The organism is Robertmurraya mesotrionivorans (assembly GCF_050971805.1).
Lineage (GTDB): Bacteria > Bacillota > Bacilli > Bacillales > Cytobacillaceae > Robertmurraya_A.
The window spans coordinates 1-45,077 of record NZ_JBPCCH010000031.1; the positions used below are offsets into that span (position 1 = coordinate 1).

Consider the following 45,077-nt stretch of genomic DNA (forward strand, 5'->3'; position numbering starts at 1 on the left):
AGATCCATATTTAGGTTAAACTGTAAATGAGTCATTTTTATTCCTCTTTTCTATGTTTATCGTGGTTGTTAAACATTTTAGCCAAGAGAGAATAAAATGACTCTATTCTTTTTACACAATTATACGGACCTAATCTTGTTTTCTATGAGCTGGGTCTTCTTTATTTGCGATTTTGGGGAATTATTTGCGATTCTCGGATTTTATTTGCGATTTTCAAAATTTATTTGCGATTCTCAGATTTTATTTGCGATCTTCAAATTTCATTTGCGATCCTTCGATTTTATTTGCGATCCTTCGATTTCACTTGCGATCTTAACGTTTTATTTGCGATCCCTCGATTTTACTTGCGATCTTCAAAATTCACTTGCGCCCCCCGTTTTAACTTGCGGCGATCTCCCGTTTCCACACGCAAACTACATCATACCTCCCCAAAGAAAAAAGCCGGAGTTCCCCCCGACTTTTCCTACTTAGAAATAAACATTTGTGTCCAGTAATGCTGCTTTGATCCGCCTTGTGCATATCCGACACCGATATGCGTGTATCCTGAGCTCAGGATGTTTTTGCGGTGACCTTCACTGTTCATCCATGCAGTCACTACCTCTTGCGGTGTGCGTTGACCTGCTGCAATATTTTCTCCTGCACTACGGTACGATATTCCGAAGTTTTTCATCATATCAAATGGCGATCCGTATGTAGGGCTTGTGTGAGAAAAATAGTTTCGGTCTCTCATATCAGCTGATTTGTAACGCGCCACTCGTGCTAGTTCCCAGTCCGCAACAAGAGGCTTTAATCCATACTTGGCACGCTCTTGGTTCGTCAATTGAACAACTTGATTTTCAATCGACTTGGTCGCATCATAGTTTGGAATGTTTACCCTTTGTCCCGGATAAATAAGTGCTGGATTCCGAAACTGTGGGTTTGCCTGAATAATTTCGGACAATCCCACTTGATAGCGAACAGCAATTTTCCATAAGCTATCTCCCGGTTGAACAGTATACACTTGTTGTGCGAACGAGTTTGTTGGGATAACCACCAATGACAGTAATAGAGCAATTCCTAAGAATAGCTTTTTAAGCATATTTACCACCTCCTAACAATAATAGAATTCATCTTCCTCAGCTAAAAAAATCAAGGAGAATGTTTCCAAATTGGAAAAGATTCATTGTCCCCTTCATATAGTGTGTAAAGGAGGGATTTCCATGGGTTTGATGTGGGTTACAACTGTTGGATTGGCTATTTGCTTAGGAATTGTTGGTGGTGTGTTTATTTATTATCTAAGAACGGCACTTGATTCAGAGGATGCACATCGAATTGATCCCGCTCCAAAAGAATAAAAATAAGTGGCTCGAATCTCTCTCGGGCCACTTTTTTTAAAGATAAGAAAGTATAAGATTTTCAACTTTGAAAATTGTCTAGCTCCAGCGCCCTAGCGCCTAGTGTCCTTCGCTCTCCGCCCTACGATAAGTCAACATCGAATCGCCTCTGGCTCTTCGTGTTTCCTTTATCTCAGTTGGAGCGCTCCAGGCCATACGGCGCTGACCAGGGCGCTTGCGCTTTTCTTAGTCCCTTTGACACCCTGGACAATAAAAACATTTTCTCGAGGATACCTCTTCAAAGCAAATGGTTCCTCCACATCTCCCACAGGATTCCCCTTCTCGATCATAAACAAAGCAATGATCATTATATCCACCCGTGAAGGCATCGCCTTTATATAAAGGTTGGTCCATATAGCCCCCAAATCCAAGTGCTCTCTGCAGGACTGACTGAATCGCATCATAAAGATCCTTTTGCATTCCCTCATCCAGTGTATCTGCTTGCTTAGTAGGCATGAGCCGAGCACCATAGCATATTTCATCCGAATAACAATTCCCAATTCCTGCGATAAATTGCTGATCAAGAAGAGTGGTTTTAAGTCGTCCTCTTTTTTCTCCGATTAAATCAAGCCAAGCTGTATAGGTTAAATGGCCATTCAACGGTTCTGGCCCTAAATCAGACAGCTCCTTTTCAAGCTCCACCTCTGATAAAAGATGTAGATACCCTAGCCGTAAACCAATAAAATATAACTCCATTTCCCCAAAAGAAAGAATTACCTGTTTGGTTCTTTTGGGCTGGTCATTCTCACTTCCGACATACATCCAACCTCCAAGCATTAAGTGCAGCAGCAAGTTGTCTCCCTTACTTAATTTAAAAATCAAGTGCTTGGCTCTTCTATGAATGGCTTGTACCCTAGCTCCTTGTACTTTCGATATAAACGTTTCACCCTCCATATTGATCGACTTTTCACGAGTGATGGTCACTCTAGAAATCTCTTTCCCTGATAATCGCTCACTTAACAACTTCCGATACGTCTCCATTTCTGGTAATTCAGGCATGGTTGACCCTCCTTCGTTCGGTTTCTTTTAGTATGTGCAAAACCAAATGTATGGCTTGGAAAATTGTCCTTTCTTCCATACATATTTCTCTCTCACTTGGAAAAATTATGTTCATCTAGAAGATTTGAGGAGGAACGGCTATGTCTATGAAGGACTATGAAATGCCCCGCTTTCCAGAACCCTATTGGAGAGACATGGATTTACCGATTTACAATTCTTTAATCGAGGATATCAGTGTGGATGTGGCGATTGTTGGAGCTGGTATCACCGGCATAACAGCTGGTTATCTATTAGCTAATAAAGGCTTAAAAGTCGCTATTCTTGAGGCTGGGAGGGTTCTAAATGGAACAACCGGTCATACGACGGCAAAAATAACGGCTCAGCATGGATTAATATATAATGAATTGCTCCAAAACTTTGGAGAAGAACGAGCGAAGATGTATTATCAGGGTGCTGCTGACGCTATTGAGTTTATCAATCGAATGGTAAATGAACATAGCATCGAGTGCGATTTTTCAACCCAAGAGGCCATTATTTATGCTGTCTCTGACCAATATGCGTATCAAGTGGAAGAGGAGGCAGATGCCTATCGAAAGCTCGGCATACGTGGGGAGTTAACAGAGGCAGCCCTTCCTTTTAACATTAAATCCATGTCTACCCTTGTGATGCCTGACCAAGCCCAGTTTCATCCACTCAAGTACTTGAATGTACTTTTACGTAAATTTATTGAAGCTGGTGGGGTGGTTTACGAAAATGTAACGGCTACAGATGTAGAGGAAGGTTCACAACCTAAGGTGGTTTTAAGAAACGGGAAAAAAGTAACGTGCGAGCATGTGATTGCAGCGTCTCATTTTCCGTTTGTTGATAAAAATGGTTTTTATTTTACACGTCTTGAAGTTAAACGTTCCTATATCGTTGCGGTAACAACACAAAAAGAGTTTCCTGGTGGCATGTATTATGGTGCCGATTCACCTACTCGCTCGTTAAGGTCTACCCCTCTTGAGAACGGAGAGCAGCTTGTTCTTGTTAGTGGGGACGGTCATAAAACCGGACAAGGTGGGGACGGTCATAAAACCGGACAAGGTGTGGACACCATGAAGCATTACATGGCGCTAGAGGAGTTCGCTAATGATGTTTTTGGTATTAAAGAGTACAAGTACCGCTGGTCTGCTCAGGATATGATCACATTAGATAAAATCCCTTATATTGGACCTGTCACCGAGAAAAATTCCAATATTCATATTGCTACTGGCTATCGTAAATGGGGAATGACGAATGGAACGCAGGCAGCCCTTTTGCTTTCTGATACGATACTTGGCAAAGAAAATATGTACCGAGATTTTTATGCTCCTCAACGTTTTGATTCAGATCCGGATATCAAAAAATTCATTAAGATTAATGCGGACGTTGCGAAGCATTTGGTAAAGGGGAAGCTTGAGTATGTTGGAAAAGAGCCAGGTGAGGTAGAGGTAGATGAAGGAGCAGTTGTGATGGTGAAAGGCGAGCGCGCCGGTGCCTATCGCGACCATGACGGCTGTCTGCATCTTGTAGACACAACCTGCACTCATTTAGGCTGTGAGGTTGAATGGAATCACGGAGATCGTACATGGGACTGCCCTTGCCACGGGTCACGATACACTTACGACGGAACAGTTGTCGAGGGTCCTGCGGTAGAGCCTTTGAAAAAGTTAAATTTGGATTAATTCGTATATCATTGAGCCATGCCCCCTTTGTTAGGGGCATGGTCATACTTAAAAAACATCTATAACCTATTTCAAGTAAAAATCACCTGAGTTGGTTTTTACATTCAATTCGTATTCGCCGTCACCAAGCTGACCAATGATACGATCTTCTTCTTTTTCCTGATAACTCATTTGCTTAATATCTATGATGCCACTACCTGACTCTCCTTTGAAGTCTAGCTTCATAGAAGTTGGTTTGTCCTTGAACTCAATAATTACATCGCCACTTGATGATTTTGCAGTAATATCTCCAGTTAGCTGTTGACTGGAGATTGACATATCGCCTGATGAAGTAATGGTCTCCACGTCTCCTTCCACATCCGAAAGTACTACATCCCCAGAAGATGCTATTGTACTTATTGATGTTGCTTGACTTCCTTTTAGAAAAAGGTCTCCACTACTCGAAATAAGGTTAATTTTCTTTGACTTAGTCTTCTCCACGGTGACGTCTCCACTTGATGTCTTCACTTCAAAAGACTCCCTAGCATCACTTGATTCAACCTTGATATCTCCGGAACTTGTTTTAAAATGTAATTCCTTTGCTAGTACACCTTCTGCTCCAATATCTGCTGATGATGTGACAACAGTAATCGACTTATATTCTTTTTCTGGAACATGTATACGAATGTTCGTATCGTATATAAGAATACCGATGTTTATTATTTGTTGATTATGATCAATTAATTTAACATCTACTGTATTTCCGTTATCCTCGGCTACAAGGGACAATTCTTTTTTTAGCTTTCTACTTATCTTTCCGTGTAATTCAACAGTGATATTATCTTCACTGCTTGGAACAACCATCACATCACTAGACTCAAAGTGAAAGTTTAGATTTTCCAACTTTTGATTTTCAAGCACTAACTTATCTTTGATCTCATACGTTTCGAATGAAAATCCACCTGATGCACTAACTGAAACCAATGTTCCCACTATTCCAATGGCTAGCATGATAAATAATGCACTCACGATTTTCTTCATGCCGTTCTCCCCCCTTGAACCACACTAATAGTAAACCTACTATACCTTACTAATATTCTATAAAAGTATTTCGATACATTCAACATTCCAATTCCAATAAGCATTCCTAAACTGAATAAAGTTAGTGAAGCGAAAAAATTAACCGTTAGGCTCTCGTAGCTATAGCCTAGAAGAGAAGATGTAATAAGAACAAGCGGGGAGAGTGTAAGTGCAAGCGCAACTACCCAAACCAAAACAATTACACTTAATATTGCTGCAACCGGAGCAATAATAAAAATCCCATTAAAGAGAAACAGACTAAACCCTATAAAAATTTTCTTTCCTAGTCCTCTCTTTTTCTTTTCAGGAATTAATCTCCCGTCATGGTAATCAGCTAACAGGTCACGTGCAATAGCATAAGGATCTCCAAGTTCTTCAGTTAGTTCTTTTAAGTTCTTTCCGTTTCCCACTCCAATTTGAAAATGCTCTTCATAGTCGTATAACATTTCTCTCCGATCCACTTCGGGAACAGTGTGTAGTAAACTTTCAAGCGTTTGCAAGAATTCATTTCTACTCAATGGTTTTCGTCCCTTCTTCAATAAACTGTGAGACAGCAGTTGAGAACTGTTGCCATTCTACTACTAATTCATTCATATAATTTAATCCCTTTTGCGTAATGGAATAATATTTCCTAGGGGGACCCTCCGTTGACTCAGCTAAATAAGTAGTGACATGATCTTCTTTTGTTAACCTTCTTAGAAGAGGATATAGCGTCCCTTCTGCCACTTCAATTTTATTTGATATATTTTGTGCCAATTCATATCCATATTGATCTCTTTTTGAAATAAGAACTAACACACAAAGCTCTAATACACCTTTTTTAAACTGTACATTCAAAAATGGCACCTCCTAAAAATAAATACCATGTACTTCCAGTTTATATATTAATACACAGTAGTGATTAATGCAAGGTACTGATTAAAATAAAATGATGCTACCAAAGAGGTAGCATCATTTTATTATTGATTCGTCGGACGATTACGGCGAATATCCTTTTTATCCGTTGTTGTAAACTCCACTAGCTCCGAGCTAGTTTGTTGTTGCTTTCTGTTGTTATTACGCTGCGCATTGGCATTTCCAAGCTTTGTTCTTCCCATGTAAAACATCTCCTTTTAAAAAGAGGATACTTACATAGGTAGTATGAGAAGTAAAGTCTCACCTTATTCGAATATTGGAGGTTTTCGATGCTTTGTTGCTTGTTCAAACGCAAAACCTAGTTTAATAAGCGTTGGTTCACTATAGGCGGTACCGGTGAACGTGATTCCAACCGGTTCTCCTTCACTCGTATAACCAGCGGGAACCGTAATGGAAGGATATCCTGCTTTCGCTGGAATTCCTGCTCCAAAATTATTTGGGAACACGATGGCATCCAGCTGGTGCTCCTTTATAACGTAATCGATTCCTTGCTCTGTTGAATAGTACAGATCTTCTTCAAGCGCTTTTAAGTACGCTTCTTCGGTTAGCTTGCCAGATGTAGCCTCCGCTTCCTCAAGAACGACTTGTCCATACTTTAAGCATGTTTCTTCATTCTCTTTATTAAACTGAATCACATCCGAAAGTGACCTTATTTTTACCGAGGAATCCACTGTTTTTAAGTAGGCATTCACATCCGATTTAAACTCATACGTGAGCACATCATAGCTCCATTTTCGTCCTGTCGATGGGATAATCACATGGTCTACGACCTCGGCGCCAAGCTCGACTAGCTTTTCAATGGCTTTATTCATCACCTGAAGCTGACCTTCATTTAAATACCCAAAGTATACATCACGGGCAATTCCAATTCGAGCCCCTTTTAATCCTTGATCATCCAAAAATGAAGTGAAGTCCATCTGATTTAACTCTGTGTTCGTTAACGTCACTGGATCATTAACATCTTGAGCAGATAAAGCGCTTAATAAATAGACTGCATCAGTAACCGTTCTCGCCATTGGGCCGGCAGTATCCTGACTATGAGCGATCGGTATAATCCCTTTTCGACTTACTAACCCTAGAGTTGGTTTTATTCCTACCAAAGAATTTTGGCTAGCTGGACTTAAGATGGATCCAGAGGTTTCGGTCCCCACAGCTACAACAGCTAGGTTGGCTGCAATGGAAGCACCTGATCCCGAACTTGAACCACCCACATCGAACTGACCTGGTCTGTACGGGTTTAACACCTGTCCTCCACGAGAACTATAGCCACTTTTCATCCCTTCAGCCATAAAATTAGCCCATTCGGTCATATTGGTTTTTCCTAAAATGACTGCCCCCGCTTCTCTTAAAAGAGCAGCTACCTTTGAATCTTCTTTTGCATAGGAATCAGCAAGTGCCAATGAACCTGCACTCGTATGCATTTGGTCACCTGTATCGATATTATCCTTAATCAGAACAGGAATTCCGTGGAGCGGGCCGCGTGGTCCCTTCGTTTTTCGTTCTGCATCAAGACTTGCTGCAATCTGTAGGGCGTGAGGATTCACTTCAAGAACGGAATTGATTTTTGGATCTACTGTACGAATGCGATGCAAATACATGGTTACAAGCTCTTTAGAGGTGATCTCACCAGAAGCCATCTTTTCCTGAATCAAGTCGACCGTAGCTTCTTCAAACCACTCTTCATAAGCTTTATGTAAACGTGGACTCTCCATTCCGCCAACCCCTTTTTAAAATATACCTTTATTATACAACAAGGAGTGGGAATCTCTCCCACTCCTTGGAACTTACTTTCTTGAATTCGCATCAACCATTTGGCCTTTAAAAAACACCTTTTTTACAACATCCTTATTTAAATCCCGAGAAAATTTCTTTAAATCTCTTTCCTCACGTTCATTTACTAAAGAAATAACGGTACCTTCTGCTCCAAATCTTCCCGTACGTCCTGATCGGTGTACATATTGCTCTATATCTCTAGGGAAATCATAATGAACCACATGTGTGATGCCTTTAATGTCTAACCCTCTCGCTGCTACATCCGTAGCAAGTAGCATATTCACCTTGCCTGTTCGAAAATCTTTCAAAGCATTTTTACGTTTGTCCTTGTTTAAATCACTATGTAAAACAGACGCATTTACATTTTGAAAGGCAAGCTTTTCTGATACTACATTTAAGTTTCCGATATCTTTAATGAATACTAGGACACTTGCTTCTTCCAAGCGTGAAATTTTTTCAAGTAGCTTAATTTTATCGCGTTGTTCCGCAGTGAAATACACATGGTCAACCGCACCAGACTCAATCGTTTCATCTTTTTTAATTTTAATGACCTCAGCATCCTTCGTTAATTCCTTAGCTAAAGTCACGGAATGCTCCGGTAGAGTCGCTGAAAATAAGACCACCTGGCGATCCGCCTGGGAGGACTTCACAATATTCTTCACTGTCTGTAGATGCTCTTTTGTTAAAAGCTGGTCACCTTCATCAAGTACAATCGTTTTTACCTCATGCATTTTGATTTTCTTTTGTGCGATCAGTTCCATCATACGTCCAGGGGTTCCTGCAATAATATGGGGCTGTTTCTTTAGCTTTTCGAGCTGACGCTTGACGTTTGCTCCTCCGATAAAAGAGGCCGAACGAATTCCGCTTCCTTCACTCCATTTTTGGATCTCAGAAAGAATTTGCATGACTAGCTCCTGCGAGGAAGCCAGAATAACTGCTTGAATCGTTCGTTTCTCGGGATCCAATTTATTTAATACTGGTAGAAGATACGCTAGTGTTTTTCCTGTTCCTGTTGGCGACTCCGCTATCACATCTTTGCCTTCTACGATGAAAGGGACTGCCTTTGTTTGAACACTCGTTAACTCCTTAAATCCTTCTTTTGTCCATACATCCTGTATAAATGGTTGTAGCTCGTTTACAATTGTCGTACTCATATGCTTCTCCTTTAATCAAAGCTGATATAATCAGCTCGCTCTTAATAAACCTATTTAAATACTAGCTGAAAGACCCCACATTGTCTATTCTCTTGGAATTTCTGTAATAAAGGTTTTCCCTCTAACTCCAGACCTTCTTAAATGAAGATTGATATCAACTTCTACGTCAGCTTGCGCAAATACTTCATCCCAGTTATTTTCTACCTTTTTGTACTCTTTATGATGTTGTCGATTAAATGCATCTCCAAAACCAAAAATATCTACACCAAACTCTGTTTGAACTTTCTTGATGGTTTCCTGTATATGGTTAGCCACATAACGATTGATTTTCTCTTCAAAATCTTTATATGTATCAATTTTGGTTAAATCATTCATACATTGAGTGGCTTCAATTCTTGTTTCACCATTTATCTTCACCTTTAAAACAGGCTTTCCATTCGTATAATCGACTTTTAGTTTATTATGAGTTTCTGACACGGTTACAGCGATATATCTGTCATCCTCAGGTTTTTTTTCCTCGTCCGTACAGGGTACACTTATACTTGTTGTCTTTAGTTCTTGCGTCCAGAAGTAATTTCTTGTTTCTTCCACACTTAAATATCCTACTAAACGGTCATCTTTGAAAACAGCCATTCCGTCCATTTCCACAAGTGTATCGACACTCGTCTTCATATTATTTTCAGATTTTTCTCCCTTTTCGGGGTCCCCTTTAATCACTAATGTAGCTGACACAGGATTGCGCCCCTTGGATGTTAGTGCAGAGATAAAATCTGTAAGTCTTACTCCCGGATCTCCTCCCCACTCCTTATTAAAGGATTGTGTTTGCTTATGTATTTTTAATGAAGGGACCTTTTGAATGGGATACGTCACTTTTACAAACGCTTCCGCCTTTTCACCCTTTGTCACCATGATGTTAAAATCATTTCGAAACTGACCGCTACGATCAAGGAAATCAATAAATTCTATCATCCCTTCCTTTGCAATTACTTCACTAATGTATAGCACCCTCGTATGAGAAAAAATTAATCTTCTAGTGATTCCAATATTCGTTTTATGAAGAAGCTCAGATATTGAATTTCCTTCAAGTGCGTAAGTTAAGGCCGGAGCAGCCTCCCCACCCATTTGATTTTTTGAAAATTGACTCGCATTCACTACCTCGATGGTTAATCGATATTTACTGTTTTCTCCCTTATCAACTGCAAGCCCTGTTACAATTGAAACATCGTTCAATTCAATCCGATCCCAACAGCCGGATAACATAACGACACATCCCAAGATCAATAATGCATTTTTAAGCTTCATTTTTGTCCTCCTAATGGCTGATCTGGGGGACTTGGCTGATTATTCTCTTCACTTCTAACTGGGGATTTCGGATATAAATACGAAGGTCGGTTTTTATTTAACCATATCGGAACACGAACAAATACATCATCCTGATTTCTTGGTTGAAACGGTGCCACCGGTGCCAAATAAGGGATACCGAAGGATCGAAGACTAACTAAATGAATAACCATGACTATTAAAAATAGAAGAACACCGTATAATCCCATAAAGGCCGCGCTAAATATAACAACAAAACGGAGCAAGCGTGTGGCAATGGAGAAACTATAGATAGGAGATACAAAGCTCGCAATGGCGGTAAAAGCGACGACAATAACTAGAACATTTGACACTAGACCAGCTTCAACAGCCGCTTGTCCTATAACGAGTGCCCCAACAATAGAAACGGTTTGCCCAACCACCCTTGGCATACGAACTCCAGCCTCTCTCAACACTTCAAAAGAAAGCTCCATGATGATAATCTCAATAACAGCAGGGAAAGGGACTCCCTCCCGTTGTGCTTGTACACTGATCAATAGCTGTGTGGGCATAAGCTCATGATGATAAGTTGATATGGCCACATACAGTGATGGAAATAATAGCGCAACCATGAAAGACGAATATCTAACAAGTCTAACAAAGCTTGACATGATAAATGGCTGATAATAGTCCTCGGACGCCTGAAAAAAATCAATGAAAAGTGTTGGTACCGTTAATACAAAGGGGCTACCATCTACAAATATAGCCATTTTCCCTTCCAATAAGTGTCCGCAAATACTATCAGGCCGTTCTGTATTGTACACGAGTGGAAAGGGAGTGAGGGTTTTATCGACAATGAATTCTTCCACATTTCCTGAATCAAGTAAGGCGCCTACATCTATCTTATTCAATCGTTCTTTAACTTCATTTAATAAATCTTCATTTGCAATGTCATTAATATACCCAAGTGCCACATTTGTTTTGGAGTCCCTACCCATTTGGAATATTTCAAACTTAAGGCGAGGATTTTTCAGACGTTTTCTGACTAATAAAAGATTTACCTGAAGACCTTCTACGAAACCGTCTTTCGGTCCACGAATAATCGTCTGTGTGCTAGGTTCTGAAATGGCTCGTTGCTCTGGCATTCCAATCCCTAATGAAAGTGCCTCAGAGTACCCATCCACCATAATTATTGCTTCTCCGTTTAATACCCCCCATACCACTCGATGAAAGTTTTCTGCAATTTTAAAATCAATCGAAGGAAAATACAGCTCTCTCATTTCATTCATATTACTGAATGCTTTATCCGTTTGACGATTGGTCGCAGCCTGAATCACTCGATTAGATAGCTCATTTTTATCAGTCATGGTGCTTAAATACGTTAAATAGGCTTTATGTCCACCAATTTTTATGGGTTCACACTTAAAATCAAAGGTTCCCTCAAATAACTCTTCTAGAAGCTTCCTGTTTTTTTCCACTTGGGTATAATATTGTTTTGGAACATCCTGCTGTTCAAAAAGCTCTTCCGTTGTTGGTTTACCTTTGTTCTTATTTTTTTTTCTTGTAAACATTGAACTAAAGAAACTCATTTTCTTCCCTCCTTATTCTTTCTCGTCTTCCATAGGAGTACTGGTAGGACCATTAGAGGAAGCAGCAATTGAAACGGAACATGCATAAACAATGGAACAACGATTAAGCCTTCTTCAATATGCTCAGCAAAATTATCACTAATTTTCACTGATATAAAGGAAATAATCGTTCCAATCGGTACCACGTACATCCGATATGGTCGATTGCTTATGAGCTCTAATCCTTTTAATGCCCCATAGAAAAACACACTCACCTTAATAATAATTCCAAACATTACGATGAAAACTACCACTAGATCGACACGTTCTATAAATTCCAATAATGATATTTCCCGAGCCGCCGATAGAAGAGGGAAATTCGATCTTGCTCTCATATCTACACCAAGAGTGGTAATTTGCAAAATGGCATTGTAAATGAGCATTACTCCACTTAAAATGACAGCAAGTAAGGTTATTTTTTTGGTTTTTTTAAATTTCGTTGTGTAAGGGATAATCATGGTAAAAGCGATTAATTCTCCAAAAGGAAAAGTTAAAAGCTGTGGAAATACAGCTTTCATCACCGGTTTAAATCCATCACCAAGAATCGGGAACAAATTCTCAAATTCCATTTCACCCGAGATAAAAACAGCAATACCGATGATTATGATAAAGGAGAAGAAGTAGGGTATGAACACCTCGCTTGTTCTCCCCATTACCTCGAGTCCTAAATACAACATATACACGATTACAATCACCATAGTGATCGCGATAAATTCAATCGGTGTCTCGTCAAAAATAAACGAAACAATCAGTTCGCAAAAATCCCGAAGAACACGGGAAGCAATATAAAGAAAGTACAAAATATACAGTAAAGTTAATAATCCGCCTATCCATTTTCCAAAGCAAAACTGAAAGATTTCAAAGAGATTTTTACCAGGTAATCTTGAGAGCATAAAATAATACATCAAGGCTACCCCCATACCGAAGAACATTGCTAATCCAATCGCAATCCAAGCATCCTGATTCGCATCATTCCCTGTGCTTACTACTGCCGCACTTCCAATTTCAAAAATAAAAATCAATATAAATAATTGCCAAAGGGACAACTTCTCAACAAGAATATTTTTCATGACGATTCACTTGATTTTTTACTTTTCCTAAATCGGTAATCTACCACAATACCGAAGATGAATCCGCATAGTAAATTCGCATACAACATCCATTGACTTGTCCCTTTTTCAAAGAATATATTTGCATCTAAAATCGACAGAAGCGAACGATCATATAAATATAGATCAAACATGGTAATCACTCCGATAGACGCTAGCAATATGAAAGAAAACAAAAAGGTTACCAACAGCAATCATCCTTATCTGATAAAAACTAACTTTCATTCCAGTTTTGTATATCATTTGTTACTAGTGGGTGAATTATGCTCCTTTGGTAAGAAATCCCGAAAACTCTGTTTTTTACGCATATAAAAAGACAGCGCTCGCTCGCGCTGTCTTTTTCATTCTTATAGTCCTTCAGGTTCGAATGTTTTACAATCCGTCTCACGGCTTGTATCCGCTTCTTTGCCGCGGTGGCTTACAACGAAAATTTGTTCTGCTCCACACTTCATTCCTTCTTCATTGTATACACAATTACTTACCTCACATAAAACGTCCTGTGCCATCGTATAACACCTCCCCTATTGATAGGGTAATCAAAAAGAGAGGAGGACATTCGGATTCCAATATGGCAAATCCTTGAATCAATATTAGCTCTTTTTTATGATGGCCGTCTTTCTAATAAGCTGGTTAATTACTTCGGAAAAAACGATTCCCATAGCAATCGCCCCTGAAATCAAGAAAGCTTTTGCAGCAAGTGCTAACGCAATATTATAGTCATTTTCAACAAAGTTTCTCATGGCGTCATATGCCATTCCACCCGGAACAAGTGGGATGATTCCTGCAACAATAAATATGATAATCGGTGTTCGATAAAGCTTAGCAAAGACCTGACTGGCCACGGCAATAACGAAGGATGCAACTAACGTAGCATTCACTGCATCAGCGCCATTCATCGTGAAAAGAATATAAATAATCCAACCAAGCATGCCAACAAAACCTGATTGTATTAATGAGGATTTAGGAGCATTAAAAATAATACCAAAAGCGGCGGCAGCCAAAAAACTTAATAGCAAATGTTGAAGAATGTACATGGCGGGGCGCCTCCTTTAAAGAAATGATAATACAACAGCAATGCCTGACCCGATCGCAAAAGCGGTTAGTAGTGCTTCCGCTCCTTTAGATATACCTGAAACCAAGTGTCCCGCCATTAAATCTCTAACCGCATTGGTTAAAAGCAAACCCGGAACGAGCGGCATAACCGATCCGATAATAATTTTATCTAACTCAACACCAAGACCCATATGGACAAATAGAAAGGAAAGAATTCCGATAATAATCGAACCAATAAACTCAGAAAAAAACTTTATCGGAACGACTCTGTGAAAGTACATCACACTCGTAAACCCTATCCCACCCGTAATACAAGCAGGCAGAAAGTCGATCCAACTTCCATTAAACATAATTAAAAAGCAACCACTCGCAATTGCTGCTGCAAGGATTTGAATGGTTGTCGAATACGTTAACTGGGACTCCTCTACTTCTGTTAACGCACGAAAGGCCTTTTCGATATCAAGTTCTCCATTCGTTATCCGGCGGGATACCCCGTTTACCAAAGCAACTTTATGAAGATCCGTTGTTCTTTCTGTTATTCGCACAAGCTTTGTTTTGGTAGGCTCTGTACTTTCGATTGAAAAAATAATGCCTGTTGGTGTGACAAAACAATGGGCCTCTCTAACCCCAAATGCACGGGCGATTCTCTCCATCGTATCCTCCACCCGGTATGTTTCAGCCCCACTTTGGAGCATGATTCTCCCTGCTAATAGACATACTTCCATAATGTCGTACACGACTTGCTTTTTCTCCACTTTTATCACCTTACTGCTGACTTTTTGAATGTAAAGACTACTTTATCATATTTCTCAGATTAGCGGGTCAATACTTTTTTATGTTATATTTAGAATATCGAAATTTTCAAAAAAGTAGGTGCCACACTTTGAGAAAACTTGTCGTTACTCATAATCTGGAACAAGTATATGTTAACGAAATGCAAGCTGTTTTACCAGACTGGGAAATCGTTGTTGGAAAAGAAATCTACAAGGAACATATTCATAACGCAGAAATTATTTTAGGATGGAAAAAGGATATAACAGACCTATTAGGCAGCTCCTCCACTCTAAAATGGGTTCAAACTTGGAGTGCCGGTGTGAATAACTTACCTCTACACATTCTTCATGAGCGTGGAGTAACGGTTACAAGTGCGAATGGTGTCCATGCCTATCCAATTTCAGAAACCATCTTCGGATTGATGCTTGCACTTACTCGGAATATTCATACGTATGTCCGAAATCAGTCCTCTAAACACTGGCATCATGCTGGACTAAAGCTTGAGATCCATGGGAAAACGATTGGCATTATCGGTGTTGGAGCAATTGGAAAAGAAACAGCAAAGATTGCTAAGGCGTTTGGAATGAAAGTACTCGGTGTAAGAAACTCCCGTTTGTCTGAGGAACATGTGGATGAAATGTACGTTACAACGGAGCTTGATACGGTCCTTCCTCAATGCGATTATGTGGTTTCTACCCTTCCTTTAACGAAGGATACTAAAGGATTATTCTCTATGAAACAATTTCAGCTAATGAAGCCCGGTTCTTTTTTCGTAAATATCGGTCGTGGAGAAATTGTTGTGGAGGAGGATCTTATTCAGGCACTTCAAACCGGAGAAATTGCAGGCGCCGGATTAGATGTATTTGAGGTCGAGCCACTTCCTGAAAACAGTCCTTTATGGGAAATGGAAAATGTGATTGTCACTCCTCATACTTCGGGTTCAACTGAATATTATGACCGGCGAGTGGTAGAAGATATCTTTTTGCCAAACTTACGACAGTATGTAAATGGTGAGGAGCCGTCCATGAACGTAGTAGATTTTAAAAAAGGATATTAGTTGCAAGAAAAGCGCAAGCGCCCGGTTAGTGACGTATGGACTGGAGCGCTCTGACTGAGATAAAGGAAACACGGAGAGCGCTAGCGATCCGATGTTGACTTATCGTAAGGAAGAGAGCGAAGTACACTAGTCGCTGGGCGCTGGAGCTAGACAAAAAAAACACAGGTCCATTAGAACCTGTGTTTCCGACTCGATGGGACTTTAACCCATAAACGACTCTTCCCGTATCAGGGATACGAGAGGTTGCTCTGTTCTTTGAGCTACGAGTCATTCTTATTGTGTCTCAGGAAAAAGCATTTTATGCAAAAAAGGATGTCCGTAATCGGACATCCTTTTACAGTACCTTACTTAAAAATGATTTTGTTCGTTCCTGCTGTGGATTGGTAAACAGCTCATCAGGTACATTTTCTTCCACAATATAACCGCCGTCCATGAAGATCACTCGATCGCCAACTTCTCTTGCAAAACCCATTTCATGTGTCACAACAACCATTGTCATACCTTCTTTTGCTAGCTGTTTCATAACCTCTAGAACCTCACCGACCATCTCTGGGTCTAGTGCAGAGGTTGGTTCATCAAATAGCATAATTTTTGGTTCCATGGCAAGTGCTCTTGCAATCGCCACACGCTGTTTTTGACCTCCTGATAATGAATCAGGATAGGCATCAGCCTTATCCTCTAGACCGACTTTTCGTAAAAGGTCTAATCCCTTTTGACGAGCCACTTCTTCGTCTACCTTCTTCACTTTCACAGGAGCCATCACAATATTTTCAATCACTGTTTTATGTGGAAATAGGTTAAATTGTTGAAAAACCATTCCTACATTCTGTCTTACTTTATTGATATTCACGCTTTTATCTGTAAGATCCACACCTTCAATATATACATGACCATCTGTTACCGATTCCAACAAGTTCAAACAGCGAAGAAACGTCGACTTTCCTGAGCCAGAAGGACCGATTACAACGACCACTTCTTGCGGTTTAATTTCAGCATTAATGTTTTTTAGTACTTCATTATGGCCAAATGACTTTTTTAAGTTACTCACTTTAATCATTCTGTTGATAACCTCCTCTCAAGACGATTTAGCAGGAAGCTCAAGGATAACGTGATAACGAGATAAATCACTGCTACCGTTAAATAAGGTTCCCAAACTTTGAAGTATTGTCCTTGCATAGCTCGTCCCCAATACATAATCTCTGGAGCCGCAATGACCGCTGCTAAAGAGGATTCCTTAATTAGCACGATAAATTCATTTCCTAATGGAGGAATCATTCTCTTAAACGCTTGTGGCAGAATGACGTGTCTCATAGCTTGTACATGAGTCATGCCAAGTGTTCTAGCCGCTTCCATCTGCCCTTTGTCAATCGATTGAATTCCAGCTCGGAAGATTTCTGCAATGTATGCTGCTGCATTAAGTGATAATGCAAGAATAGCAGCTGTCACTGGCTCCGTCTTCCCTGTGAACAATGGAACGAGACCAAAGTGAATGAGCAAAATCTGGACAAATAAAGGAGTTCCTCTGAAAAATGTAATGTATAAGTCAAAAGGTAGTGACAACCACTTGTTTTTCACCATTTTTCCTAACCCAATGGCCAAACCGAGCGCTGTTCCAATAACAATTCCTGCTAGTGATAACCCAAGGGTAAGCAATGTTCCCTTTAAAAACAATGGCGCATAGTCCATGATGAGATCAAAACGAAAGTCCATCATACTCCTCCTTTACTAGAATGAAAAAAAATGGCGTAACACTATGCGAAAGAGTTACGCCTTAAATAACCAAGTAACTAATTATTGTTGTGCTTTTAAATCTTCAAGGTCTGGCTCAGAACCAAACCATTCTTTATAAATCTCTGCATATGTTCCGTTTTCATATATAGTGTTAATGGCTTCATCAATTTCTGCTTTTAACTCGCTATCTTTCGGGAACATTAATCCATAATACTCTGCTGCGAATGCGTCCGTATCTTCAACGACAACAAACTTATCATTCGGGTTATTTTTCGCGTACTCTTCAACCACAGTGTTATCGGCAACAACCGCGTCTGCTCCGCCACCTTTAAGCTCCATAATTGCTAGAACCGTATTTTCAAACTTTTTGATATTAGGATTGTTTTCTCCTAGTACACTCTCAATTGCTTCTTGACCTGTTGTTCCGTTTTGAACCGCGACTTTCTTGTCCTTTAAGTCTGCAGCCGATTTGATATCACTGCCTTCTGGAACAAGAATTTTATTTGTTGATAGAAAGTAAGCGTGTGAGAAATCATATGATTCCTTACGCTCATCATTAATTGTAATGGCTGATACAGCAAAGTCAGCAATTCTATCTTCTAACTCTACGAAAACAGGTTCCCAACCTACATGAACGATATCAACCTCATAGCCAGCTTCTTTCGCAACTGCATTAACGAAGTCAACATCAAATCCAACAATTTTATCGCCATCCATGTATTCAAATGGTGCGTAAGCTGCGTCCGTTACGACTCTTAATGTTTTCTTCTCTTCACTAGCTCCTTCATCGGATCCATTGTTCTGATCGCTTGTTCCACAAGCAGTCAAGAGCATACTAAACACTAACAAAAATGATAATAAAGATAGTTTTTTCACTACATTGCCCCCTTAAAAATGGTCTTATTTTTTATTAAGACTTTCTCTAGCAAATACCTCACAACTCTAAATTTTCAGTATATTTTGACATGAAACTATTATAACTTTTATCGTTTTTTTATGCAACAACAAAAACTTTGTTAGGATAATTTATTAGCGCTCTACTGGGGTAAAGTGTAAGTACTGGTATTCCTACCTTATTTAGTATTTGAAAATATCTTTGGTTAACATTTTTACTATAATTTTTACTGTCAATCTATCTTACATACTCATTGACAACTGCATAAAAATGATAAATATCATACAAATAAAGGGAGAATATAAACCTATCAACATTTTTATTCTCCCCTGTTACTATTTAATCCTCGTCTTTGATGTCTTTGTCTTCTGGAATTGGCTCGTTTTCTAGCTCTTTTATGAGGTTTTTGTATTTTTCAAGCTGTTCAAAATGGGATTTGAATTGATCCTTGTAAATCATGGGCACACCATCACTATCATGCAACACCCTGATTTTTCCCTGTAAAATTAGATTTTCTACATACTGAACGGAAACTGATAAATACTCTGCCGTTTCTTTTACTGTTAGGTACATCCATACTTCACTCCTACTATCTATATGAAGCTATTATAACGAATTACCCCTTTTTAACCTATAACTCTAAAGATAATTGTGATTCTAGATGGGCAAAAGCTTGTTCAAGATCAGCTATCAAATCTTCGGTATCCTCGATTCCGACCGATATACGAACGAGCCCTTCAGGTATCCCTAATTCCTTCCGTTCTTCAAGGGTACACTCCACATGACTCGTGGTTCTTGCTGGACCATAGATCGTCTCTACAGCCCCAAGATTACCAGCTCTATTTGCATACTGTAACTTTGGCAATAGAATTTTGATAGCCTCCATCTCCTCTTTTAAGACAAAACTAACGATTCCCCCGAAGCCCTTCATTTGTTTTTTCGCAATATCATGATTAAGATGTGTTTCTAATCCCGGATAAAACACTTCCTCTACATGCTTCTGTTTTTTCAAATACCTCGCTATTTCCATCGCACTCTTTTCTTGCTGTCTTACACGAAGTTTTAATGTTTTCATTCCTCTTAAAATAAGATAGGCTGACCAAGGATCCATCGTGGCACCATTAATCTCTCGGTAATGATACACTTTTTCCATCAGTTCCTTTGGACCGCATACCACTCCACCCATCGCATCTGCGTGACCACTTAAAAACTTAGTGGCACTATGAATAACGATGTCTACCCCAAATTGAATGGGGTTTTGATTAATTGGAGTAGCAAACGTATTATCAATGATAACCAAGGTTCCTACTGCTTTTCCTGCCTTCACCATTCTTTCAATATCTGTAATCTTCAGTGTCGGGTTCGTTGGTGACTCTAAATACAATATCTTGCACCCTTTAGCCACTTCCGCCTCGATCTCTTCATGATTCCCGGTATTACATAACGTCACATTTACATCTATATTGGGTAGAAACTCGGTGAAAATTTTATTGGTTCCTCCATATGTGTCCTTAACAGACACAACTCGATCTCCTGGCCGTAAAAACGTATATAGCGTACTGCTTATGGCGGCCATCCCCGACGAAAAGCCGACTGCTGCTTCTGCACCTTCCAGAATTCGTACTTTTTCCTCGAAAGCTTCGACCGTTGGATTCGTCATACGATTGTAAGTATGTCCTGGTTTTAACCCCAGTGCCACATCCTGCCATTCATCAATATCATCATAATTGTAAGCTACACTTAAGACGACAGGCACTTGGGTTGCATTAAAAGCAAGGGATGCCTCTTCTCCTGCCCATACCGCTTTTGTTCCGTCATTTATATTCATAAAGTTGTGTTTAACCATGTCTACTCACCTCAATAATTTGTATATCATTAACTATGTTTCTAATGTATATTGTATATTGTATAATATACAGAATTTTATAACAAATATTAAAGGAAATTTTTTATTAGATAGGTTGAGGGCTCTCCCCTTCTTATACTTAAGGTATAATAAGTTACAGAAAAAAAGGCTTCAGTAAGGAGGAATGGACGATTAATAAGAGATACCGATCCTTAAAAGATCATGTGTATGATTACATAGCTACAGAAATTCAGAATGGAAACTTGCTTCCTAATCAAAAAATAAATGAAGTAGCCCTAGCAGATCAATTGGAAGTGAGTAGAACTCCTGTAAGAGAAGCTTTAATACAGCTTGCATCCGAAAACTTACTTGAATTTTTCCCTCGAAAAGGATTTATCGTAAAAGAACTTACGATAAAAACCAAGCTTGATGTTTTCCAAGTAGTTGCTGTACTTGACGCTTTAGCAGCATCTTTATCCCTACAGCTTCTTACGGATGAAGACTTACAGAAGATGGAAGAGATGGTCAAAAAAATTGACCAAGCGATCTCTCAACGAAATTATTCTGATTATCAAAAATATCAAAACGAATTTCATCAGGTTTATATTGAGAAATGCAATAATGAAACATTAATCGAACTGCTGCAATCGTTACAAAATAGTTTTGTTAGACAGATTTACTTAAGTAAGGACGAAGATAAGCTATTCTCTGTACTAACACAAATGAACGAGCAACATGCAAAAATAGTTAAACATTTTAGAGACAAAGATACAGATAAACTAGAACAGCTGATAAAAAATGAGCACTGGAAAATCACTCATGAAGACATGATTTAATGGAACTGGCTAAACGGGTCTGTTCTATTTCTTTTCCTACATATAAGTTACATTTCTGTGAAAGATAAGAATAAATGTTTGACATATATCAAATAAAATATTAACCTAAGATAGTTTTTAAATTAATCCGATAAACTTAGTGGGGGTTTAAACATGAAGAAATTATTATTCGTGCTGTTCACTCTCCTTCTTTCTCTAGCTTTAACAGCTTGTGGAGCAAAGGAAGAAGAAACAGCAGCAAACTTATACGAAGAGATTAAAGAAAAAGGTGAAATTACAATCGGTACAGAAGGTACTTATGCACCGTTTACTTTCCATGACGAGTCAGGAAAACTAACTGGGTTTGACATTGAGATTGCTGAAGAAGTATTCAAGCGCCTTGATATTAAGCCTGTTTTCGTAGAAACAAAATGGGACGGAATGATTGCTGGACTAGATGCCAAGCGTTATGACATGGTTGCTAACCAAGTAGCTATTCGCGAAGATCGCCTCGAGAAATATGATATGTCTGAACCTTATATTTCTTCAAAAGCGGTTCTTGTTGTTGGTGAAGCAAACGAAGACATTAAAACATTTGAAGATCTGAATGGAAAAAAAGTAGGACAATCATTAGACAGTAACTACCGCAAAATTGCAGAAGCACATGGAGCAACAAACACCGTGGTGGATGGATTTAACCAAGCAATTGATTTAATCACTTCAGGTCGTATTGATGCAACGATCAACGATAATCTTTCTTACCTGGATTTAAAAAAGCAACGTCCTGACCTAGCGATTAAAAAGGTGGATGAAGAAGCGGATGTAACAAGCAATGCCTTCTTATTCCGTAAAGATAACAAAGAGCTAGTTGATGCGGTTAACGGTGCATTAGCTGACATGATCGAAGACGGAACCTACCTTGAAATCTCAACTAAATGGTTTGGCGAAGACGTATTGAAGTAAAGGACTGAATTGAAATGGTCTTAGATGAAAGAGCGGAACGAATTATAGGAATCCTTAGCGATTCCTTTTTTCCTATTTTAAAAGCTGGTTTATATTTTACGGTTCCATTAACACTGATCACATTTACACTTGGTCTTATATTAGCTTTTTTCACAGCAATTGCTCGCATATCAGGTATTAAGCCTCTCGTTGCGATTGCTAAATTTTATGTTTGGATTTTTCGGGGTACACCGTTACTTGTTCAACTATTCATCCTATTTTATGGTCTTCCAAGTGTGGGAATTACGCTAGATCCATTTCCAGCAGCAGTACTTGGTTTCACCCTAAATAAAGGGGCTTATAGCTCGGAAATTATTCGTGCAGCGATTCTTTCCACTCCTAAAGGACAATGGGAAGCAGCCTATTCCATTGGCATGACTCGGGCACAAGCCATGAGGCGAATCATCCTCCCACAAGCGATAAGAGTATCTGTTCCACCACTTGGAAACTCTTTTATCAGCCTTGTAAAAGACACTTCCCTTGCGGCCACGATCACCGTTACAGAGATGTTTCAAAAAGGGCAACAGGTGGCTGCAGCTACGTACGAACCTCTTTGGCTTTATATTGAAGTAGCATTTATTTATTTAATGTTCAGTACGGTGCTGTCCTATGCTCAATCCATGCTCGAACGTCGCTTTGACCGCAGCGTAGCAAAGTAGGAAGGGAGAGTATTGGCTATGATTAAACTAGAAAATTTATATAAAAGCTTTGGAGACATTGATGTTTTAAAAGGAATTGACTTAGAGGTGGAAAAGGGTAAAACGGCTGTTGTTATTGGCCCATCTGGTTCAGGGAAAACGACCCTTTTACGATGTCTTAATTTATTGGAAATTCCAAATCAAGGGGCGATTACGATTGGGAAAAAAGAACTTCAGTTTCAACCAGGAACGAAGCTAAAACCGACTCAAATGACCGCCTTTCGTCAACAAACGGGAATGGTATTTCAATCGTACAACCTGTTTCCACACTTAACAGTTGTTGAGAATATAATGGAAGGCCAAGTGGTTGTTTTAAAACGCTCAAAAGCGGAGGCCAAAAAGCGTTCTCTCGATTTACTAGCCAAAGTTGGACTGAGCGATCGTGCGGATATGTACCCTCACCAACTATCAGGTGGCCAGCAGCAACGCGTCGGGATTGCAAGAGCGATGGCAATGGATCCGAAAGTATTATTATTTGACGAACCAACCTCTGCGCTCGATCCAGAGCTTGTTGGTGAAGTATTAAAAGTCATGAAGGATCTTGCTGAAGAAGGCATGACGATGGTTGTTGTTACCCATGAAATGGAGTTTGCTAGAGATGTAGCAGACCAAGTCATATTCATGGATCAAGGAATCATAGCTGAAAAAGGAACACCAGAAGAAATCTTCACCCTCTCAACCAACCCTAGAACGCAGCAGTTCCTTAACAAAGTAGCACGCTAAACAAGAAAAGCGGAAGCGCCCGTTTAGCAACGTATGGACTGGAGAGCTTCGACTGAGATAAAGGAATCCGAAAAGCGGAAGCACCTTGATCAGCTCCGACAGGCATAAGACGAAGAACGAAAGAGGTCCTGACCTCTGTAGGGCTTTGGCTTATGACCCGAGGAGCTAGGTGCTGGAGCTAGACAACACGGAGAGCGGAAGCGATTCGATGTTGACTTATCGTAGGGAGAAGATCGAAGTACACTAGTTGCTGGTCGCTGAAGCTGGACATATAAAAAGGGGTAAAGTGTCCTTCCCAGAAGGACACTTTACCCCTTTTTGTCCACGAGCGGTGACAGACACCCTCCGTGGACACTTTGGCCTCATTTGTCTTTTTGTGGTGTCTGTCACCGCAATAGGTGTTAGGCTGCTTTTTTGGCTTTTGTTTTTTTGCTGTGCGCTCTGGCAACTGGGCCGTAGAAGAAGATTCCACTTGCAAGAAGAGCCATACCGAACATAAATGTTTTGATGTCTGCTGTACCCGCATAGATTACCCATACCGAATACAAAGTAGCTAGTAAAGCAATGACACCGTCAATCACTTTTGATCTTGCTTGTCCTTCATACGTTTCACCTGTAATCACTAGCTTTAACTGGAATACAGCTGCAATGAAGTAAGGAACCAGGTAAGATAAGGTTGCAATATAAATAACAAAGTCAAAGGCCGCAGAGATTGAATTTGAAATGGTTGAGAAGATAAATAACTGTCCTAATGAGTTTGTTATTATCATTGATAACACCGGAATACTCTTCTCGTTTTCCTTTAAGAATGCAGGTAAAAACAGACCTTGCTTGGCTGCTTGGTACGGAACCTCTGCACTTAGCATCACCCAACCAATGGTGGATCCAAATAAGCTGATTAATCCAATACCTGCTAACACTTTTCCAGAAACAGGTCCAAGCACGGAGACAATCGCATCAATTAATGGCTTGTCTGACGCAATTAACGCCTCTTGGCTTAATAAGCCCATAACTAATGTACTTACTCCAATATAAATGGCTAACGCAATGAACAACCCTAGAATCGTTGCACGCTTGACGTCAATTTGCTTTTTCGCACGTCCCGCAAAAACAACCGCGGATTCTACACCGATAAACGCCCATAAAGTAGCAACCGCCGCATTGCTAATCTGACCCATTAGCCCAACCGAAGCACCATTCTCATCGAAACGTGGCTCAACCATAGGAAGCATATTGGAAGCCTCAAATGCAAACAAGGCAACAATAATGAAGATGAAGAAACCTGCCACTTTTGAAGCTGTTGCAATGAAGTTTAATTTCCCTGCATTTTCTAACCCACGTAAAATAATGAAGTGTGTTCCCCATAATAAAATCGAACAAACCGCAAAAGTTAATGCATTTCCGACCTTTAAAGTAAAGGAACCAACTGTAAATAACTCAGCCTGACTCGTTAGTATTGGAAAGAACGTTGATAAATAACTAGCGAATGTTGTAATGATGGCAATATTTCCTGCTAAGTTACCAATCCAATAACCCCAAGTAGCCATGAAGCCGGAAAGAACCGAGCCTCTAGAATTTGGCTTAAAAAGCTCTTTCGCATAAATTTGTGGTCCACCATTTAAATTCGGCTTTCTCATTCCTAAATTCCCGAACACAAGCGCTGTTACAAGCACTCCTGCTCCTGTAAATAACCAAGCGAGAATAACTCCCGCTGGACTTGCAGCTTCTGACAGTGAACGTGGTAACATAAAGATACCCGAACCTACCATATTTCCAACTACTAATGCAGTTAGTATCCATAAACCTAACTTAGTTTGTTTCCCCATAATAATATTCCTTTCTATTATTATTCTTTAACTCTCAAAAATAGAGGTCCCTAAAAGACATAAAAAAACACACCAAAACGTGAGTACAGTGTGTTTTACAGTAACCGCATCAGGCAAATGGATAGTTCAACATAGCTTTTTGCTATGACAGTCCTACACCTATTCGATGTAGTCCCAGCTACTATAGTCAGAGAATTATAGTGCTTCGGCGAAAATTCCTTTCAACTGAAATCATTGAGCTTCTCTGGCTCTCATCCAACCTACTAATATTTTTCGCAACCTCTACCTCATCTTGAGCTGATGAGGATCATATTTAATTTAAATGCTTTACTAGAATAATTCATGAACGTTTTTATGTCAATGGCATTAATTGCTATTGTACCTCTCGAACATCAGAAAATGGATAAAATACAAACTCACTAACTCCAACAATCTTTTCCTTCTTAATAAAACCAAGACCGTTTCTTGAGTCCATACTGCGAAGTCGATTGTCACCCAATACAAAATAATGCCCTTCCGGAACGAGAGTAGGTCCATAATCCCCCGTTAACACACTACCTTGTTCATGAGCTTGCTCACGATTACTTTCTAAATACTCTTCACTGTGAACCACACCATTGATTAGTAACTGATCCTCCCTTATTTCGATCATATCTCCAGGTAAGCCAATAATTCTTTTTACGTAATTTTCGCCTTCTCCTTTAATAATCACAATGTCCTCACGTTCAATTTTGTCTGTATTTACTTTGTTAACAAATATTTTCTCTTGATCGTGAAGCGTGGGTTCCATCGAGGCACCATCCACAATATAAGGAGCAAAGACAAATGTACGAACGACGACTACGATAGCAAAAGCAATAAACACCGATTTACCCCAGCTAATTATTTCTTGGCTCTTCTTAGTTTCTCCCATCCTATTCTGCTCCTCTTTTCTTTAATAACTTGTTTACATTTTATCATAATCACTGAGTACCCTCGGTTAGCAAAGCTCACTTTCAGCCCATAAATCGTATGACAAAATTCTCCAAAAATATAGAAATAGCCAAAAAAAAGGCAGCACTAGTGCTGACCCCTACCTATCCCTATTGTTGACTCTTCAATTTTCTGTACTGATACATTTTCCACTGATAATGAATAAAGCAACCGATACAAAAACCTAATAGGGCAACGGTCGCAGCAATCGCGACTAGTATCGTAAATATATACCCTACCACTGGCAGATTGAAGGCAAACCCAATAAAACCTACCCCTAAGCATAGTATGGCAATTTTTTGATTAAACTGCTGCTGCTCCCAATCTTCTTGCAGATACTTTGATGGTTCCTTTTTTAAAAACCGCTTCGCTACCTCCATGATTGGATTACTACGAAAAATAACTCCACATACACCTGAAAGTAGAGGAATTAATAAAATCCATTCCATATTTGTAACCCATGTTAGGATAACCGAGAGTACAATGATCGACTGATTGACTTGCACTAGTGGCTTTGGAATCGTACGAACTTCAGATGGCATCTATATCACACCTTATCTATAGGATTAGTTAGTAATTTATTTTACCTAATATCCAAGCATATGTATACAAATTAGCATGACACTAATAGAACGAAAAAATGACAAAAAAAACGATTGCCTCATAGCAATCGCTTCTTTTTATACACCCTTTTGTTGCTGTTGTTCCTTTAAGATATCACGAATTTCTGAAAGTAATTTTTCCTCTGTTGTTGGTGCCTTTACTTCCGATTTTACTTCTTGCTTCTTTCTAAACTTCTGTAATAATCTTATAAATAGGAAAATGGAAAATGCAATAATAAAGAAATCAACCACATTTTGTATGAATTGACCATATTTAATCGTTGCATCATCATATGTATATTCTAGCTTTGTAAAATCAAATCCCCCTAATAAGAGTCCTACAATCGGCATAAGGATATTGTCTACAAGTGAACTAACAATTTTACTAAACGCCCCACCAATTACCACCCCAACAGCCAGGTCAATCACATTTCCTTTTAAAGCAAACTTCTTAAATTCCTGCCACATTTTATGTCCTCCTATCCAAATGTATACATACAGACTAGTATATCTTGAAATAGGGAACGTATGTAAAAATATGCTCATGAAAAGCAATGTGTCTACATTTTTTCGAATTTTTTAAGGATTTCCCAGTAATTTCTTTTAAAATTTTTCTTGAAACATGACATTTGTCATGTCCTACTCTATACATTTATGCCTTTTCATGACCTACTCATAAACACTACAATTACAGTAGATAAATTTAAAACCTTGTAGGAGGCTTTTATGAGCAAGCAAAAAACGGCTGAATTAAGAAAAAGCGTAGTCCCTTTTGAAAAGTCAGATATGAGTAAAAGTATAAAACAAATGATTAACACATTTGTCCCATTCTTCGGTTTATGGTATTTAGCGTACGCGAGTCTTTCAATTTCTTACTGGCTAACGTTGCCACTAGCTATTGTTGCTTCTGGATTTGTGATTCGAATCTTTATCATTTTCCATGATTGCTGCCACCAATCGTTCTTTAAAAATCGTAAAGCAAATGCGATTATTGGTAACATCAGTGGGATTATAACGATGTTTCCTTACGAACAGTGGAAGCGAAGCCACAATATTCACCACGCAACAAGCGGAAACTTAGATAAGCGTGGCATTGGTGACATTTGGGTGATGACGGTTGAAGAATATTTAGCTGCTACACCAACTCAACGCCTTAAATACAGAATGTACCGTAACCCGTTTGTTATGTTCGTTCTAGGACCGATATTCTTGTTCCTTGTTACCAATCGTATCAATGTGAAAGATGCAAAACGTAAAGAGCGTCTCAACACTTATTTCAACAATATTGCGATCGTTGTGTTGTATGCGTTTATGATTTGGTTAGTTGGCTGGAAAGCATTCCTTCTTGTCCAGGCGCCAATTCTATTTGTTGCTGGTGCATTAGGAATTTGGTTATTTTACGTACAACATCAATATGAAGACAGCTATTTTGAACATGAAGAAGAGTGGAACTATGTGAAGGCAGCTGTTGAAGGAAGTTCTTATTACAAGCTTCCGAAGATCTTACAATGGGTGACTGGAAACATCGGCTTTCACCATGTGCATCATCTAGCACCTAAGGTTCCTAACTATAATCTTGAAAAAGCACATGAATCTACACCACCATTACAAAAAGCAACAACCGTTACTCTAGGTACGAGCCTTGAGTCCATCCACTTTAAATTATTTGATGATGTAAATAAGCGATTTGTAAAATTCAAAGACATTCAACATCTTCTCGAAGAAGGAAAAGCTAGCCTGCAATTAAGCGGGAAGCACCCTACAGCTGACGAGAAATAAAGAAGAAGGCTCACCTCGACAGGTGAGCCTTTTGGTTAGATTTCTTTTACATATCTTTCATCTGGAATCTTGTTTAGCATAACATACAAGCACGTATTGCCCTCACCATTCACGAAAGACATTTCCTCTTCCCCAGTAAAATGAATCACATCATGTTTGGATACAGCCAAGCTTTCTCCATCCACATGAAAGGTTCCTTCTCCCTCTACCACCTGAATAAACACATTTGTCCCAGGATGTTTATGAGCAGGGAGTGCTTGATTTTTTGAAAAGTTTAATACAAATACTGTACTCTCCCCTTCTTTAAAAATCACACGTTTCGTAAATTTCTCTTCATTATATTCGATAAAATTAGATAAGCTTTGTCGTTGCATCATTATCAGGTCCTTTCCTTCTGTATGAATCAATCATATCTTGTTACGTTCTATGTTGATGTGATTTGAATCAATCTTTTCGAGAAAACGGTAGAGGAAAATAGAGGGATTTTGTCGAATGCTTAGATCATGCTAATAGAAAGGAAGATGCCGATTGATTGTAAAAGAATTAACTGTTCCATTAAAGCTTCAAGCCGTACAGTGTTTAGAAAAAAGAATGTTTTCTACTCATCATAAGTATCCACAAATACTAGCTGACTTAACCAAACGAAAAGCCGGCTATTATGGTGAACGATCTCTCTGTTATTATTTTCATCAACTTCCCTTAACCTCTTTCCTCTTTCATAACCTTCGCCTCGAACAACATGAATCTATATTTGAGATGGATGTTCTCATCCTTTTTCCTACCTTTGCATTAATTATTGAAACCAAGAACATTATCGGAGAAATTCATTTTGACTCTCAATTCGGTCAACTCATTCGTACATGGAATGACAAAAAGGAAGCTTTCCCAGATCCAATAGCCAAGCACGTAGGCACCAGTCTTTTTTGGCAGATTGCCTTTTTCAACAACTAGGTTATAGCATGCCAGTAGAATACCTAATTGTAGTTAGTAATTCATCTACTATTATTAGTACAGATCCCGGAAAAGCTTATCTATTTAAGCAAGTCATTCACGCAAATAAGCTCCCTCTACGATTAAAGGAGCTTCAGTCAAAATATAAAACGGAGATGATGGAAACCTTACAACTTAAAAAATTAAGTAGAAAACTATTAAAGGACCATAAAGAAGCTGAATATGATGTATTAAAGAAATTCCAAATTCAAGAAAATGAACTGGTAAAGGGAGTTCAATGTCCGAGCTGTCAATTGTTTCATATGCAACGTAAAAAAGGTCGCTGGACATGCATGAACTGTGGCCATTCAGATCGCCTGGCACATCTTGAGGCGTTGCAAGATTATTCGTTACTAATTTCCCCTACGATAACAAATGCAAAATGTCGTGATTTCCTTCAAATTGACTCCCCTTTTGTCGCCAGCCACCTCTTAAAATCACTACATTTATCTGAAAGTGGAACCCTCAAAGGCAAAAAATATCATTTTTCGAAAAAAATGAAGCTCTTCTCTGAGAAAAAGTGAAAATATTTGTGATCCTGAGAATTTATTTGCGATTCTCAGGATTTGTTTGCGATCCTGAAATTTTATTTGCGATTCTCGGAATTTATTTGCGATCCTGAAATTTTATTTGCGATTCCCGGAATTTATTTGCGATCCTAAATTTTACTTGCGATTCCCGGAATTTATTTGCGATCCTGAAATTTCACTTGCGATTCCCGGAATTTACTTGCGATCCTGAAATTTTATTTGCGATTCCCAGAACTTATTTGCGATGTTCAAACTTATCAATCCCCAATCGCACCCTCCACCGAATAGCGGCTCACATCCAGCACGGTATCTTCTCCAAGAGCGAGCTTTGCGAGCTCTGCACCCAAAAACGGGCCGCTCGTCAGGCCAGAGGCTCCAAGTCCATTCGCGACTAAAACACCTTTTAATCCAGGAACCGTACCAATCACTGGTAGAAAGTCGGGGGTAAATGGACGAAAGCCCACTCTCGTTTCAACTACCGTCGCTTCCTCTAAGCCTGGAAACACCTCTAATGCTTTACCGATAATTTCATTTAACCCACCAGCAGTGACTCTCGTATCAAATTCTTTATTGTCTTCATGCGTTGACCCGACAACGACGTGACCATCTTCAAACGTTAATAAGTACTGATTATTCGGAGGCATGACAACGGGCCACTCGGAGGTGTCCACACCTGGTAACTCTAAATGGAGAATTTGCGCTTTTTGCCCCGAAACTTCAAAATTCACACCAACAGGCTCCAATACCTCTCGTGCCCAAGCTCCCGTCGTGACAAGCACTTGATCAGCCTCGAACCGCTCACCATCAACAACCACGCCACTCACACAGTTATCCTCACATACGAGTGAAGCATTCCCACTAACGTATTCCGTACCAAGCTGAACCGCAGCCTTTACTAATGCATCCCTTATGAGTCTTCCGTCTACCCTTGCTCCGCCAGAAACATAAACAGATCCATATCCTTCTGCAACGAGAGGAAACACCTCTTTTGTTTCTTCATAAGTTAGGATTTTCACCTCACCGATTTCAGGTGCATCCTCTCTCCGTTTTATGGCCCTATCTGCCATTTGTATCAGTTTTTCCTCATTTGTATGAAGGCTTAAGGCTCCAACTTTTCGATATCCCCTATTACCTACTTCATAAGAGGACAATTTTTCGACCAAATCAGGGTAATAACGCGCCCCGTGCTTCACTAACTCATACCATGCCTTATTTCGTCTTTGCGAAATCCATGGGCAAATTATTCCTGCGGCCGCATTCGTTGCTTGTCCCACCTCGGCACGGTCAACAAGGATCACTTTTACTCCTTTTGACGCTAAGTGAAAAGCAGCCGAAGCACCTAATATTCCTGATCCTAGTACAATCATTCTTCCCATTATGAACACCTATTTCCTATAGTAATATCATTAATATTACTAAACGTTCTTTATCGACTCAAATCCCGTGTAACTCAAAAGAATAGTAAATCGAAAAGTCATTGTCTATAATAGATTTATCACCATTTTTATGTAAAATCACACATATATTTAGATTAACGAAAAGACTATAGAAACGGGATATTCCCGAATGGGAGTGGATGGTTATGAGCACACCTCTTGCGGAAAAAGCTCCACCTACAGAAAAAGGTAAAGAGAAAATATGGACACGTGACTTTATTCTAATTTGCTTATCCAACTTTTTTGTTTTCCTTGGCTTTCAAATGACTTTGCCTACTATTCCATTATTTGTAGAAAACCTCGGTGGAAATGACCAGCTGATCGGAGTGGTTGTGGGAATCTTTACTTTCTCCGCCCTTTTAATTCGACCTTACGCTGGGCATGCACTAGAAAGTAAAGGGCGCCGATTTATCTATCTTGTTGGATTAGGAATTTTTGTCTTCTCCACTGGAGCTTTCGGTATTGCGGGAGGTCTTGTTTTCCTATTTATTTTAAGGATTATTCAAGGAGTAGGCTGGGGACTTTCAACGACTGCTTCAGGTACGATCGCAACCGACCTGATCCCACCAAAACGCCGCGGGGAAGGAATGGGGTATTACGGTCTATCTGGTAACTTAGCTCTTGCAATGGGGCCAACACTCGGACTTGCGCTTGTAGGTTATCTTAGCTTTACTGAACTATTCATGATTTGCGGAGTACTCGGTGTAGTTGCAATCGCCTTATCTTCTCGTATACGATTTAAACCCGTAGAACCAGGAACTACTTCCAATCATAAAAAGCTCGACCTTTACGAAAAGACGGCCTTGCCCCCTTCGATATTGCTTCTATTTATCACTGTTACGTTTGGTGGAATCGCCTCATTCCTCCCTTTATATACAGTGAAAAAGGGGATTGAAGGAATTGAATGGTACTTTCTTCTTTATGCCATTGCTCTTCTCATCTCAAGAACCTTTGCTGGAAAGCTCTATGATCAAAAAGGACATCGCTTCGTATTCCCGGCTGGTTCGATTATGATAATGGTTGCTATGATCCTGCTTGCCTGGGTTCCGAATAGCACGATCCTGTATTTAGCGGCCATTATTTATGGGTTAGGCTTTGGGACAGTACAACCAGCTCTTCAAGCGTGGAGTGTTCAAAATTCTCCTATTAGCAGGCGCGGAATGGCAAATGCTACCTTTTTCTCTTTCTTCGATTTAGGCGTGGGAATTGGTGCGATCGTGTTCGGACAAATCGCTTTCTATTTAGACTACCATAGCATCTACATAGCATCAGCCATTTCTGTATTTATTGCAATCCTGCTTTACTACACCGTATTTGGGAGAGAAAAGGCGAGAGCGCATTAAGCACTCTCGCCTTTTCTTATTCCACAAATTGATCGTAAATCTCATCAAAGATTCTTGCCATTTCCATATCTAGCGAAGTAAGGCCGCCTGCGTTCCACGAGCTAAGTTTAATCGTTACTACTTTATAATCAATCGAGATAAAGGGATGGTGATTACGCTGTTCCGAATAATTAGCTAGCTCACTCACAAAGGATACACCGGTTAAATAGTTTTGAAATCGATATCTTTTGCTAATCCACTTACCCTCGTCCCATTTCCATCCAGGCAAATTTTCCACATATGTAATGATTTCTTGTTCAAGCAATTTCTCCACATATATTCCCCCTTAAAAAGCTAAGCCATAAATAGAAAATCTCTCCAACGGATTTCCTTGTGAACAAATTACCTCAGATGTCAGCTGAAACATGCCCATACTTTCTAAGAAGTCGATATACTCTTCACTTGCATAGTACAAAATCAGCTTTATTTCTCGATAACTCTCCTCAACCGATTGAAGGATACGATGAATTATATTCCGAAAAATATGAATAGAGAACGGATTAAAAAAGTAAAAAATATTATCTTGCTTGTGGATCGGGTATTCCTCTGCAAAACCAAAGAAAAAGTGAATAGCATGGTCTGAGCTATACTTTTTTCGGTAATTTTCTCTATTTTCCAAAGCAAGCTGATAATACTCCTCATTCATCTCTACACCAGTTACTGTTGCTCCTGTATGGTGATAAAGAAAGAAATTCAGCCTTCCTTTTCCACAACCAAAGTCAACGATACGGTCAGCTGGTTTGAATTCATGCTCACTGATTAATTGTTGAAGATGCAAATATGGGGTAGCTTCATAACGGTGAAATTGCAATGACTTGTAAAAGTTGAGTTGATCACCCGTTGTGACGATATGTAAGGTCTTATCAATATCCTGTTCTCTCATGTTAGCTCCTCTGGTACGTAAAATTCACCTTTTATCCCACCTGCATGATAAAAACCGTCTATATAGATTTTATTAAGGAGAACCTGTTTCGCTCGATACTGAATAGCTATAACAGGGTGTCCCCCAAAATCATAGGTGGGGTCTCCAAGGACAGTGAATTGGTTCACCACTACATTACGGAATGCGGATATCACCAAAGCTCTTGGAGTTGACACTTCATACAATGAAGTAAAGATAGGAGCAATAGCAACCAGATTCATGGCTTTTATGTTATAGGCTGTTTTTGACTCTGGGTCATCGCCTTTATGATGACCGATATGCCGAAAGTTGAAGGCACGATTATCATGAACCGACAGATGTCCAATAATGGTGACATTTGAAGCAGCAGAAGCATTGTGATGAGCCTTGATTTCCACTCCACCAAAGCATCTAGTTGTTGTATTGTTCGCAAGCCACACGTATCTGGAGCCATCATCTATTTCAATGCCATTGGAATTGGAATAGCCAGGTTCATGTGCTCTTCCACTCGGATCACACATATGCGATTTCGATATAAATATATAATCACTATGATGAGTGGTAATCCCGTCATCTCCAAATCCATATCCATTTAATTCATCGAGCCAGATATACTGACTTCTCCCCGGACCAATGAATCCGTCTTTTATGTAATAGTAGAGAGTGGAAGAAACGTCAAAAGCATGTAACCCTGCATGAATCGCTTCTACCTTCCTTACCCACCCATACTTAACATGGGCAAATGTTAAGCAACTCGATCGATTGTTTCCACTCGCCGTTCTTTCATCGCTCGGTAGACGTTTGACATTCCAATCAAGGGTCATTCCTTCCACATAAATATGGTGATTCCCACTTATGTGATGTTTATTGGTGATAAGAATGGCGGATTTTTGGGCGGCATGATGGAGTTTTAGCGTTGTTTTCCCCTTTCCTGCCCCAACAAGGATGGTGTTGGAGGGAAGTTTTATTCCTTTTGTGACAAATACACCTTCAGGAATGATGATCTTACAGTTCCCTCGTCCGATTGCTTTTCGAAAAGCATTTGTATTGTCTGAAACCCCATCACCAACTGCCCCATAGTCAACCACATTTCTTTCGTTCTTTATCTCATTTTGAAGTTTGTGTAATTCGACGTCTAAATCTGGAAGCCACGAGGGGATAGCCTCCCCCTTTTCAGTTATGATGGTTCTCATTTCATTTATTGAAGGACTAGGATAGACGGCAACTTTTTGAAAAAGAGCATCCGTCTCTTCAATCAGTTGACCCAAAGGGGTTGAGTATCTTGACCAACTCCGAATCAACTCAGGATTTTGCTCTGGATTATGATGTGTTGTTAGGTGAAGCAGAACCTGTCACCTCCAGGTGAAGATAGTTTATACCTTCATAGTAGTACACCCCTTCATACAATAACAAGGATTGGGTGCAAAATTGGGGGAATGAATGGGAGATTTCTTAGAAAGGCATTTCTTATTTTTTAAAGAACTGCCTTTCTAATAATTTAACAATGTCCTTCGCTAAACTTTCTGCATTTCCTTCAAATAATTGAAACATTAATGATTGCAAAATATGTTGGAAGTGACTTTCCTTTGACCCATGTGCCGGCAAAAAGACAGACCAGTGTATTTCAGGTATCGCCACAATAAATCCTTCGGTATTTAGTTTGTTCATATATACATCTGTCACTTTATCAGAAGAGTGAATAGGCAATTGAAAAATCATCCTTTATTACCACCTTTCTCCACCTTTTCTATATATTTAGTGATAGGATGCAATTTTTTGAGGGTATAAAGAAAGAGCACTCTAATTGAGTGCCCTCCCTTTCTTACACCATAATTTTGCAAATATCGTTTGTAAATTCTACTGGATCTTCAATTGGTAATCCCTCAATGAGCAATGCCTGATTGTAGAGGAGCCCTGTAAACAAGGTGAGCTTGTCCTTGTCATTAGCAAACGCATCCTTTAAGGAAGCAAAGACTTCGTGGTTAACGTTGATTTCTAACACTTTGTCCGCTTTGACATTTTGGCTATTTGGCATCGCTTGGAGAACTTTCTCCATCTCAATAGAAACGTCTCCTTCAGTTGTTAAGCAAACGGGATGTGATTTCAGACGCTTGGATACTCGTACGGCCTTTACCTTTTCTCCAAGGGCAGATTTCATGTATTCAAACAGTTCTTGGTTCTCCGTTTGTTCTGCCGCCTCTTTTTCATCTACTTGCTCTTCAATCCCCAAATCACCACTTGAGACTGACTTGAATTCTTTTTCCTTATAATTCATAACCATACGAATCGCAAACTCATCAATGTCGTCTGTGAAGTAAAGAATTTCATAGCCTTTATCAGCAACAAGCTCAGTCTGAGGAAGCTTTTCAATACGCTCCACTGACTCACCTGATGCATAGTAAATATACTTTTGATCCTCAGGCATTCTTGAAACATACTCATCTAACGTAACAAGCTTCTTTTCCTTTGATGAATAGAACATGAGGAGATTCTGAAGCGTCTCTTTATTGCTTCCAAAATCGCTATAAACTCCAAACTTTAGTTGGCGGCCAAAGGATTGGAAAAATGCTTCGTACTTTTCACGGTCATCCTTCAACAAGCTTTGTAGCTGACCTTTGATTTTGTTTTTAATGTTTTTCGCAATTAGTTTTAATTGACGATCATGCTGTAACATTTCTCTCGAGATATTGAGTGATAAATCTTCTGAATCAACCATCCCTTTAACAAAGCTGAAATAGTCCGGTAATAGATCCGCGCATTTATTCATGATAAGAACACCGTTTGAATAAAGCTCCAGCCCTTTTTCATACTCCTGCGTGTAGTAATCAAATGGAATTTTTTCAGGAATATATAACACCGCATTATAACGAACCGCACCATCCACGCTTATGTGAATATGCTTTAATGGTTTATCAAAGCCGTAATGTTTTTCAGCGTAAAAGTTTTCGTAGTCCTCTGTTGTTAATTCGTTTTTGTTCTTTCTCCAGATCGGCACCATGCTATTAATGGTTTGCTCTTCTGAATAATCTTCGTATTCCGATTCACTGCCTTCTTTTAAACGTCTGCTCGTGGTATCCATTTTAATTGGGTAACGAATGAAGTCTGAGTACTTTTTAACAATTGATTTGAGACGATATTCTTCTAAAAATTCATCGTAGTTATCGTCTTCTGTATTTTGCTTAATGGTAAGGATGATTTCCGTTCCCACTTCACTTTTTTCATACGACTCAATCGTATAACCATCCGCACCTTGCGATTCCCACTTATAAGCCGTGTCGCTTCCTAGTGATTTGGTGATCACCGTAACCACATCTGCCACCATGAAAGCAGAATAAAACCCAACACCAAATTGACCAATGATGTCGTGACCATCCTTTAGCTCATTTTCAGATTTAAAGGCAAGTGAGCCACTTTTAGCGATTACCCCAAGATTGTTTTCAAGTTCTTCCTTGGTCATACCAATTCCGGTATCCGTAATCGTTAATTTTCTGCTCTCTTTATCAGCAGCTATTTTTATAAAATAGTTGTCTTTGTCAAAAGTGATGTTATCGTCTGTTAAGGCACGATAATAAATTTTATCAATCGCATCACTTGCGTTTGATAACAACTCACGTAGAAAAATTTCTCGATGTGTGTAAATGGAGTGAATCATCATGTCTAACAATCTCTTTGACTCTGCCTGGAATTGCTTCTTTTCCATTCAAAAATCCCCTCTCATCAATCAATATATGTAATCCCTTTAGCACTCTACCACACAGAGTGCTAATCACTATTTAAATATCACACAAAAGCCACCCCTGTCAATCATTTAGCTGCCAAATTCAGGTGACAGACACCGTCCGTGGACAAAATGCCCCTTTTTGTCCACGAAGGGTGTCTGTCACCGCTCGTGGACACTTTGACCCGTTTTGTACGCCTGAGGTGGACACTTTAGTTGACGTAAAGTGCTTCGCCTTCTATTTTTAAACCTATAGGAGCTTTTATATACAATACGTCCATTCCAATGTTGCCGTAAGAGCTATTTGAAAACCATTCAACCCCTTCTGCGGAGAATTGTTGAAAGGGAAATCCATTTGAAATCTCAGCAAGTTTTATCCCTACATGAGATGGATTTTTGATTTCAAGTTGGTTGCCTTGCATCTCTATATTGACGGCACCTCTTTTTTCCGTAAGATCCATTCCGTTCACAATGGTTTTTCCAGCATAATGAGTAACCTGAATTTCATTCCCGATATCCGGGCTTTTCTCTATAAACACTTGAACTGAATAATCATTAATAGGAGTAATGCCAAGCTCGTCACTCGTAAATGGAAAAGTCCACTTCTCTACAACATCTAAGCCGTTCTCCTCTTCAAAGGTACCTCTAAACGCCTCATTCATCACCTGATCCTGAAGCTTCATACTCTGTTCCACTTCCTCTTCTGACATCACTTTTAATGAAGTGCTATTCATAGGTAAAAGCAAAGAAGCACCAGCTAGCAGAATCAGCAAACCTACGTAACCAAGAAGTAGTAATCTTGTAGTTTTCATTCCGATCCATGCCTTTTTCTTCGATTTGGACAGTTGCGAAACGACTGCAGCGATTACCAAGATTAGTAGAATAATTGCTACCATTACACCCCCACCTCCAAACGATTTCCTAACATACATGCTCCTAGAAAAAATAAAACGGAAGTGATGATACTCTTAACAGTGAATAGAAGAAACGAAGCCTCAAGTACATAAAATCTACCTATATCTACTAATAAGTCGCCTTCTCCCCCTAAGTACGCCTGGATTGAAATGACCACAATAAGTAAAACAGGAAGTAAAAACGCGGCTATCTTATTCGTTTGAGCTAGCATTCCAATAAAATAACCAACGCTCGCGAACAATAGAATATATAGAAAAAATCCTACTAATCCCTTAAATGCATCTAACACCGAAATCTGATCTACCGCAATAGAAGGTGTTCTCAAAACCTGTGTAACAAGTAACCTTAAAACATACGTTGTTAAAAGCCCTGTAATGGCGGCGATCCCACTGGCTGTCGCGAGAAACAATACATTTGCATAATTGCTCACCTGTCGAGTCGCAATAAAATTAAAGTCATCATATCTATGCTGCTTTGTGGTCAGTGAGATCCCGTTTGAGAAAGCCCAAATCAAAGTAAAAATAGCAACCAAACTACCACTATAGGTTCTCACATCGTAACTAAAAGTACCGGCACTTCCTCCCATTGAGCTCGTTCCGCTAAAAGAAAATAACATCCCAAGCACTTGGATAAACATAAGAGAGGTAAAAACACCTAAATAAGCCTGCAGTTTATAGCGATACTGTTTTAAAATAACGTCACGAACATTAATCTCTGTCAAATACATGATCAATCCCTCCCTTAGACTTGCTTGTTATATACATACATAAATCACTAACTGAAACAGGTGACAGCTCAAGCCCTAGCAACTTTGCTTGTTGCTGTAATTCTTCCCCGCGCTTCACTACAGCATAGCTCTGATCAATTCCAACTGCTTGTTGAAAAATAATATCATCATTTATCAATAACTCTTCCACTATGGAAGTTCTTCCGGTAACACCAATCGCGTATTCTTTCAAATTCTCCACACTTTCATGAAGATGAACGGCCCCTTCTTTTATCAGCAAAATCTCCTCGAAGAGTTCCTCCATCTCATTTAACAGGTGACTTGATATGACGATCATCCGTGGAAAGGCTAAATAATCTTTTAAAATGGCTCGGTAAAAATCTTTTCGAACGGCCGCATCCATTCCTGTGGTTGGTTCATCAAATAAGGTTAGTGGTGCTCTGGTCGACAGTCCCATAATCGTGTTGAACGTGCTTCTCATCCCTTTTGAGAGACTAGCATGGTAGGAATGTTGCGATATAGAAAAGTAATCTAAAAGCCGGTTGGCTAATTCTCGATTCCAGTTTGGATAGAAGCTTTCGGCTGCCTTTAGAATTTCCTCTAAAGTGAGGGCAGGATTGAAGGTTACTTCATCACTCATAAAAATGGTGTTAGCAGAAACTTTTAAGCTATTAAATGGTTCTTCCAAAAAAACGTTTATCTCCCCAGATGTTTTTTCAAGAAAGCCTGCCATTAGTTTTAATAGAGTGGACTTACCAGCTCCGTTACGACCAATCAAGCCTATGATCTTTTCACCCTCTAGAGAAAAAGAAACACTTCTTAAAGCTTGATTCCTTCCATATGTTTTTGACAGGTTCTTGCATGCAACGATATTCATTACTCCTCCCCCTCCTTTTGAATCATCTCCATTAGTTCTTCCTTACTTACTCCTAATTGACGGGCTTCTCTAACCGTTTCCTCAATTAGCTCCTTCAGTTTGGTATTTATTCTTTTTGTGAGGATGATCTTCTTTGCATCTACAGCCACAAACATTCCAAGCCCTCTCCTTTTGTACAAAATGTCTTCATCCGCTAACAAATTCAACCCTTTTGCCGCCGTAGCAGGATTGATGTTGAACATTTCCGCCAGCTGATATTGAGAGTAAATCTTTTCGTCAGGTCGAATGGAGTCACTTAATATCTCCCCTTCTAGATACTCAGCAATTTTTACATAAATGGGCTTCATACTATTTGAGTTTAAGATCACGTTCCTCACCTCCTATATTCACATGGTATGTTAGTGCATTACTGATGTAGTGTACTATATATGATATAAATGGAAAAATCAAGCATATTTAGTTGGCAACTTAACTTTTTGCGACTTTATTCATTTTTTATTTTTACCGTCCATATAATGTAATGAATGTATTCGAACTAGAAAAATGACAGCTTGGAGGAGACCGCATGAACGAGTTTCTCGAAACAATGCAGCGAAAGCTTGGGGAATTAAAAGATCAATCATGGACGGTGGAAAGCCTGCTCGATAAAATTGCGACTGGTACACCTATTCGTATGTCAGAAGAGCTCGTCAACCGCCTGCTACATCTTCAGCCATTAGAAGGAACCTCCAATTTACAATGTTCGTTTGAAGGGGAACATCTGGTTTTAACAGGAAATACAAAGGTGATGCTCGTACCTGTTCCATTCCGACTTGAACTGAAACCTATTATGGCAAAAGGAAGACGGATACAGTTTGAGGTAGTCGACTTAAAGCCGAGTCTAAAGGAATCGATGAAAAAGAAACTCTTAAAGGATGCGGACGGGGTAACGTACGAGGATAACAAGCTCACCATTAACTTTAATGACATTGAAGTCGTTCGAGACATACCGTTCGGAAAATTAGCTGGTGTAAGAATTAAAGACAAAGTCCTTTGGTGCAAAATCGTTATGTAGTAAGAAAAGCGCAAGCGCCCTGGTCAGCGCACGACAGCCCTGGAGCGCTCCAACTGAGATAAAGGAAAGTGAAATGCGGAAGTACCTTGCTCAGCCCTGACAGGCATAAGACGAATCACGCAGGAAGGCCAGCCTTCCGGAGGGATTTGGCTTATGACCCCGAGGAGCTAGGTACTGAAGCTGGACAACACGAAGAGCCAGAGGCGATTCGATGTTGACTTATCGTAGGGCGGAGAGCGAAGGACACTAGGCGCTAGGGCGCTGGAGCTAGACAATTCTCAAAGTCGAAAATCTTATACTTTCTTATCTTTTAAGAAAAGCGCAAGGCGCCCGCCTACCGGCGACAAGCACAAGACCGGCCGGCTGGAAAGGTTTGTTCTTTAACCTTTTTGGTCGGATTGGCTTGTGACCTCGAGCCGATGGCGCCTGGAGTTGGACACGAAAACTAAGTAGAAAATTTTATCAAAGAAAAAGAGAGTCGGTCAATTTCAACCGACTCTCTCTTATTTTATGCTAGTTCATAAGGTGTCACATTTCTCTCAATTACTCTAATGCCTTTAGGGGAAACCAGCTGTCCCTTAGCACTATAAAATGCATTTGAAGCAACAATTTGATCCATCGCAACCTTAACAGCAGCCGCATCAACAGGTTCTTTTGGAGATTCCATACTAATGGTTGTTGTTTCACCTGTTTCTGTTATGAATTGTAATTCTAATGTTTTGGCCAATTTACTCACCTCCTAATGATTAATCACTCATCTTCATTTACGCGTTTACCAACTCAAAATTGTCAGCTCGTTCAATGTTCACTACTGGTAGTGAACAAAGACTTGCTAATGCTTGACCCGCTTGAAAAAGTTGATCCGCAGTAGCCTCCTTACGTACATTACTAAATGTCTTCGTTTTAATGATTACTTCTCCTTTTGAGTTCAGTCCATTTTCAAACAATACTTTAAGCTTTGTATCCATGATCATCGCCTGTGCCATCTCTATCACCTCCTCTCACCTTCTATATAGAAAGAAAAGAGGCATTTGGACAGGTTGTTTATAATTTTTTTATTTATCCTCAGGTTTTGTTCTGGCTAAAGCTCATTATTGTGGATAATGTGCATAACTTTGTTTATGAATTGTGGATAATGTGGATTATTTAAGTTGTATACAGCTTATTAACAACATTTTCACAATAGTAATCCACAACATGTGAATAACCTGTTAATTAGTCGAAAAATTGAAACTTTGTTGTTATTAAGAACGTCATAGATTATGATAAAAATAGAAATATATACCAATAGAGTCGTTCCCTTCTAAGGAGTGAAGTTCATGAAGAAAAAAGCCAGCAAACGGAGGCATGTTCCCTTACGAGTAAACCTCCTATTTTTTATTGTCTTTGTCTTATTCGTCATCCTAATTGTGCGCTTAGGTACCGTGCAAATGGTTCAGGGGGTAGCCTACAAGGAAGAACTCGAAAGCACAAATGAAATTGTTGTAAGTCAACCTGTTCCACGCGGAAAAATGTACGACCGAAACGGAAAAATAGTAGTAGATAATATTGCTCAAAATGCGATTACATACACAAACTGGGGAGCCAGTCAGGAGGAAATGTTAAAAACAGCAGAAAACCTCTCCGAACTAATCAAGATGGATACAAAGAAAGTGCGAGATCGGGACAAAAAAGATTATTGGATCCTAAAAAATCCTTTATTGGTTAAAGAGAAAATTTCCAAATCCGAAGAAGAGGCAATGAGGGATTCAACAGACAGCGAAAAAGAGTTTAACAAAAAATATTATGACACTTTGCTTGAAAGGATCACTGCTGAAGATCTAGCCTCTCTAAAAGAGAAAGATATGCAGGTCATTGCCATTTACCGTGAATTTGCAAGTGGGTACGAGTATACCCCTCATCTCGTCAAAAATGTTGGTGTAACAGATGAGGAATTCTCAAAGGTTAGTGAGAATCTTAACTTTTTACCTGGCGTAGACACGGTTACGGACTGGGAGCGAACGTATTCATTCGAAAATACCTTAAAAACGATATTAGGAAAAACCACTACAAGTGAAGAAGGGATACCAGCAGAACAGCTAGATTACTATCTCTCTCGTGGCTATAGTAGAAATGATCGTGTCGGAAAAAGCTATCTTGAATACCAATATGAAGATGTTCTTCGCGGAAATAAATCCAAAATAAAATACTTAAAAGACAAAGCAGGAGATATTGTAGGAACGGTCCCCGTATCCGATGGAACGCGCGGCAAGGACCTCGTACTGACCGTTGATATGGACTTACAGCTAGCAGTTGAAAAAATACTTGAAGAAGAGCTTCTCTCTACCAAACGGGGATTTGGTGGAACAAAGTTTCTTGACCGTGCATTTGTTGTTTTAATGGATCCAAATACCGGTGAAATCCTAACAATGGCCGGAAAGCTTTTAGCTAGAAGCGAAGAAACAGGAAATTTAGAAGTCCAGGACTTCGCACTTGGCAACATTACCACCTCCTATAATGTCGGATCCTCTGTGAAGGGAGCAACCGTGCTTACGGGATACCAAACGGGGGCTATTTCTCCTGGTGATCCCCTTTACGACGGACCACTTTCCATTAAAGGGACTCCCGTGAAAAAATCTTGGAGAAATATGGGCTCGATTAATGACTTGTATGCATTAGAGCAATCCTCTAACGTGTATATGTTCCGTACCGCAATAAAAATTGGAGGAGCACAGTATGTACCAAATGGTCCATTAAGCTTAGCTCCAGACACTTTTTCAAAAATTAGAGATTCCTTTGCCCAATTTGGCTTAGGTGCAAAAACAGGAATTGACCTACCAAATGAAATGACCGGATTTAAAGGGCCTTCTACTTTGCCAGGTTTTGCACTTGACTTAGTCATTGGACAATACGATACATACACAACGATGCAGCTTGCTCAGTATGCCGCAACGATTGCTAACGGAGGCTACCGCATCCAACCGCATATTGTGAAGGAAATCCGTGAGCCTGGTACGACTAGTGATAAGCTTGGTCCCGTTTACAAAGAAATACAACCAAATATTATAAATCGGGTAAGCATGAAAGATGAATGGATCGAACGAGTTCAAACGGGTTTCCGCAGAGTCATGACCTCCGGAACAGGAGCTAAAGCCTTTGGTTCTGCACCTTATAGCCCTGCAGGAAAAACAGGTACCGCACAATCCTTCTATGACGGACCGGACCGTGATCAGTACCCTAAGAATGCACCACCTGAAGTGATGAATGTTAGCTTAATCAGCTATGCCCCATCTAGTAACCCCGAGGTAGCAATGGCCGTCATTGTTCCATGGGTATACACAGGAGACACTGGCCCCTCCCCGAACTTAACCATCGGGCGAAGAGTACTAGATACGTATTTTCAGATGAAATAGAATGAACTCCCGCATTGTGGCGGGAGTTTTTTTAGTTTTGAAGTAGAAAGTTAATTTATCTGAGCTGTGTGGGGGAAGTTTTGCCCTTTCATAACGAATTTTTGGTTGTTTTAGATGGATTTTTAATAAATTGAATGTGATTCTGGAGATTTACTTGCGATTCTGAGATTTTATTTGCGATTCTCGGATTTTATTTGCGATCCTGGGAATTTATTTGCGATTCTCGGATTTTATTGATTAGGTCCGTATAATTGTGTAAAAAGAATAGAGTCATTTTATTCTCTCTTGGCTACAATGTTTAACAACCACGATAAACATAGAAAAGAGGAATAAAAATGACTCATTTACAGTTTAACCTAAATATGGATCT

At 39.6% G+C, this 45,077-nt stretch carries 50 protein-coding genes and 1 riboswitch; of the genes, 13 read left to right on the forward strand and 37 right to left on the reverse strand.

The window, feature by feature from the left end:
• Positions 1-463: 463 nt before the first annotated feature.
• Positions 464-1,078, reverse strand: a complete 615-nt coding sequence (safA, locus tag ACRX5O_RS23680) for a SafA/ExsA family spore coat assembly protein (RefSeq protein WP_119706680.1) — start codon at positions 1,076-1,078, stop codon at positions 464-466.
• Between the two features lie 121 nt (positions 1,079-1,199).
• Here safA and ACRX5O_RS23685 point away from each other — a divergent pair, with 121 nt between their 5' ends.
• Positions 1,200-1,334 carry a hypothetical protein gene (locus ACRX5O_RS23685; protein ID WP_276131168.1) on the forward strand — a complete coding sequence of 45 codons (135 nt, stop codon included), beginning with the start codon at positions 1,200-1,202 and terminating at the stop codon, positions 1,332-1,334.
• A 225-nt stretch (positions 1,335-1,559) separates the two neighbouring features.
• Here ACRX5O_RS23685 and ACRX5O_RS23690 read toward each other — a convergent pair whose 3' ends face one another.
• Positions 1,560-2,372: an Fpg/Nei family DNA glycosylase gene (locus ACRX5O_RS23690; RefSeq protein WP_433908200.1), complete on the reverse strand. Its 813-nt coding sequence runs from the start codon at positions 2,370-2,372 to the stop codon at positions 1,560-1,562.
• A 140-nt stretch (positions 2,373-2,512) separates the two neighbouring features.
• Between ACRX5O_RS23690 and ACRX5O_RS23695 the strand changes: the two genes are divergently transcribed.
• The gene (locus tag ACRX5O_RS23695) at positions 2,513-4,075 is read left to right on the forward strand and encodes an FAD-dependent oxidoreductase (RefSeq protein WP_433908201.1); all 1,563 of its coding nucleotides are present in this window, start codon (positions 2,513-2,515) and stop codon (positions 4,073-4,075) included.
• Between the two features lie 66 nt (positions 4,076-4,141).
• Here ACRX5O_RS23695 and ACRX5O_RS23700 read toward each other — a convergent pair whose 3' ends face one another.
• From ACRX5O_RS23700 to ACRX5O_RS23760, 13 genes are all read right to left on the reverse strand, one after another.
• Positions 4,142-5,095, reverse strand: a complete 954-nt coding sequence (locus tag ACRX5O_RS23700) for a DUF4097 family beta strand repeat-containing protein (protein ID WP_433908202.1) — start codon at positions 5,093-5,095, stop codon at positions 4,142-4,144.
• Positions 5,092-5,652: an HAAS signaling domain-containing protein gene (locus ACRX5O_RS23705; protein ID WP_433908203.1), complete on the reverse strand. Its 561-nt coding sequence runs from the start codon at positions 5,650-5,652 to the stop codon at positions 5,092-5,094. The genes ACRX5O_RS23700 and ACRX5O_RS23705 overlap by 4 nt, the downstream gene beginning before the upstream one ends.
• Positions 5,645-5,971, reverse strand: coding sequence for a PadR family transcriptional regulator (locus ACRX5O_RS23710; RefSeq protein ID WP_433908204.1), 327 nt, complete (start codon positions 5,969-5,971; stop codon positions 5,645-5,647). Before ACRX5O_RS23710 ends, ACRX5O_RS23705 begins: the two co-directional genes overlap by 8 nt.
• A 122-nt stretch (positions 5,972-6,093) precedes the next feature.
• Positions 6,094-6,231, reverse strand: a complete 138-nt coding sequence (locus ACRX5O_RS23715; RefSeq protein ID WP_433908205.1) for a hypothetical protein — start codon at positions 6,229-6,231, stop codon at positions 6,094-6,096.
• A 63-nt stretch (positions 6,232-6,294) separates the two neighbouring features.
• Positions 6,295-7,761 (reverse strand): amidase family protein, encoded by a 1,467-nt coding sequence (locus tag ACRX5O_RS23720; protein WP_433908206.1) that lies wholly within the window; start codon positions 7,759-7,761, stop codon positions 6,295-6,297.
• A gap of 72 nt (positions 7,762-7,833) precedes the next feature.
• Positions 7,834-8,976 carry a DEAD/DEAH box helicase gene (locus ACRX5O_RS23725; protein WP_433908207.1) on the reverse strand — a complete coding sequence of 381 codons (1,143 nt, stop codon included), beginning with the start codon at positions 8,974-8,976 and terminating at the stop codon, positions 7,834-7,836.
• Between the two features lie 84 nt (positions 8,977-9,060).
• The gene (locus tag ACRX5O_RS23730) at positions 9,061-10,278 is read right to left on the reverse strand and encodes a Ger(x)C family spore germination protein (RefSeq protein ID WP_433908208.1); all 1,218 of its coding nucleotides are present in this window, start codon (positions 10,276-10,278) and stop codon (positions 9,061-9,063) included.
• Positions 10,275-11,864, reverse strand: a complete 1,590-nt coding sequence (locus ACRX5O_RS23735; RefSeq protein ID WP_433908209.1) for a spore germination protein — start codon at positions 11,862-11,864, stop codon at positions 10,275-10,277. The genes ACRX5O_RS23730 and ACRX5O_RS23735 overlap by 4 nt, the downstream gene beginning before the upstream one ends.
• Positions 11,861-12,973 carry a GerAB/ArcD/ProY family transporter gene (locus tag ACRX5O_RS23740; protein ID WP_433908210.1) on the reverse strand — a complete coding sequence of 371 codons (1,113 nt, stop codon included), beginning with the start codon at positions 12,971-12,973 and terminating at the stop codon, positions 11,861-11,863. The genes ACRX5O_RS23735 and ACRX5O_RS23740 overlap by 4 nt, the downstream gene beginning before the upstream one ends.
• Entirely contained in the window at positions 12,970-13,146 is a 177-nt protein-coding gene (locus tag ACRX5O_RS23745; protein ID WP_433908211.1) for a hypothetical protein, read from the reverse strand. Before ACRX5O_RS23745 ends, ACRX5O_RS23740 begins: the two co-directional genes overlap by 4 nt.
• Before the next feature lie 213 nt (positions 13,147-13,359).
• Positions 13,360-13,518 carry a DUF1540 domain-containing protein gene (locus ACRX5O_RS23750; RefSeq protein WP_433908212.1) on the reverse strand — a complete coding sequence of 53 codons (159 nt, stop codon included), beginning with the start codon at positions 13,516-13,518 and terminating at the stop codon, positions 13,360-13,362.
• An 84-nt stretch (positions 13,519-13,602) separates the two neighbouring features.
• Positions 13,603-14,046: a threonine/serine exporter family protein gene (locus ACRX5O_RS23755; RefSeq protein ID WP_433908213.1), complete on the reverse strand. Its 444-nt coding sequence runs from the start codon at positions 14,044-14,046 to the stop codon at positions 13,603-13,605.
• Between the two features lie 15 nt (positions 14,047-14,061).
• On the reverse strand, positions 14,062-14,790 hold the full coding sequence (locus tag ACRX5O_RS23760; RefSeq protein WP_433908242.1) for a threonine/serine exporter family protein: 729 nt from the start codon (positions 14,788-14,790) through the stop codon (positions 14,062-14,064).
• 110 nt (positions 14,791-14,900) lie between these two features.
• Between ACRX5O_RS23760 and ACRX5O_RS23765 the strand changes: the two genes are divergently transcribed.
• Positions 14,901-15,896 carry a D-2-hydroxyacid dehydrogenase gene (locus ACRX5O_RS23765; RefSeq protein WP_433908214.1) on the forward strand — a complete coding sequence of 332 codons (996 nt, stop codon included), beginning with the start codon at positions 14,901-14,903 and terminating at the stop codon, positions 15,894-15,896.
• A gap of 334 nt (positions 15,897-16,230) precedes the next feature.
• Here the strand turns inward: ACRX5O_RS23765 and ACRX5O_RS23770 are convergent, their stop codons facing one another.
• From ACRX5O_RS23770 to ACRX5O_RS23790, 5 genes are all read right to left on the reverse strand, one after another.
• The gene (locus tag ACRX5O_RS23770; protein WP_433908215.1) at positions 16,231-16,953 is read right to left on the reverse strand and encodes an amino acid ABC transporter ATP-binding protein; all 723 of its coding nucleotides are present in this window, start codon (positions 16,951-16,953) and stop codon (positions 16,231-16,233) included.
• Positions 16,950-17,606, reverse strand: coding sequence for an amino acid ABC transporter permease (locus ACRX5O_RS23775; protein WP_160547304.1), 657 nt, complete (start codon positions 17,604-17,606; stop codon positions 16,950-16,952). The genes ACRX5O_RS23770 and ACRX5O_RS23775 overlap by 4 nt, the downstream gene beginning before the upstream one ends.
• Before the next feature lie 81 nt (positions 17,607-17,687).
• On the reverse strand, positions 17,688-18,503 hold the full coding sequence (locus ACRX5O_RS23780) for a basic amino acid ABC transporter substrate-binding protein (RefSeq protein ID WP_433908216.1): 816 nt from the start codon (positions 18,501-18,503) through the stop codon (positions 17,688-17,690).
• Between the two features lie 358 nt (positions 18,504-18,861).
• A complete protein-coding gene (locus ACRX5O_RS23785) occupies positions 18,862-19,095 on the reverse strand; it encodes a helix-turn-helix domain-containing protein (protein ID WP_433908217.1) in 234 nt (77 codons plus the stop codon).
• Between the two features lie 58 nt (positions 19,096-19,153).
• Positions 19,154-20,368, reverse strand: coding sequence for a cystathionine gamma-synthase family protein (locus ACRX5O_RS23790; RefSeq protein WP_433908218.1), 1,215 nt, complete (start codon positions 20,366-20,368; stop codon positions 19,154-19,156).
• A gap of 224 nt (positions 20,369-20,592) precedes the next feature.
• Between ACRX5O_RS23790 and ACRX5O_RS23795 the strand changes: the two genes are divergently transcribed.
• The 4 genes from ACRX5O_RS23795 to ACRX5O_RS23810 all read left to right on the forward strand — a co-directional run bounded on the left by ACRX5O_RS23795 (position 20,593) and on the right by ACRX5O_RS23810 (position 23,606).
• Positions 20,593-21,204: a GntR family transcriptional regulator gene (locus tag ACRX5O_RS23795; RefSeq protein ID WP_433908219.1), complete on the forward strand. Its 612-nt coding sequence runs from the start codon at positions 20,593-20,595 to the stop codon at positions 21,202-21,204.
• Between the two features lie 153 nt (positions 21,205-21,357).
• Positions 21,358-22,146 (forward strand): amino acid ABC transporter substrate-binding protein, encoded by a 789-nt coding sequence (locus ACRX5O_RS23800; RefSeq protein WP_433908220.1) that lies wholly within the window; start codon positions 21,358-21,360, stop codon positions 22,144-22,146.
• A 14-nt stretch (positions 22,147-22,160) separates the two neighbouring features.
• Positions 22,161-22,844: an amino acid ABC transporter permease gene (locus ACRX5O_RS23805; protein WP_119706659.1), complete on the forward strand. Its 684-nt coding sequence runs from the start codon at positions 22,161-22,163 to the stop codon at positions 22,842-22,844.
• A gap of 18 nt (positions 22,845-22,862) precedes the next feature.
• The gene (locus tag ACRX5O_RS23810) at positions 22,863-23,606 is read left to right on the forward strand and encodes an amino acid ABC transporter ATP-binding protein (RefSeq protein WP_433908221.1); all 744 of its coding nucleotides are present in this window, start codon (positions 22,863-22,865) and stop codon (positions 23,604-23,606) included.
• 401 nt (positions 23,607-24,007) lie between these two features.
• Here ACRX5O_RS23810 and ACRX5O_RS23815 read toward each other — a convergent pair whose 3' ends face one another.
• From ACRX5O_RS23815 to mscL, 4 genes are all read right to left on the reverse strand, one after another.
• Entirely contained in the window at positions 24,008-25,432 is a 1,425-nt protein-coding gene (locus ACRX5O_RS23815) for an amino acid permease (RefSeq protein ID WP_433908222.1), read from the reverse strand.
• A 114-nt stretch (positions 25,433-25,546) separates the two neighbouring features.
• Positions 25,547-25,725: riboswitch (Lysine riboswitch) on the reverse strand.
• Between the two features lie 80 nt (positions 25,726-25,805).
• On the reverse strand, positions 25,806-26,345 hold the full coding sequence (lepB, locus tag ACRX5O_RS23820; protein WP_433908223.1) for a signal peptidase I: 540 nt from the start codon (positions 26,343-26,345) through the stop codon (positions 25,806-25,808).
• Positions 26,346-26,514: 169 nt separating this feature from the next.
• Positions 26,515-26,946 carry a DUF4395 domain-containing protein gene (locus ACRX5O_RS23825; protein WP_433908224.1) on the reverse strand — a complete coding sequence of 144 codons (432 nt, stop codon included), beginning with the start codon at positions 26,944-26,946 and terminating at the stop codon, positions 26,515-26,517.
• A gap of 138 nt (positions 26,947-27,084) precedes the next feature.
• Positions 27,085-27,474: a large conductance mechanosensitive channel protein MscL gene (gene mscL / locus ACRX5O_RS23830; RefSeq protein WP_433908225.1), complete on the reverse strand. Its 390-nt coding sequence runs from the start codon at positions 27,472-27,474 to the stop codon at positions 27,085-27,087.
• A gap of 258 nt (positions 27,475-27,732) precedes the next feature.
• On the opposite strand from mscL, the gene desA reads away from it, so the two are divergent.
• Entirely contained in the window at positions 27,733-28,785 is a 1,053-nt protein-coding gene (gene desA, locus ACRX5O_RS23835) for a Delta(5) desaturase DesA (RefSeq protein ID WP_433908226.1), read from the forward strand.
• 35 nt (positions 28,786-28,820) lie between these two features.
• Here desA and ACRX5O_RS23840 read toward each other — a convergent pair whose 3' ends face one another.
• Positions 28,821-29,162: a cupin domain-containing protein gene (locus ACRX5O_RS23840; RefSeq protein ID WP_433908227.1), complete on the reverse strand. Its 342-nt coding sequence runs from the start codon at positions 29,160-29,162 to the stop codon at positions 28,821-28,823.
• A gap of 151 nt (positions 29,163-29,313) precedes the next feature.
• Between ACRX5O_RS23840 and ACRX5O_RS23845 the strand changes: the two genes are divergently transcribed.
• The gene (locus tag ACRX5O_RS23845; protein WP_433908228.1) at positions 29,314-29,736 is read left to right on the forward strand and encodes a nuclease-related domain-containing protein; all 423 of its coding nucleotides are present in this window, start codon (positions 29,314-29,316) and stop codon (positions 29,734-29,736) included.
• A gap of 8 nt (positions 29,737-29,744) precedes the next feature.
• Entirely contained in the window at positions 29,745-30,299 is a 555-nt protein-coding gene (locus tag ACRX5O_RS23850) for a hypothetical protein (protein ID WP_433908229.1), read from the forward strand.
• A 263-nt stretch (positions 30,300-30,562) separates the two neighbouring features.
• Here the strand turns inward: ACRX5O_RS23850 and ACRX5O_RS23855 are convergent, their stop codons facing one another.
• Positions 30,563-31,681 (reverse strand): NAD(P)/FAD-dependent oxidoreductase, encoded by a 1,119-nt coding sequence (locus ACRX5O_RS23855; RefSeq protein WP_433908230.1) that lies wholly within the window; start codon positions 31,679-31,681, stop codon positions 30,563-30,565.
• 206 nt (positions 31,682-31,887) lie between these two features.
• On the opposite strand from ACRX5O_RS23855, the gene ACRX5O_RS23860 reads away from it, so the two are divergent.
• The gene (locus ACRX5O_RS23860) at positions 31,888-33,084 is read left to right on the forward strand and encodes an MFS transporter (RefSeq protein WP_433908231.1); all 1,197 of its coding nucleotides are present in this window, start codon (positions 31,888-31,890) and stop codon (positions 33,082-33,084) included.
• 16 nt (positions 33,085-33,100) lie between these two features.
• Here ACRX5O_RS23860 and ACRX5O_RS23865 read toward each other — a convergent pair whose 3' ends face one another.
• From ACRX5O_RS23865 to ACRX5O_RS23905, 9 genes are all read right to left on the reverse strand, one after another.
• A complete protein-coding gene (locus ACRX5O_RS23865) occupies positions 33,101-33,397 on the reverse strand; it encodes a 4a-hydroxytetrahydrobiopterin dehydratase (protein WP_433908232.1) in 297 nt (98 codons plus the stop codon).
• A gap of 12 nt (positions 33,398-33,409) precedes the next feature.
• Entirely contained in the window at positions 33,410-34,006 is a 597-nt protein-coding gene (locus tag ACRX5O_RS23870) for a class I SAM-dependent methyltransferase (protein ID WP_433908233.1), read from the reverse strand.
• On the reverse strand, positions 34,003-35,292 hold the full coding sequence (locus tag ACRX5O_RS23875) for a glycosyl hydrolase family 28-related protein (RefSeq protein WP_433908234.1): 1,290 nt from the start codon (positions 35,290-35,292) through the stop codon (positions 34,003-34,005). Before ACRX5O_RS23875 ends, ACRX5O_RS23870 begins: the two co-directional genes overlap by 4 nt.
• Before the next feature lie 199 nt (positions 35,293-35,491).
• Positions 35,492-35,743, reverse strand: coding sequence for a YueH family protein (locus ACRX5O_RS23880; RefSeq protein ID WP_433908235.1), 252 nt, complete (start codon positions 35,741-35,743; stop codon positions 35,492-35,494).
• Positions 35,744-35,846: 103 nt separating this feature from the next.
• Positions 35,847-37,724, reverse strand: a complete 1,878-nt coding sequence (gene htpG / locus ACRX5O_RS23885; protein ID WP_433908236.1) for a molecular chaperone HtpG — start codon at positions 37,722-37,724, stop codon at positions 35,847-35,849.
• A 230-nt stretch (positions 37,725-37,954) separates the two neighbouring features.
• Complete coding sequence (locus ACRX5O_RS23890) at positions 37,955-38,638, reverse strand: hypothetical protein (protein WP_433908237.1); 684 nt, start codon at positions 38,636-38,638, stop codon at positions 37,955-37,957.
• Complete coding sequence (locus ACRX5O_RS23895) at positions 38,638-39,384, reverse strand: hypothetical protein (RefSeq protein WP_433908238.1); 747 nt, start codon at positions 39,382-39,384, stop codon at positions 38,638-38,640. The genes ACRX5O_RS23890 and ACRX5O_RS23895 overlap by 1 nt, the downstream gene beginning before the upstream one ends.
• Positions 39,365-40,261, reverse strand: coding sequence for an ATP-binding cassette domain-containing protein (locus ACRX5O_RS23900; protein WP_433908239.1), 897 nt, complete (start codon positions 40,259-40,261; stop codon positions 39,365-39,367). The genes ACRX5O_RS23895 and ACRX5O_RS23900 overlap by 20 nt, the downstream gene beginning before the upstream one ends.
• Entirely contained in the window at positions 40,261-40,629 is a 369-nt protein-coding gene (locus ACRX5O_RS23905; RefSeq protein WP_433908240.1) for a GntR family transcriptional regulator, read from the reverse strand. The genes ACRX5O_RS23900 and ACRX5O_RS23905 overlap by 1 nt, the downstream gene beginning before the upstream one ends.
• A gap of 197 nt (positions 40,630-40,826) precedes the next feature.
• Here ACRX5O_RS23905 and ACRX5O_RS23910 point away from each other — a divergent pair, with 197 nt between their 5' ends.
• On the forward strand, positions 40,827-41,315 hold the full coding sequence (locus tag ACRX5O_RS23910) for a hypothetical protein (protein ID WP_119706639.1): 489 nt from the start codon (positions 40,827-40,829) through the stop codon (positions 41,313-41,315).
• Positions 41,316-41,823: 508 nt separating this feature from the next.
• Here the strand turns inward: ACRX5O_RS23910 and ACRX5O_RS23915 are convergent.
• Together ACRX5O_RS23915 and ACRX5O_RS23920 are read right to left on the reverse strand one after the other, a co-directional pair.
• Entirely contained in the window at positions 41,824-42,042 is a 219-nt protein-coding gene (locus ACRX5O_RS23915; protein WP_119706638.1) for a DUF2922 domain-containing protein, read from the reverse strand.
• A 37-nt stretch (positions 42,043-42,079) separates the two neighbouring features.
• Positions 42,080-42,301: a DUF1659 domain-containing protein gene (locus ACRX5O_RS23920; RefSeq protein WP_119706637.1), complete on the reverse strand. Its 222-nt coding sequence runs from the start codon at positions 42,299-42,301 to the stop codon at positions 42,080-42,082.
• A gap of 333 nt (positions 42,302-42,634) precedes the next feature.
• Here ACRX5O_RS23920 and ACRX5O_RS23925 point away from each other — a divergent pair, with 333 nt between their 5' ends.
• A complete protein-coding gene (locus ACRX5O_RS23925) occupies positions 42,635-44,707 on the forward strand; it encodes a peptidoglycan D,D-transpeptidase FtsI family protein (RefSeq protein WP_433908241.1) in 2,073 nt (690 codons plus the stop codon).
• Positions 44,708-45,077: the final 370 nt, after the last annotated feature.

What these genes read in the sequence shown, in the direction of transcription:
- safA (WP_119706680.1), bottom strand. Translation starts at nt 1,078, where the DNA reads ATGCTTAAAAAGCTATTCTTAGGAATTGCTCTATTACTGTCATTGGTG.
- ACRX5O_RS23685 (WP_276131168.1), top strand. Translation starts at nt 1,200, where the DNA reads ATGGGTTTGATGTGGGTTACAACTGTTGGATTGGCTATTTGCTTAGGA.
- ACRX5O_RS23690 (WP_433908200.1), bottom strand. Translation starts at nt 2,372, where the DNA reads ATGCCTGAATTACCAGAAATGGAGACGTATCGGAAGTTGTTAAGTGAG.
- ACRX5O_RS23695 (WP_433908201.1), top strand. Translation starts at nt 2,513, where the DNA reads ATGTCTATGAAGGACTATGAAATGCCCCGCTTTCCAGAACCCTATTGG.
- ACRX5O_RS23700 (WP_433908202.1), bottom strand. Translation starts at nt 5,095, where the DNA reads ATGAAGAAAATCGTGAGTGCATTATTTATCATGCTAGCCATTGGAATA.
- ACRX5O_RS23715 (WP_433908205.1), bottom strand. Translation starts at nt 6,231, where the DNA reads ATGGGAAGAACAAAGCTTGGAAATGCCAATGCGCAGCGTAATAACAAC.
- ACRX5O_RS23720 (WP_433908206.1), bottom strand. Translation starts at nt 7,761, where the DNA reads ATGGAGAGTCCACGTTTACATAAAGCTTATGAAGAGTGGTTTGAAGAA.
- ACRX5O_RS23725 (WP_433908207.1), bottom strand. Translation starts at nt 8,976, where the DNA reads ATGAGTACGACAATTGTAAACGAGCTACAACCATTTATACAGGATGTA.
- ACRX5O_RS23730 (WP_433908208.1), bottom strand. Translation starts at nt 10,278, where the DNA reads ATGAAGCTTAAAAATGCATTATTGATCTTGGGATGTGTCGTTATGTTA.
- ACRX5O_RS23735 (WP_433908209.1), bottom strand. Translation starts at nt 11,864, where the DNA reads ATGAGTTTCTTTAGTTCAATGTTTACAAGAAAAAAAAATAAGAACAAA.
- ACRX5O_RS23740 (WP_433908210.1), bottom strand. Translation starts at nt 12,973, where the DNA reads ATGAAAAATATTCTTGTTGAGAAGTTGTCCCTTTGGCAATTATTTATA.
- ACRX5O_RS23745 (WP_433908211.1), bottom strand. Translation starts at nt 13,146, where the DNA reads ATGTTTGATCTATATTTATATGATCGTTCGCTTCTGTCGATTTTAGAT.
- ACRX5O_RS23750 (WP_433908212.1), bottom strand. Translation starts at nt 13,518, where the DNA reads ATGGCACAGGACGTTTTATGTGAGGTAAGTAATTGTGTATACAATGAA.
- ACRX5O_RS23755 (WP_433908213.1), bottom strand. Translation starts at nt 14,046, where the DNA reads ATGTACATTCTTCAACATTTGCTATTAAGTTTTTTGGCTGCCGCCGCT.
- ACRX5O_RS23760 (WP_433908242.1), bottom strand. Translation starts at nt 14,790, where the DNA reads ATGGAAGTATGTCTATTAGCAGGGAGAATCATGCTCCAAAGTGGGGCT.
- ACRX5O_RS23765 (WP_433908214.1), top strand. Translation starts at nt 14,901, where the DNA reads ATGTTATATTTAGAATATCGAAATTTTCAAAAAAGTAGGTGCCACACT.
- ACRX5O_RS23770 (WP_433908215.1), bottom strand. Translation starts at nt 16,953, where the DNA reads ATGATTAAAGTGAGTAACTTAAAAAAGTCATTTGGCCATAATGAAGTA.
- ACRX5O_RS23775 (WP_160547304.1), bottom strand. Translation starts at nt 17,606, where the DNA reads ATGGACTTTCGTTTTGATCTCATCATGGACTATGCGCCATTGTTTTTA.
- ACRX5O_RS23785 (WP_433908217.1), bottom strand. Translation starts at nt 19,095, where the DNA reads ATGTACCTAACAGTAAAAGAAACGGCAGAGTATTTATCAGTTTCCGTT.
- ACRX5O_RS23790 (WP_433908218.1), bottom strand. Translation starts at nt 20,368, where the DNA reads ATGGTTAAACACAACTTTATGAATATAAATGACGGAACAAAAGCGGTA.
- ACRX5O_RS23800 (WP_433908220.1), top strand. Translation starts at nt 21,358, where the DNA reads ATGAAGAAATTATTATTCGTGCTGTTCACTCTCCTTCTTTCTCTAGCT.
- ACRX5O_RS23805 (WP_119706659.1), top strand. Translation starts at nt 22,161, where the DNA reads ATGGTCTTAGATGAAAGAGCGGAACGAATTATAGGAATCCTTAGCGAT.
- ACRX5O_RS23810 (WP_433908221.1), top strand. Translation starts at nt 22,863, where the DNA reads ATGATTAAACTAGAAAATTTATATAAAAGCTTTGGAGACATTGATGTT.
- ACRX5O_RS23815 (WP_433908222.1), bottom strand. Translation starts at nt 25,432, where the DNA reads ATGGGGAAACAAACTAAGTTAGGTTTATGGATACTAACTGCATTAGTA.
- lepB (WP_433908223.1), bottom strand. Translation starts at nt 26,345, where the DNA reads ATGGGAGAAACTAAGAAGAGCCAAGAAATAATTAGCTGGGGTAAATCG.
- ACRX5O_RS23825 (WP_433908224.1), bottom strand. Translation starts at nt 26,946, where the DNA reads ATGCCATCTGAAGTTCGTACGATTCCAAAGCCACTAGTGCAAGTCAAT.
- mscL (WP_433908225.1), bottom strand. Translation starts at nt 27,474, where the DNA reads ATGTGGCAGGAATTTAAGAAGTTTGCTTTAAAAGGAAATGTGATTGAC.
- desA (WP_433908226.1), top strand. Translation starts at nt 27,733, where the DNA reads ATGAGCAAGCAAAAAACGGCTGAATTAAGAAAAAGCGTAGTCCCTTTT.
- ACRX5O_RS23840 (WP_433908227.1), bottom strand. Translation starts at nt 29,162, where the DNA reads ATGATGCAACGACAAAGCTTATCTAATTTTATCGAATATAATGAAGAG.
- ACRX5O_RS23850 (WP_433908229.1), top strand. Translation starts at nt 29,745, where the DNA reads ATGCCAGTAGAATACCTAATTGTAGTTAGTAATTCATCTACTATTATT.
- ACRX5O_RS23855 (WP_433908230.1), bottom strand. Translation starts at nt 31,681, where the DNA reads ATGGGAAGAATGATTGTACTAGGATCAGGAATATTAGGTGCTTCGGCT.
- ACRX5O_RS23860 (WP_433908231.1), top strand. Translation starts at nt 31,888, where the DNA reads ATGAGCACACCTCTTGCGGAAAAAGCTCCACCTACAGAAAAAGGTAAA.
- ACRX5O_RS23870 (WP_433908233.1), bottom strand. Translation starts at nt 34,006, where the DNA reads ATGAGAGAACAGGATATTGATAAGACCTTACATATCGTCACAACGGGT.
- ACRX5O_RS23880 (WP_433908235.1), bottom strand. Translation starts at nt 35,743, where the DNA reads ATGATTTTTCAATTGCCTATTCACTCTTCTGATAAAGTGACAGATGTA.
- htpG (WP_433908236.1), bottom strand. Translation starts at nt 37,724, where the DNA reads ATGGAAAAGAAGCAATTCCAGGCAGAGTCAAAGAGATTGTTAGACATG.
- ACRX5O_RS23890 (WP_433908237.1), bottom strand. Translation starts at nt 38,638, where the DNA reads ATGGTAGCAATTATTCTACTAATCTTGGTAATCGCTGCAGTCGTTTCG.
- ACRX5O_RS23895 (WP_433908238.1), bottom strand. Translation starts at nt 39,384, where the DNA reads ATGTATTTGACAGAGATTAATGTTCGTGACGTTATTTTAAAACAGTAT.
- ACRX5O_RS23900 (WP_433908239.1), bottom strand. Translation starts at nt 40,261, where the DNA reads ATGAATATCGTTGCATGCAAGAACCTGTCAAAAACATATGGAAGGAAT.
- ACRX5O_RS23910 (WP_119706639.1), top strand. Translation starts at nt 40,827, where the DNA reads ATGAACGAGTTTCTCGAAACAATGCAGCGAAAGCTTGGGGAATTAAAA.
- ACRX5O_RS23920 (WP_119706637.1), bottom strand. Translation starts at nt 42,301, where the DNA reads ATGGCACAGGCGATGATCATGGATACAAAGCTTAAAGTATTGTTTGAA.
- ACRX5O_RS23925 (WP_433908241.1), top strand. Translation starts at nt 42,635, where the DNA reads ATGAAGAAAAAAGCCAGCAAACGGAGGCATGTTCCCTTACGAGTAAAC.